This is a genomic window from Methanosarcina sp., assembly GCF_028693135.1.
Classification (GTDB): Archaea; Halobacteriota; Methanosarcinia; order Methanosarcinales; family Methanosarcinaceae; genus Methanosarcina.
In genome coordinates this window covers 1-45,330 of the sequence record NZ_JAQUVZ010000028.1, presented here as the reverse complement: position 1 = coordinate 45,330, position 45,330 = coordinate 1, and the positions used below count along the sequence as shown (strand labels likewise).

The 45,330-nt window shown below is 43.6% G+C and carries 36 protein-coding genes and 1 pseudogene; 16 read left to right on the top strand and 21 right to left on the bottom strand.

Features of this window, described 5'->3' with window-relative positions; all coding sequences use genetic code 11:
* The first annotated feature begins 405 nt into the window (after positions 1 to 405).
* A complete protein-coding gene (locus tag PHF18_RS12230) occupies positions 406 to 1,440 on the top strand; it encodes a calcium/sodium antiporter (protein WP_300103240.1) in 1,035 nt (344 codons plus the stop codon).
* A 21-nt stretch (positions 1,441 to 1,461) separates the two neighbouring features.
* Here the strand turns inward: PHF18_RS12230 and PHF18_RS12225 are convergent, their stop codons facing one another.
* From PHF18_RS12225 to PHF18_RS12215, 3 genes are all read right to left on the bottom strand, one after another.
* On the bottom strand, positions 1,462 to 1,719 hold the full coding sequence (locus tag PHF18_RS12225; protein WP_300103238.1) for a hypothetical protein: 258 nt from the start codon (positions 1,717 to 1,719) through the stop codon (positions 1,462 to 1,464).
* Positions 1,720 to 1,943: 224 nt separating this feature from the next.
* Positions 1,944 to 2,681, bottom strand: coding sequence for an alanyl-tRNA editing protein AlaXM (alaXM, locus tag PHF18_RS12220; RefSeq protein WP_300103236.1), 738 nt, complete (start codon positions 2,679 to 2,681; stop codon positions 1,944 to 1,946).
* Between the two features lie 676 nt (positions 2,682 to 3,357).
* Entirely contained in the window at positions 3,358 to 7,179 is a 3,822-nt protein-coding gene (locus PHF18_RS12215; RefSeq protein WP_300103234.1) for a PGF-pre-PGF domain-containing protein, read from the bottom strand.
* 344 nt (positions 7,180 to 7,523) lie between these two features.
* Here PHF18_RS12215 and PHF18_RS12210 point away from each other — a divergent pair, with 344 nt between their 5' ends.
* From PHF18_RS12210 to PHF18_RS12195, 4 genes are all read left to right on the top strand, one after another.
* Positions 7,524 to 7,733: a hypothetical protein gene (locus tag PHF18_RS12210; protein ID WP_300103232.1), complete on the top strand. Its 210-nt coding sequence runs from the start codon at positions 7,524 to 7,526 to the stop codon at positions 7,731 to 7,733.
* 829 nt (positions 7,734 to 8,562) lie between these two features.
* The gene (locus tag PHF18_RS12205; RefSeq protein WP_300103230.1) at positions 8,563 to 8,871 is read left to right on the top strand and encodes a nucleotidyltransferase family protein; all 309 of its coding nucleotides are present in this window, start codon (positions 8,563 to 8,565) and stop codon (positions 8,869 to 8,871) included.
* Positions 8,868 to 9,230 (top strand): DUF86 domain-containing protein, encoded by a 363-nt coding sequence (locus PHF18_RS12200; RefSeq protein WP_300103228.1) that lies wholly within the window; start codon positions 8,868 to 8,870, stop codon positions 9,228 to 9,230. The genes PHF18_RS12205 and PHF18_RS12200 overlap by 4 nt, the downstream gene beginning before the upstream one ends.
* Before the next feature lie 378 nt (positions 9,231 to 9,608).
* A complete protein-coding gene (locus PHF18_RS12195; protein WP_300103226.1) occupies positions 9,609 to 9,884 on the top strand; it encodes a hypothetical protein in 276 nt (91 codons plus the stop codon).
* A gap of 644 nt (positions 9,885 to 10,528) precedes the next feature.
* Here PHF18_RS12195 and PHF18_RS12190 read toward each other — a convergent pair.
* Positions 10,529 to 11,806 carry a cell surface protein gene (locus PHF18_RS12190; RefSeq protein ID WP_300103224.1) on the bottom strand — a complete coding sequence of 426 codons (1,278 nt, stop codon included), beginning with the start codon at positions 11,804 to 11,806 and terminating at the stop codon, positions 10,529 to 10,531.
* A gap of 450 nt (positions 11,807 to 12,256) precedes the next feature.
* Here PHF18_RS12190 and PHF18_RS12185 point away from each other — a divergent pair, with 450 nt between their 5' ends.
* On the top strand, positions 12,257 to 13,126 hold the full coding sequence (locus PHF18_RS12185) for a mechanosensitive ion channel family protein (RefSeq protein WP_300103222.1): 870 nt from the start codon (positions 12,257 to 12,259) through the stop codon (positions 13,124 to 13,126).
* 203 nt (positions 13,127 to 13,329) lie between these two features.
* Here the strand turns inward: PHF18_RS12185 and PHF18_RS12180 are convergent, their stop codons facing one another.
* Entirely contained in the window at positions 13,330 to 13,692 is a 363-nt protein-coding gene (locus PHF18_RS12180) for an Mth938-like domain-containing protein (RefSeq protein WP_300103220.1), read from the bottom strand.
* A gap of 223 nt (positions 13,693 to 13,915) precedes the next feature.
* Between PHF18_RS12180 and PHF18_RS12175 the strand changes: the two genes are divergently transcribed.
* On the top strand, positions 13,916 to 14,623 hold the full coding sequence (locus PHF18_RS12175; RefSeq protein WP_300103218.1) for an AIM24 family protein: 708 nt from the start codon (positions 13,916 to 13,918) through the stop codon (positions 14,621 to 14,623).
* Positions 14,624 to 14,716: 93 nt separating this feature from the next.
* Here PHF18_RS12175 and PHF18_RS12170 read toward each other — a convergent pair whose 3' ends face one another.
* The 3 genes from PHF18_RS12170 to PHF18_RS12160 all read right to left on the bottom strand — a co-directional run bounded on the left by PHF18_RS12170 (position 14,717) and on the right by PHF18_RS12160 (position 18,629).
* Positions 14,717 to 15,529, bottom strand: coding sequence for a DUF166 domain-containing protein (locus PHF18_RS12170; protein ID WP_300103216.1), 813 nt, complete (start codon positions 15,527 to 15,529; stop codon positions 14,717 to 14,719).
* 1,208 nt (positions 15,530 to 16,737) lie between these two features.
* Complete coding sequence (locus PHF18_RS12165) at positions 16,738 to 17,124, bottom strand: 4Fe-4S binding protein (protein WP_300103214.1); 387 nt, start codon at positions 17,122 to 17,124, stop codon at positions 16,738 to 16,740.
* Positions 17,125 to 17,126: 2 nt separating this feature from the next.
* On the bottom strand, positions 17,127 to 18,629 hold the full coding sequence (locus PHF18_RS12160; protein WP_300103212.1) for an L-aspartate semialdehyde sulfurtransferase: 1,503 nt from the start codon (positions 18,627 to 18,629) through the stop codon (positions 17,127 to 17,129).
* A 340-nt stretch (positions 18,630 to 18,969) separates the two neighbouring features.
* Here PHF18_RS12160 and PHF18_RS12155 point away from each other — a divergent pair, with 340 nt between their 5' ends.
* A complete protein-coding gene (locus PHF18_RS12155) occupies positions 18,970 to 19,425 on the top strand; it encodes an FAD synthase (protein ID WP_300103210.1) in 456 nt (151 codons plus the stop codon).
* A gap of 75 nt (positions 19,426 to 19,500) precedes the next feature.
* Here PHF18_RS12155 and PHF18_RS12150 read toward each other — a convergent pair whose 3' ends face one another.
* The 6 genes from PHF18_RS12150 to PHF18_RS12125 form a co-directional block, all read right to left on the bottom strand.
* On the bottom strand, positions 19,501 to 20,643 hold the full coding sequence (locus PHF18_RS12150) for a pyridoxal phosphate-dependent aminotransferase (RefSeq protein ID WP_300103208.1): 1,143 nt from the start codon (positions 20,641 to 20,643) through the stop codon (positions 19,501 to 19,503).
* A 55-nt stretch (positions 20,644 to 20,698) separates the two neighbouring features.
* Entirely contained in the window at positions 20,699 to 21,103 is a 405-nt protein-coding gene (ribH, locus tag PHF18_RS12145; protein ID WP_011032198.1) for a 6,7-dimethyl-8-ribityllumazine synthase, read from the bottom strand.
* Positions 21,104 to 21,143: 40 nt separating this feature from the next.
* On the bottom strand, positions 21,144 to 21,608 hold the full coding sequence (gene ribC, locus PHF18_RS12140; protein WP_300103191.1) for a riboflavin synthase: 465 nt from the start codon (positions 21,606 to 21,608) through the stop codon (positions 21,144 to 21,146).
* Positions 21,609 to 21,697: 89 nt separating this feature from the next.
* Positions 21,698 to 22,849: an alanine--glyoxylate aminotransferase family protein gene (locus PHF18_RS12135; RefSeq protein ID WP_300103189.1), complete on the bottom strand. Its 1,152-nt coding sequence runs from the start codon at positions 22,847 to 22,849 to the stop codon at positions 21,698 to 21,700.
* 336 nt (positions 22,850 to 23,185) lie between these two features.
* Entirely contained in the window at positions 23,186 to 23,749 is a 564-nt protein-coding gene (locus PHF18_RS12130) for a CBS domain-containing protein (protein ID WP_300103187.1), read from the bottom strand.
* 471 nt (positions 23,750 to 24,220) lie between these two features.
* Positions 24,221 to 25,240: a hypothetical protein gene (locus PHF18_RS12125; RefSeq protein ID WP_300103185.1), complete on the bottom strand. Its 1,020-nt coding sequence runs from the start codon at positions 25,238 to 25,240 to the stop codon at positions 24,221 to 24,223.
* A gap of 81 nt (positions 25,241 to 25,321) precedes the next feature.
* On the opposite strand from PHF18_RS12125, the gene PHF18_RS12120 reads away from it, so the two are divergent.
* Positions 25,322 to 25,831: a hypothetical protein gene (locus PHF18_RS12120; protein ID WP_300103183.1), complete on the top strand. Its 510-nt coding sequence runs from the start codon at positions 25,322 to 25,324 to the stop codon at positions 25,829 to 25,831.
* A 225-nt stretch (positions 25,832 to 26,056) separates the two neighbouring features.
* Here the strand turns inward: PHF18_RS12120 and PHF18_RS12115 are convergent, their stop codons facing one another.
* From PHF18_RS12115 to PHF18_RS12105, 3 genes are all read right to left on the bottom strand, one after another.
* Entirely contained in the window at positions 26,057 to 28,624 is a 2,568-nt protein-coding gene (locus PHF18_RS12115; protein WP_300103181.1) for a COR domain-containing protein, read from the bottom strand.
* Between the two features lie 266 nt (positions 28,625 to 28,890).
* Positions 28,891 to 29,565 carry a molybdenum cofactor guanylyltransferase gene (locus PHF18_RS12110; protein WP_300103179.1) on the bottom strand — a complete coding sequence of 225 codons (675 nt, stop codon included), beginning with the start codon at positions 29,563 to 29,565 and terminating at the stop codon, positions 28,891 to 28,893.
* Positions 29,566 to 29,658: 93 nt separating this feature from the next.
* Positions 29,659 to 30,495 carry a molybdopterin synthase gene (locus PHF18_RS12105; RefSeq protein ID WP_300103178.1) on the bottom strand — a complete coding sequence of 279 codons (837 nt, stop codon included), beginning with the start codon at positions 30,493 to 30,495 and terminating at the stop codon, positions 29,659 to 29,661.
* A gap of 382 nt (positions 30,496 to 30,877) precedes the next feature.
* Between PHF18_RS12105 and radC the strand changes: the two genes are divergently transcribed.
* The 5 genes and pseudogenes from radC (at position 30,878) to PHF18_RS12080 (ending at position 35,083) form a co-directional block, all read left to right on the top strand.
* A complete protein-coding gene (gene radC, locus PHF18_RS12100; protein WP_300103176.1) occupies positions 30,878 to 31,567 on the top strand; it encodes a DNA repair protein RadC in 690 nt (229 codons plus the stop codon).
* A gap of 24 nt (positions 31,568 to 31,591) precedes the next feature.
* A pseudogene (locus PHF18_RS12095) lies at positions 31,592 to 31,804 on the top strand (flavodoxin family protein); the annotation flags it as partial.
* A 54-nt stretch (positions 31,805 to 31,858) separates the two neighbouring features.
* Positions 31,859 to 31,987, top strand: coding sequence for a hypothetical protein (locus PHF18_RS12090; RefSeq protein WP_300103174.1), 129 nt, complete (start codon positions 31,859 to 31,861; stop codon positions 31,985 to 31,987).
* Between the two features lie 263 nt (positions 31,988 to 32,250).
* Positions 32,251 to 33,186, top strand: a complete 936-nt coding sequence (mmp11, locus tag PHF18_RS12085; RefSeq protein WP_300103242.1) for a methanogenesis marker protein 11 — start codon at positions 32,251 to 32,253, stop codon at positions 33,184 to 33,186.
* A gap of 160 nt (positions 33,187 to 33,346) precedes the next feature.
* Positions 33,347 to 35,083 (top strand): indolepyruvate ferredoxin oxidoreductase subunit alpha, encoded by a 1,737-nt coding sequence (locus tag PHF18_RS12080; RefSeq protein ID WP_300103172.1) that lies wholly within the window; start codon positions 33,347 to 33,349, stop codon positions 35,081 to 35,083.
* Positions 35,084 to 35,102: 19 nt separating this feature from the next.
* Here PHF18_RS12080 and PHF18_RS12075 read toward each other — a convergent pair whose 3' ends face one another.
* Both PHF18_RS12075 and PHF18_RS12070 read right to left on the bottom strand, forming a co-directional pair.
* Positions 35,103 to 35,384, bottom strand: a complete 282-nt coding sequence (locus tag PHF18_RS12075; protein ID WP_300103170.1) for a hypothetical protein — start codon at positions 35,382 to 35,384, stop codon at positions 35,103 to 35,105.
* Between the two features lie 148 nt (positions 35,385 to 35,532).
* Positions 35,533 to 41,883, bottom strand: a complete 6,351-nt coding sequence (locus PHF18_RS12070; protein WP_300103168.1) for a NosD domain-containing protein — start codon at positions 41,881 to 41,883, stop codon at positions 35,533 to 35,535.
* Between the two features lie 312 nt (positions 41,884 to 42,195).
* Between PHF18_RS12070 and PHF18_RS12065 the strand changes: the two genes are divergently transcribed.
* Both PHF18_RS12065 and PHF18_RS12060 read left to right on the top strand, forming a co-directional pair.
* A complete protein-coding gene (locus PHF18_RS12065) occupies positions 42,196 to 42,777 on the top strand; it encodes a cysteine hydrolase family protein (RefSeq protein ID WP_300103166.1) in 582 nt (193 codons plus the stop codon).
* Positions 42,755 to 42,895 carry a hypothetical protein gene (locus PHF18_RS12060; protein ID WP_300103164.1) on the top strand — a complete coding sequence of 47 codons (141 nt, stop codon included), beginning with the start codon at positions 42,755 to 42,757 and terminating at the stop codon, positions 42,893 to 42,895. Before PHF18_RS12065 ends, PHF18_RS12060 begins: the two co-directional genes overlap by 23 nt.
* Before the next feature lie 214 nt (positions 42,896 to 43,109).
* Here PHF18_RS12060 and PHF18_RS12055 read toward each other — a convergent pair whose 3' ends face one another.
* Together PHF18_RS12055 and PHF18_RS12050 are read right to left on the bottom strand one after the other, a co-directional pair.
* Positions 43,110 to 44,036 (bottom strand): mechanosensitive ion channel family protein, encoded by a 927-nt coding sequence (locus PHF18_RS12055; RefSeq protein WP_300103162.1) that lies wholly within the window; start codon positions 44,034 to 44,036, stop codon positions 43,110 to 43,112.
* Positions 44,024 to 44,767 (bottom strand): DUF432 domain-containing protein, encoded by a 744-nt coding sequence (locus PHF18_RS12050; RefSeq protein WP_300103160.1) that lies wholly within the window; start codon positions 44,765 to 44,767, stop codon positions 44,024 to 44,026. Before PHF18_RS12050 ends, PHF18_RS12055 begins: the two co-directional genes overlap by 13 nt.
* Positions 44,768 to 45,330: the final 563 nt, after the last annotated feature.

Genomic DNA, 45,330 nt, shown 5'->3' with positions numbered 1-45,330 from the left:
ATTTAAAATTTTATACAGATTTCGATGTTAGTTATGAATTTTCATTTTTTCAAATTAGATTGTATCTCAGAAAGGCGTTTCTTGTAACTTTGCACTGTATTAGTTATAGAAATCTGTCAAAGTTAGGTTATATTAGCCCGTTTTGCTTAATTATTTACCCGTGGATTCTGATTATTCACACTGGCTTCCTGTGGTTTGCTGCCTTGCAGTACCGACACTCCTTCCCAGCCCCTCTCGGACCTGTGCTCTATCTGTGTGTAATCTTTTTGTGTACTTTCGAAAGCCTGCCCGAATAACTGCCTCTTAATATCCCTTTTTAACTGAAAGCTTTTAATAAAAGTTATTCAGATTACAGCTTGAACCGATAATGATCAAACCGAAGAAAAACAACTTTGATGTGATTTTATGATCACAATGAATTTTCTCATTCTTTTACTTGGCCTGGTCTTTCTGGTCAAGGGTTCGGATTACTTCGTAAAGGCAGCCTCAACGATTGCAAAAAAGCTTGGCGTTTCGGAATTTGTTATAGGGCTGACCCTTGTTGCAGTAGGTACATCAATCCCGGAACTTGCGTCTTCTATAGTAGCTTCTATCCAGCAGGCAAGTGGGATAGTAATAGGAAACATTGTAGGCTCAAACATTGTCAACATAGGCCTGATTGTCGGAGTTGCTGCATTTCTTTCCCCTATGAAAACCGAAGTTGAGATGCTCAAAAGAGACGGCTATATCATGCTCTTTGCAGCAGTACTCTTCTTTGTTTTTGCGCTCAACGGGGAACTGTCAATGATTGAGTCAGGTATCTTTATACTGCTGTATATCGCTTATGTCTTTTTCCTGTTTGAGGAAGCAGAAAAATATGAAGGAAAACTCCATTTCAAGGAGTTCATCACATATTTTTTCAAATTCAAGTACATAAACAGTGCAGTGCAAAAGATTAACGGAAACCGTAACAGAAAATCAGGCTCAGGAAATGAAAATGGCCGGCTGGAGGGAGGCTTTGGAAAAGATATCCTTACCCTCGTGTTAAGCTGTGCAGCAATTGTAATAGGGGCAAAGTATTTTGTGGACGAGTCAATCTTCTTTGCAGAACTCTTTGGGGTTCCGGACACCATTATAGGCACGACTCTGGTCGCTGTAGGGACTTCCCTCCCGGAACTTGTGGTAACTGTTTCTGCAGCAAGGAAGGGTTACGGAAGCATAGCCCTTGGCAATATAATAGGCTCAAACATCACAAACATATTTATGATCCTCGGGCTTTCCGGGCTTCTGTACCCCATAGCCGTTGCAGAAATAAGCCTCTTCTTTACGACCCCTGTTATGATAATCATAAGCCTGATCCTTCTTGTCTTCATCAGCACAGGCTGGGAAATCAAAAAATGGGAAGGAATAGCGTTGATGGCATTTTATGCAGCTTTCCTTGCAGTTTTATTCTATATATGAGTTTTTTACGGTTTGGAGCCTTCAAAAAAGGCTCGAAAAACTCTCTTTTACTTCCGCAGAACTATATGCCCTTCCGTGAGCAATATAAATCTTCCCGGGTGCATTATCAATCAGTTTTTTGATGCTCCGTAGGGCCTCTTCGGGGTCATCTGCCCAGAAAGGAAGGGACGGTTTTTCGGAGGGGATGGAAGGAAAGATCAGGATAGTCCCTTCGTCTCTGATAATGAATGCAGAAGTCATTTTCAGATGTACAGGCGTTATGTCCACAGAAGGACTCATTCAAACCTCTCTCCGAAATTCCTTATAAAGATTCATTCAAAAGAAAAAACCCTGATAAAGATTGAACCTCGTAGTAGATGAAGAACCTCGTAATAGATGGAACTTCATCTCTTATTGTTTTTAGGTTTCGGACCATACTTCAGGAAAGTGAAACCTGATTTACCGGAAATGCGAAAAGAAAAAAAGAAGAGTTTTAAGCTTAAGCTGCAGGAATAGCTTTGAGTTCAGTCCAGAAGAGTAAAATACATTCTCCTGTTGCTTTTTCCTTTGTTCTGAAGCTTCTCGATCTTTATCCCCTTTATCTCTCCTGTGTTTTTCAGGTGCGACCCCCCGCAGGCTTCGATTGTTATGCCTTCGATCTCTACCAGGCGGACTTCTTTGATCTCTTCGGAGAAACCTTTGGCAAGGGTGGTAAGCCTTGAGAGTTTTTCTTCGGCTTCTTCGCGGCTGACCAGATAGAAATTGACTGGATGGTTCTGGGCGATCACTTCGTTGGCAATTTTTTCGTATTCTGCGAATTTGTCCCGGTCGAAGGCTTCGAGGCTGAAGTCCACCCGGCTCTGGTCAAGCCCAAGCTGGTTTCCGGTGATCTGGGCTCCGGCTTCTTTTTCGATCACGTTTGCGATCACGTGGGTTGCCGTATGCATGCGCATGTGCCTGTAGCGTCGGTCCCAGTCAATGACCCCTTTTACTCTGTCTCCGGCTTTCAGGCCTGAAGCTGCATTTTCTCCTGCCGGAGTTATTTCATGGCTTATGTCTCCATTGAACTTGCCAACATAGACAACCTCAAACTCAGCCCCATCTCTGTCGCGAATAAGCTTTCCGGTATCATTGGGTTGTCCTCCGCTTTCGGGGTAGAAAGCTGTGCGGTCAAGGACAACATATTTATCATCCGTCACTTTTTCAACGGTTGCTTCAAATTCTCTCAGGTAACAGTCAAGGAAGTAAAGCGTTTCTGTCATTGGTAATCCTCTTTTCTCAAAAATATATTATCAGGTAAATTGATATTCCTTTAAAAGAGTTTCCAAATCTTGCGTTAAAGGAATCTCTTAATTCATCGGTTAATGTCTCTCCAACCTGAGAAATATTTTCTTTGACCCCATGAACCTTATTTATGAGCCTTATTTAAATACACACAAAATATAAGCGCCTCCGCCAGCTTGTCTGGCGGCTCTGTAAAAAAAGAAAGAAAAATTGAGACGGAAGAAGAAAATTGAGACTAAAGAAGAAAACTGAGACTAAAGAAGAAAATGCTGAGACTAAAGAAGTGTTTTTCGGAGAGTTTTAATTCTATTCGCATCCTGACAGAGAATTTAGATTTTTGACTTTGTAGGTTTACTTTTTCAATTCTTAGTTTTGTTTTTTCAATTTTTTGAGGCGGCCGCTCTCCTGCGTCGAGCGTGACAAGAAAGGTTCTGTATAGTGAATATGGTTCTTCGGGTCAAAGAAATCGTAATTTAGTTCGCTTAACCTTGTGAAGCTCACCACTATACCTTCTAAATTGGTCCTCTTGAGCGTAGCGAAAAGGACAGCGAACTGCAGAGCCGCAACTCTGCCGTGACAAGAAAGGTTCTGTATAGTGAATATGGTTCTTCGGGTCAAAGGAATCGTAATTTAACCCGCTTTTCTATCTGCACTTCACTTCTTTTTAATCCACAGTGCGCCTGCGAGCAAAAGGATGATACATATCACAAAACCTGGGGCTGGTATATTCCTGTTTCCTTCGCTGCCTTCTTCAGTGGAGTTGTCTGTGTTTTCACGTGTGACCCAGAGTTCCGGAGCTCCGTCCGGGCCTATTTCAGGCGAGTTGTTCTGCACGGCTGTATGAGATGGAAACTGTAAAGACTCATTCTGCTTCTGGCCAGCAACTGCAAAAGCTGCAAAACCCGGAGTTTCGGATTCAAAATAGAAGAATGCCTCATCTTCTCCGGTAATCCCGGAAGAAAGTTTTGCCCAGTTGGAAGTAGAGTACCTGTAAAGAGAAATTGAAGCCGGATCAATTCCATTTTCGGAGAGCCAGTCTTTTTCTACCCTGAAACTGACTTTTGGGTTCTCAATAATTTCCGGGGAGGCAAAACCACTGTTGCCAGCCCAGATATTGAAGTGTCTGTAAACTTCGCCTTCCGGCAGGCCCGAAACCAGAACCGACTGATTTTTTAGCATCTCCACGGTGACTGTAACTTTTCCGGCGCTTTTCCTGGCATCAAATTCCACGGCTGTTACGGGGGTTGCGTTTCTGGCAAAATCAAACCGGATATGGCTTCCACTGGTGACGAAATTCTGCGCCAGTTCCTTACTTTCTACATTACGTGCGGGCTCAGGAGAGCCACCTGCACCACCTCCTCCACTTCCTCCAGATCCGGAACTCTTTCCACTTCCCTCATCTCCTGAACTCATTCCACTTCCCTCATCTCCTGAACTCATTCCACTTCCCCCGTCTCCTGAACTCATTCCACTTCCCCAATCTCCTGAACTCATTCCACTTCCCCCATCTCCTGAACTACTGCTCCTGATTGCATTATTTTCATTCGTTTCCTCAGACGTTTCAGTCTCTTCTTCTACAGGAGAGGGGGTCAGGTTCCAGCTGTGCTGCAGGGTTGAAGAGCCATTTACCGCAATAACTGTCAGGTTGTATTCAGCCGGGAGAGGGGTAGAAGTGTTGTTCTTTGTAATGCTGCCTGTAAGTTCACCAGTATTGATTAAAAGGACCGCAGAAGAAGCAGATTCGTTTGCCTGCAGCAGGACTCCGTTTAGCAACCAGCTGAAAGTGCAGTATCTTGTAGACCGAATCCCGAATTCCAGGGTATCCCCGTTAATTGAGACTGTATCCTGGGCAGGAACTGTACTCCCTACCTCAAAACCTCTGGAGTAGGCTGCAAATCTGGCAATAAGGGGTGAGGGGTCACTGCCATAGGGGGTGTCCCCTATCCCGCTGCCGTCTGCATCCTGGCCTCCATAATCGGAGTAAAAGTTTCCAAATCGGCTCTCGTAAACCCCACCATTATACAGATAGCGTATCTCTGAAGCCGTGTTCCAGGTGTTTGAGAGCCCTGCTTCTCCTGAAGAAGCTTCATTGATATTGATACTGTTGTCAAATTCGTTTTCAAGGATCGCGTTCAGGAAAGAGTTTGTTAATCTGAGCCCTTCCGCGTTGTTTGAGATGTTGTTTCCTGTAAGGGTGTTGTTAAAGGAATCTTCCAGCAGGACTCCCGGACTGCAGCCTGATATCTTATTGTTCATAAGTGTGCAGACGGCTGCACTTTCGAGATATATGCCAGCTCCTCCAGCTCCTCCAGCTCCTCCAGCTCCTCCAGCTCCTCCAACCCCGCCTGTTTCCCCAGAGCCGCTTATCCCAAATCCGCTTATCTTTGCAGAATTTGCAGTCACATGAAAGGCAGGCTTATCTGTGTATTCAGCTTCGAGAACAGTATCATCAGGCTTTCCGGAAGCAGAACTTATATTAAGAGCCCAGGGTATACCCACATTTTCCCTGTACGTTCCCGGATACACAAGAATGGAATCACCAGGCCTGCTGCTGTTTACAGCATCCGAAATTGAGGAAAAATTTCCACTTCCGTCTGTTTTCACAGTATAAGTAGAGGGGTCGGCTGCTGCCTGTTCATACATCCTGAGGGCATCTACAAGCCCGTATCCGAAAACAGTATCATATCCTGGCTCCCCGAGGTCTGTTGACGAGGTGTAAAGCAGCCGTTTTATATCCATAGCTGATTTTTCAGGAGAAGCACTCCAGACCAGCCCTGCAATGGCTGCAACATGAGGAGAAGAGGCGCTTGTACCGTAAAACCGCTTAGAGATCCCACCTGCACCTGTGATACTTACACCGTCAATTCCTGAGATATCTGTTTTAGGGCGAATCTCCGGAGAGGGATAGTAGAGAGTAACCGGACCAGCGGAAGAGAAAGACTCTATATAATGATCTCCTGATTTTCCGGTCCCTACTGCCCCTACAGTTATTACTTCAGGCAGTGCCGGGTGCCCGAAAATCGAGTCTCTGGAAACGAGGTTTACATCTCTGAGTGTTGCCCCGGTCCAGCAGTAAATGTAGAGTTCGAGTTCTCTGGCTTCCCCGGAAGTTTTTCGGACATCGATAGAAGCGTTAAGGGTGTTATTTCCACTATTGGTATACATTATATATTCGAGGGGGAGATTGTCTCCATCCTGATAAACTTCACTGGATGCGATGGTCTCTAAAGTATTCCTGTTTTTAAGGTAAAGGTCATAGTTATTTCCCGAATGTTCCCACATGTCGGCCCACTGGAGAACAACCCATACCTCTCCCGAGGGTGGGATCTCGAGCTGCAGGTTCTCTACGTCTCCCTTTCCGCTGCTGAAATCATGCCAGCTGCTTCCATTGTCATAGAAAGAACCCTGGTAATGGTGGTCCGCGTCATTACCTGCTGCGCTCACATAGAGAATGTCCTTGCTTTCTATTACTTCTTTTACATGGTCTGCCACTATCCCGTCTTCAAAGAAGGGTTCAGCAAGCCAGCCTACATCGTCACAGATTACAGTACACCCTGCGTTAACAAGGGCATCGACCGCCCCGTTGAATTCGAGCCTGTTGTTCCCGAATTCGTGGAAATATAGTTCTGCCCCGGGTGCGATATCATGGACGATTTCAAGCATATTCGTGCCTTCGTTTCCTCCTCTCTTATTGATCAGGACATGCACATCGGAAGGAAGATCACCCGTAGCCTGGATATCCTCAAGGTTGTCCACGCCATCAGAGATGATTCCGATTTTTATTCCGGTCCCATTTACCCCGTAAAGTTCCCTGAGGCGGGAAGAGTTAAGAATTGAGTCTCCTTCCGAAACCGTATTTCCCTGCCTGACAAAAGGAGGCAGAACAGTTTGAATGTTCCTTACCTCGGGAAGAGAAGCCACCGTCTCAAGGGATTCAAGCGAAACCCACGCTACTGCAACATGATTTTCTTCATCCCTGTCCCCAACCTCGCAATACCCGTCAAGTATACTGCTATTTGCAAAAGGCTCCAGGTAAACGTACACATAGACTTTTTCATCCGGATAAGAAGAAGAAGATTCGCTGGCATTTTCCCCTGAACCTGCAGTATTCTCCGGGTTTTCTCCTGAAAGAACCGCTCTTATCAAAACAGGATCTTCCTGACTCAACTGTCCCAGCTTAACCATACGAGCTCGCAGAGTTTCAGGCGACTCTTCTCCTGACAGATAACGCTCATCACTCAACTTCAGCAGGTCGCTTGAGAGCTTCTTCTGTGCAGGGCTTAAAGTCTCTCCAGAATAAACAGCCTGCTGTCCCTCATCTGTGGGAATGCTGCTGTTTTCACTAATGTTTTCAGCCGGGATGAATTCAACTGCAGAAGCCATCTTCAAGTCTGAAAAGCAGGAACTTATAGTCCCTGACAGAAAAACCGAGACCAGAAAGACACTAACAAACAAACGCAACAATACTTTGCTCATAATAACCAGCGCATCAATTTCTTAAATCCCGAAAATCTCCCAATAGGTGCACAAAAAACACAGGAAACAGAGAACTCTCTGAAAAAACTCTCGGCCCCCACGAAATTTAGTTCCCAAATTAAAATTAATGAGCTGATAAGTTATAAATTCATAAGATTAACTGATTTGGCGATGACTCATAATTTCATTTTTATATTTCGGCAGCGGCCCCTTCTAACAAACCCTTCACAACCGTTTCCATAAGTTTCTCGCAATTTCCCCGCGCCTTTCTAAGTTTTGATTAGAGTTTTCAGGACCGCTATTTAAAAGTAATTAATAGTAACTTATGAATTCTTATAATTCTAATGGTTAAAAAGAACATTATGAGTGAAGCTACCACAATTCCAGTTACAAAAGACGTAAGAGACAGATTGAAACAGTATGGTTTGAAAGGGGAAACTTACAACGACATCCTCAAACGCCTTATGAATGAAGTTGATTACGAGACATTCATGGAGCACCAGTATAAAAAACTTGAAGAAAAAGAGAAATTTGTAAGACTGGATGAAGTCTGATGAGTTTCGAAATAAAGCTGCATCCTGATGCAGGAAATGTTGCCTGGGATTTTTAAAGTTTTGATTTTCAGGGCATCGATGGTATTATTCCAGAAGCCATGTTATTATCGGCTTTATGTGTATTATCCTGCCTTTCAGATTTAATTTAGGTACTCTGCACTTATGTATTTTACTATAATATAATTTATTGGAAAATTGTATTTTAATAAGATATACTATTGATAAAAAGTATATTTTAGTAAAATATATAAATCTCACTTATTTTGACAAATTTTGGTTATGAGATAGGAGCCAGAGCAACGTCATTAGCGTCTTTAACGGAGCTTGTCACGCACGAAGTGCGGCCTTCCCGTAATATAAGAAAAGAAAAAAAAGGATTTTTAAAGTGCTATCATGACAGTTTTATGAGATCGAAAACTCACTGAATTCTGTGTGTGAAAAATCTTTCTTTTTGCTTTTGTTTTTGTGCTTTTTCGGACCGGTCCGAGCGTTCGCTCGGTGATAAGACAGGTTCGAGACAGTGAATATGGTTTTTCGGGAAAGAGTTTCATAACTCTATTTTTATATTATGACGGCGGCCCCTTTTAACAAACTCCTGACAACCGTTTCCATAAGTTTCTCGCTATCTTCCCGCGCCTTTCTAAGTTTTTCTTAGTCAACCACACAAACCCATGAACTGATTTACTGTTCAACGGTGTCTTTCTGTAGATTCATTTGTTAAAAAGGCAAATGGAGAAAGGGACAAATAGATACTACGCATATTCCCTTTAGCGATAAATTCACTATTTAAACCACATTATGCGGAAATTCATGGAGGACTCCAGAAACAATGCCTTCTCAAGAGCTAAAAGATGCAGAATATTTTATTAAAATATTAAGGCAACATCTACCAGAGTTAAGAGAAAAATATAGTGTAAGCTATCTTGGGATTTTTGGGTCTTATATTCGCGGGGAGCAGACCAAAGATAGTGACCTGGATGTTCTGGTACAATTTAATAAGAAGCCTGGGCTTCTGAAATACATTGAACTGGAAAACTATCTAAGCGACCTTTTAGAAGTAAAGGTTGACCTGGTAATGAAGAGTGCGCTTAAACCCAATATAGGAAAGAGAATTCTGAATGAGGTAGAAGCTCTATGAGAGTCGAGGAAAGGAATTCTGTAGACTATTTAATGGACATACTCGACTCGATTGAAAAAATAGAAGATTTTATTGAAGGGTTTAATTTTGAAGAGTTTTCCAAGGACACAAAAACAATATATGCTGTAGTACGTGCTCTCGAGATCATAGGAGAAGCAACGAAAAATTTACCCGATTCTTTGAGGTCAACTCACCCTGATGTCCCCTGGAAAGATATGGCTGGATTCCGGGATAAAGTAGTGCATGGATATTTTGGTGTTGATCTTGAGGTTGTCTGGGATACGGTAGTAGAAGATGCTCCTTTTTTGAAGTCTCTGATTATTAAAATTCTGAATGAAAAGGAAAAAGAATCCTGTTAATCTCTCAGAAAGCCAGAGTACATCATTGGATTATTTAACGGAGCTTGCCACGCACGCAGTGCGACTTTCTCATAATATAAGAAAAGAAAAAAATGAGTCTTAATGCACATTTCGAACCCCTGCCAATATGGGCAAATAATGCTCGATTTCAGGTCTTTTTATTGACTCCATGCCAGATAAATAACCTTTTTGTGCAGTACATTGGTACCTGAGTGTTAGGGTTCGAAATGTGGGTATTAATATAATATTAATAAATATTAAATTTGCATCCAAAAAATAGTTATATTCAAAACATACTATTAACTGTTGCAGTTTTTGTCTTTTGAATAAATTCACTTTTTTCAAGCTTGAGCTGCAGTCAGAAGGAGGAGACATCTTATGGAAACTTTTAAGGGATTTGTTTACGTAAAACAGGGAAGGGTCGGAAGCAAAAGTGAAGGTCCTGATTATTATCTTCAGACGTTGAATAAGGAATTTCTACTGAAGTATGCTGACCGGAATCTTTGGGAACCGGATTACTATCTTGAATTTTTCTGCCGTAAATTTGTTGAGGTTAATGGGAAAATTCTTCAAGAAATGAGCGAAGACAGGGATATATCAATGATAATAGTTGCAAGTATACAAGAAATACCTGGTCCTTATATCACCCGATGAGATGTAATACAGACGAACACGAAAATAGAATGAGCTGTAGATATAGTCAACTCAACAATTAATTGAACTTTTAGAGTGTTATTTACGGTTATTGCTCTTGTTCATATGTGCAAATATTTTCTTTGTTGACTATAAGTTTGCTAATTATTTTTCATTTTTACTTTTTTTAAATTAAACCAAAAAGGCCTGTGGAAACGAAGAAGTGAGATTTACTAAACCGGAGCAACATCATTAGCGTCTTTAACGGAGCTTGTCACGCACGAAGTGCGGCTTTCCCGTAATATAAGAACAGAAAAAAAGGAGCTTCTGAACCCGATTTCAAAAAAGGGAAAAATTACTGAATTCTGTATCTAAAAAGCCTTTTATTTTGTTTTTGTGCTTTTTCGGACTGGCCCGAGCTTCGCTCGGTGAAAAGACAGGTTCAAGATAGTGAATATGGTTTTTCGGGAAAGAGTTTCATAACTTTATTTTTATATTTCGGCGGCGGCCCTTTCTAACAAACTCCTGACAACCGTTTCCATAAGTTTCCCGATATTTCCCCGAAACTTCCTTTGTTTAAATTCGAGTTCATCACACAAACCCATGAGCTGTTAGAGAGGATTTTATTCCCCTCTCTTCCAATAATATTATATAAACTCTCAAGTTCAGGACAGGAATTGGACTTTTACGCTGCTGTCAATTACGCTTACACTGGACTGAAGCTTTTCTTCTTTAGTTTTAAGTTCTTCCCTTAAAACAACCAATTTCTTTTCAGAACTTTCAATTTCTTCTTCAAGCAGGCGGGCTCTTGCCATCAGTTTTGCCTCCTGAGTTTCAAGTCCGGCAAGTTTTCCATTATCTAAGCCTGCAAGTTCGACTTTTTTTGCTTGAAACACCTTTTGAGCTGCAACATACTCTTTTTTCTTATCTTCAAAGCCCGAAAATGCAGACCTGACCTGGGCCAGGGTTTTCTCTTTTTTCTGGGTTTGTATATCAAGGGAAGGGTCTTCAAAAATCTTTTGAAGCTCCGGGAAAAAAGAAGTATCAAGGTTTACAGGGGCTTCAAGGCAGATGTCAAGCTGCTGCTTTACCTCTGGCTTTAAGGTATACCTGCTGCTTTCATGGAGTTTCTTTATCTTTGAGAGGTTGCCTGAAAAAGGAAGAAAAAGGGAATTCAGGCCTGTTTCGGCTTTTTTGAGCCTGTCTCTGGCCAGATCTAATTCTCCCTGAAGGCTCTGTATATTTTGCCAGGCTTCTCCCTGTTTGAACTCTTCAAGAGCCTGGACGGTGCTGGCAATTTCATCTCTTAAAGCCTGAGTTTTCCGTTTTTTAGATTCGAGTTCCCGGTTTTCAGCCTCTATTGAGGCAGATAAGTCCTGAATTTTTTTCATACCTGTAGAAGCTGCTTCAATAGCTTCCATTTCCTGTTTATGCCCCCGAATCGTCCCCCTGAGCTCATTAAGGACCTCACCCAACCTGCCAAGGCTTTCAGTAACATCTTTTGACTCCTGAGGAAAGACAGCCCTGGTGTATCGGAAACTCTGGTTCATATGTTCAAGGCAGGTGTCCAGGTTCTGCACAGCTGCTTCATGAAACCCTTTAAGAGTCCTGAAATCCGTATTCTCCAGGACTCCTAATCTGTCTATGAATACTCCGACCTGTTTTGTTACATTTTCCCGGTTGCTCTTCGCTCTTTTTACAGCCCTTATGTCAAAATCTCCCTCGACTTTTGCTTCCAGAAGCCTGGCATTGCTTTCTTTAAGCTCAGAACTCGCAACTTCAAGCTTTCTGAAAAGGTCTGAAACGTCCTTTTCTATTTCTGAAGATATTTTTTGAGAACTCTTATCCAGCAATGCGGGCAGTTCATCAAAACTGACTTCACTGGAAATAGTTTTTTCTTGAGAGCTTTCTTGTTTTCCGAAGAGCTTTTTGATCCATTTCAATTTAGGCCTTCCTTAATTTGATGAATTTAATAAATAAATGGAGCCAATAAATCTATAAATTAATAATTTTATAAATTGATAATTATATAATGTTAATAACTCTTTTGGGTTTAATACGTAAAATACTTAGTAATTTAATAAGATAAATAATTTGGTAAAGTTAATTATTTGATGCGTTTATTTGAAGTGTATTTCTTTAGTCCCTGTAGATGTTAAAGTTTGTTCTACGTAATCCTGTTCCTGAGGAAAAAAGCAGGAGAAAAAAGTTATCTTCGATAGGATACTTATAAAATCAATTAAACATATTTTATGCTGAGGACAAATCTAACTGATATGGGCCCGGACTAACATCAAAAAATAAACAAGACGTAGGCCTAAAAAAACCATTTTGATCTAAAAAATCATTTTGATCTTTTCTGCACCGGAAGATAAAAACGAAGGAGATAAAAAATGGGCGATGGAATAAGCAGTGGAGTAATAGAACAAAGCAATGGAATAATAAAACAGGTTATCCCGTATACTGATATAACAGTATCCAGGCTGATTTTTGCAATAATAGTGCTGATTGCAGGGTTTATTTCAGTTAAATTTCTTGTTTATATTTTCAGGAAAGGAATACAGAAAACAAAACTACCTGACCTTACAACTCAGTTTCTGGCACATTTTCTGAGCATCCTCCTGTATGTGATAGTTATCCTGGCCTTTTTGAAGAGCCTTAGTTTTGATGTGGATAGTTTTGTAGTAGGACTTTCTGCGGTAATAGGCCTGGTTCTGGGCCTGGGGATGCAGGATACCCTTACGAACATAACAGCTGGAGTGTGGGTTGCGGCAATCAGACCTATTGACATGGGAGAGATAGTAATCATAAACGGACAGACGGGAAAAGTGAGATCAGTGGGGATTATGTCAACAGAACTCCTGACCCCTGACAACCAGCTTATAACAATCCCGAATAAGCTTGTATGGGGAAGTTCCATTGTCAATATGACACGCATGCCTACAAGAAGGGCTTCCGTGGATGTGGGCATAAGCTATTCTTCAGATATTGAAAAAGCTATCAAGATAGCCATTGAACTTATGAAAGGGCATCCTCTTGTCCTCCCGGAACCCGAACCTGCAGTAGTCACTACCGAGCTTGCCAATTCGTCCGTAAATTTGCAGCTCAGGGCCTGGACAAAAACCGGGGATCTTTGGGCTGTAAAGAATGATCTGACTGCAGAGGTCTTTGAGGTTTACAGAAGAGAAGGAATCGAAATTCCCTTCCCGCAGATGGACATACATGTAAAGGATATAAAGGAAACAAAGATAAAGGAAATGTAAGCAAAAGAATTGGAATAAAAAAATTTGAGTAAATATAATTGGATAAAATGCAGAAAAAAATCAGATAATTGAATAAAAAACAGAAAAAATGCAGTTATACAAGTTAACCGAAAGGCAGGGCTGATACAGCAAAAACCTGGACAGCTCTGCCCTATTTCTAATAATTATCTGTCAATCGTCTATCAATCGTTTGTCTTTGCTTCTTAGCAGGTTATATGGAACATTGCAGAAACTCTGCCTTCAATTTCATTCCAGCGTTCAACTGCCCAGGGAGTCGGGAAAAGCTCGATCCCGCATTTCTTTCCCGTGAAAAAGTCTTCCGCTTCCTCAGAAAGTTGCACAAAACCGGTCTGTCCGGTACCGATGATGATTTTTTCAGTCCCTTCCTCGTAGATTTGCTCTGCTTCTTCAAGAGAGATTTTATGAGAAGTCCCGTATTTTTCTTTTGAAAGCATTTTTTCCCGATTTTCTACCCTGCCGTCGAGGCGGATGAGAATATCGTAATCAAAAGTCTCTCCTTCTACAGTTATAGAACCAAAACTTGTGGAATCAATCTTTGGTTTCATGGTCTACCTCCTGAAATTAAAACTGAAACAGATAACTGAAGATATCTCATATTCTTTAATTGTGACGCATACTTCATATAAGTAACAGAAAATTCCCGAAAATGCATAACTTCACACAATTATGGGGCAACAGGGGATATATGAGTATTAATTTATATTCCAGTGAAAACAATTAAACTTTGAAACAGATTAACTACAAAAAAATAACCGGAGATGGGACACAATGGAAAACGAAACAACTGGCCGTTATTCGATAGAAGACTTCATCAAAAACACAGGAGAAAAAGACCTTGGACAGGGGGGTTTTGAACTTGAACGCGACCGCTTGCTTGAGGTAAATCTCAACGGAATGGTCTGGACAAAAAGGGGCTCAATGGTCGCATACACCGGAGACATAAAGTTTATCCGGGAAGGAATCCTGGAACACGGACTTGGAAAGCTCGTGAAAAAATCCCTTACAGGAGAAGGAGTGATCCTGACAAAAGCCGAAGGCCAGGGAAAACTGTACCTTGCAGATGAAGGCAAGAAGGTCTCGGTCCTGAAACTTGAAAACGAATCCATCTTCGTAAACGGCAACGACCTCCTTGCATTCGAAGACTCAATCAGCTGGGATATCAGGATGATGAAAAAAGTTGCAGGCATGATGGCAGGAGGGCTTTTTAACGTAAAACTGGAAGGGACAGGGATGATTGCAATCACCACCCACTACGACCCTCTGACTCTGCGGGTAACCGCAGAACATCCGGTCTTCACCGACCCCAACGCCACTGTTGCCTGGTCAGGAGACCTGGAACCGGAGATTAAAACCGATGTTTCCCTCAAAACCTTCGTAGGAAGAAGCAGCGGGGAATCCGTCCAGATGGCTTTTAAGGGAAAGGGGTTTGTGGTAATTCAGCCCTATGAAGAGGTTTATTTCCAGGCCCAGACCTGAAAATGAGCCCTTTTTTAAGCCCTTTTTTGGAAGATTTTCCTTCCTTTTTTGGAAGATTTTCCTCCATTTTTTGGAAGTTATTCTTTCAGGAACTCAATTATCAGAAGTTATTGCCTGGCCTTCATCCCCGGAGGCTGCCGAAAGTCGGGCCTTTTCCTTTTTAGAACATTCCATTGCGTCTTCCACAGCCTCCCTGATGATATATCCGGCTTTGTGCAGGATGGTATCCCCGATCTGGGGGTCTTTGTCCATGCTTCCGGTACAGGGGTAGGAGTGGTGGGCTCCTGAAATGGTTTCTTTGTATTCCGAAAGATCTGTCCATCCGAGTTTTTTTGCGACAAACCAGGTTGAGCCGCATGGAGCATCCCGGATTACGCCTGCCCCTATGAACATCTTTCCGTCAGGGCTCATCTCGACTCTGAGCACCGGCCTTCCGAAGCCAAGGTCCACGAAAGCGTCTATGATTGGCTTTCCGGTCTTTTCGAGGGAACAGAAGGGTTTTGGAGCCTCGAATTCAACACCTGTGGCCTCGAGTTCTTTTCTGAGCTGCTCAAGGACCCCGGCGGGAGTCTTTTTATAGTCTTCAGCGGGTGCAATTACGGCTTTTGCCCCTGTGTTCTTCACGACTTCGGGAATGGCTGCAAGGAGATCAGGGTGGATCCCTATAGCAAGGATCAAATCACATTCTGGCAGCTTTGGAGGCAGGAACTGGGCGGGCTCTTCAATAAATGGAGGCAGGTCGTCCGGAAACTCATGGATTCCCACAATCAGGTTTGCATAAGATTTCCTTGCCTGGCGGCAGTGGTTGCAGAGCTCACCGCACGAAACGCAGAAATTTGACGAATTTATCAAATTCTGGATTACTTTTTTTCCGAGTTCACCTGTATAAAGTACGAGGATTCTCATATTTTTGCTCCTCCTTTTTCAAGGATTCCAAAGTCATTATGCAAATTCGCTATGCAAATTCGTTTTCTTTGTAAAGATTCCCCCGCCTGTTTTATTTCTCATAATGAAAAATACAGAGAAAAAGATCTGTTTTTGCGGGAGTTGCTGATATGTTTTTAAAATGCAGGTCTTACAGAAGTTACCTCAGACAGCATACATTTCTGACAGCATATGACTTTAACCTGTAATCATCTTACTATACATTATAATTATTTGTTTCAATCTATAAATAATGGGAGTTTCATAGTAGAAATCAGTATCCACACCTATACTCTCTTATGAACGCTCTACAGCCCGAATTACGATTCGGGAGCCCGCGGTCCTTTTCGCTGCCCGAATTGCGCCTCGGGAGTACGCGGTCCTTTTCGCTGCGCTCAAGAGGACTACTTGATGGATTGTAGCAGTGAACTTTGCTCAGGGGACTAAATTATGAATGTTAATACTGAACTGTGATCAAGAGGACGAAATTAGATTGTTCTGACCCGTGCAACCTTATTCGCTGTACCGTGCGTTTTTGTCACGCTCGACGCAGGAGAGCGGCTTTCAGATAAAAAAAGAAGAGAAAATCAGAGCCTGAAAGTGAAAACTACTGAGACCACTGTAAAAAACTAACCGATAGAAATGACCGGGGAGCCCAATAAAAGATCAACAAAAAAATCAACAAAACTAGCACAGGAAAGCAACAAAAAACCTGTAAGTATACCAAACGGAGCAGAATTAAGTTCTATCTGAAAAAGACTCTTTTATATGTCGTTTTTTAATCTTTTTTTCTTCTGTTTTCGGTCTTTTTTTCCAGGGCCGCCAGACCGGCTGGTGGAGGCGCTTATATTTACCTGTGAATTAAATACCGGTTTTCGATGTTAAGGATAAATTCTCTCAGCCCTGGAATATTTCTCCAATGTATTGTTTCTCTTAATTGCGGTGTCGTTTTGTCGGGCGCTTTTTATCTTGCTGGTGTGCGGGTTCAGACCCGGTGTGGTGCAGGGAGATAGAACTGAAAGCTTCCAGATACAGGTGCCGAAATAGATCAAATAATTGATCAGTAACCACCGAAGTACCGGGAAAGGGAGAAATGTAAGGTAAAAAAAGGAAAAGATAGGAAAAGAAGAGAAAAGAAGAGAAGAGAAGAGAAGGGAAAAAAGAAGAAAAATCCGCGATTCGGTTTTCCTTCATTCTCCAAGTTTTAAAGCCCCGTGCGGGCACATCTTGATACACATGCCGCACTGGATGCACTTCTTTTCGTCCACGCAGAGGCTCCAGGTCTCATCAAAAGTGTAGACATTCATCGGGCAGACGGAGATACAGGCTCCGCAGTCAACACATTCTTCCTCGTCCCTGTGAATGGGCTGGTCCAGAATTGCAACTATTGCTCCTCTTGACTCAAGAGCTCTTTTAATTCTGTTGAACCTGGAATCTTTCACGTCTGCGATCAGTTCTCCGTAAGTCGAGTCGATATTAGCGACCATGATATTGAGCCGGATTCCTGTTTCGATAATGGACTCGGAGATAATGGGATCATGGATCCTTTCCGTAGGGATGCTGATCTTTATCTTCATGCTCAGTACCTCCTTGCGAGAAGTTTGCTTATGTTGTCACTGGTGATTATTCCGAGGACTCGTCTCTGTGCATCGATTACAGGCATTGCAGAAACACCGTAGCGGTCCAGCCTGCGAGCTGCAAGATCCACAGGTTCGTTCGGAGCACAGGTAAGGACTTTTTTCGTCATGACGCTTTCTACGGAATCAAATATGTTTTCGGCGACGGCTTTTGAGATATCCCAGGCAGTCAGGATTCCTAACAGTTCACCTGTATCAGAAATCACAGCAAGGTGGTTGAAGGAGTTCTCCCATATCTTCTTTGCAGCGTCCTGAACCGTCTGGTCCTTTTTGATTGTTACAATAAAATCGGACATGACGTCTTTTACAAGAGGTACTGCCTGAGTCTGTTTCATGGATTTTGCTGAGCCTTCACAGCAAAGCTTTTCCACAGGCATGCTGACAAAGAATTTCCCGTGCTTTACCCATTCCTTAAGTTCATTTGCAATCTTTCTTGCGTTCTTGAAGCTTGAGAGGGAGGAGGTCGGAACATCCTTTCCTTCAATCTGCACCGAGCCTGACTTGAGCTCGGCATAGTTTACCTGCCTTATCACAGGCTTATCCCTGCTGCCCACAGCATAGTCGAGGATATCGGTCATAATGTCCTCATCACGCACTGCAGTTGCAGCTGCGAGTTTTTCATTAAGAATAGGGATCGGAATTCCAATTCCCATGTAAAGGGTTGTTCCGTAGCCCGTAAAAGAAGCAGCCCTTAAGTAATCAGGGTTCATCTCTTTCAGGTTCCCTTTAAGCATGAGGGTCCCAAACCCGCTGGAGGGAGAGTGCTGGGTCCCGTTTCCGATAACATAGCCCTGGGCTCCACCCATAAAAATCCTTGTGCCTGTCCCTATAGTCTCATAGCTGGGATCATTTGAGAGAGGAGACAACACTCCAGCTCCGGAATAGGTTACGTTCCCGAAGTTGGGTAAAAGCTCTCCCATATAAGTATTCAGAATCCTTTTTGAACTGTTTGTTGCAGCCGCATATTTCTGGTAGGCGTTTCTGGGGTTGAGGAGGACAGCTTCGTTTAAGTCTTCAAGGGTAATTGCCGTATCAAGCACTTTCCTGGGGTAGCAGTCTGTCCCATAGGAGGTTGCATGCACATTGATTTCTTTTCCTCTCAGCAGGTCTTCAATAACATGTGCTCCACCATACTGCATTCCTCTTGTGTCCGATGTCTGGGCAGCTCCAAGGTAAGCGTCAACAGCAGCAAGCCCGCTGTATGCCTCAACATTATTGAACCAGACTTTCTGAATCTTAATTGGAGGTTCCGAATGACCTAGATTAAGCATCAAACCTGAAGAGCACATGGCTCCGAAAGTGCCTGTAGTGACCACATCCACTTCTCTTGCAGCACCTTCCACGCCAAGGTTTTCAACAATCCCGACCATTTCCTCGGCTGTGACTACATTGACGCTTCCATCTTCAATTTTTTTATTTATCTCATGAATCGATTTTTTAACCATGCGGGTTTCCTCTTAGTATAAATTTATCTAGATGGTAATTTTTGCCCGAATTATATATTACTTGTGATAATCCCGAGGGTAACAGCCACTTCCGGAAGAGGGGAAAATTTCTGGCTTTGCATAATTTATTTTAAGACTTCCGCTGTCAGAGCTTCATATCAATGACCTATAGTCATATTTATGAACCGTATATATTACTTGCGATAATTTAGAGCATGTTTCCACAAAGGTTATGTCTTAAGTTGGCAATAATCGTTAACAGAATACACAGGTTGAATACTGTCCTGCCACATGGAATTTTGAGAAGTCAGGGAGTGGGGTTCTTTTCAGTAAGTTTCTTATGCTTGCAGGATATTACCCGAGATCAGGTGATTTATTGACGCGTGTACTTGCTACCGGAACTTTTGATATTTTGCATCCGGGACATGTTTATTTCCTGGCCCAGGCACGAGCTCTTGGAGATGAGCTTTTTGTCATTATTGCCAGGGATTCCAATGTGACTCATAAACCAAAACCAATAGTTCCCGAGGAGCAGCGGCTTGAAATGGTAAATGCACTTGGAACGGTAGACACAGCCCTTCTTGGCAGTGAAACAGACATGTTCGAACCCCTTAAAGTAATAAAACCGGACATCATTGCCCTGGGTTACGATCAGTATTTTGAAATTGAGACTCTGGAAAAAGAACTTACTAAAAGAGGGCTCCCTGCAAAAGTAGTTAGGGTTCCATTTTCAAAGGAGTGCCCCCTCTGCAGTACCGGCGCAATCATAAAAGAGGTCATTAAACGGTATGGGTAAATTACCTCTACCGTATTTATATTAAGAAAATACTTTTTTGACCTCTTTTTAATAAGATCGCTTCGGAATAGTGTTTTATGCAAATACCTTTTCAAGCCTATCAAGAGCTTCCCGGATTCTATCAATGGATGTTGCATAGGAAATCCTGATAAAGTCCTCTCCGGAAGACCCGAAAGCGACTCCCGGGGTAACTGCCACGTGAGCTTCCTTCAGGAGCCTTTCAGCAACCCTGGTCCCGTTTCCATACTCGCTCACATTGGCAAAGGCATAGAAGGCCCCGTCTGGCTTCTTGCACTCAAGCCCTATTTTATTCAGCCCGTCGATGAGGATATCCCTGCGCATCTTAAAGCGGTCAACCATTGCCTTGACTCCGTCCTGAGGCCCCTGAAGAGCTTCAAGCCCACCGTACTGAACAAATGTAGTGGCGCTGCTTACAGAGTGGGACTGGATCTTCTGTAGAAGCTTAAAGATATCAGGGGGAGCGGTAAGGTATCCGAGCCTCCAGCCAGTCATTGCATATGCCTTGGAAAAACCATTTACAGTGATGGTTCTCTCCTGCATTCCGTCAAAGCTGCCAATACTAATATGTTCCCGGTCGTAGATGATTTTCTCATAGATCTCATCTGAAACTACCAGAAGGTCGTGGTCAATTGCAATATCAGCAATGCACTTCAGGGTCTTTTTCCCGAATACTCCGCCTGTCGGATTGCCAGGGCTGTTTACAACAATGAGCTTTGTTTTGTCGTTTATGTAATCGGCGAAATTGTCCGGCAGGAAACCTTTTTCAGGGACTGTAGGTACCCAGACCGTATCTGCCCCTGCAAAACGAATGCAGGCGTCATAAGTTACCCAGGCCGGGTCAAAGAGGAGGGCCTGATCTCCGTCGTCAAGGGCCCCCATCATTATTTCGAAAATTCCCTGCTTTGCACCCGGGGTAACCAGCACATCTTTTTCGGTTACCTCCAGATGATTTTCAGTCCTCAGTTTCTCGGCAATGGCTGCTCTTAGCTCTGGAACGCCTCCAGAAGGGGCGTAGTGGGTTTTTCCCCCGTACATCGCCTTTGATGCAGCATCGCAGATGTTTTTAGGGGTATCGAAATCAGGTTCGCCAAGGCTAAAATTGATAACGTCTGTACCCTCTTTAATCATTCTGGTTGCAATGTTGGAGATCCGGATCGTTGCGGATTCTTCTACACGCTTGAGCCTTGCGGATGTCATAGGAATGTCCTGCTTTGTTACATTTTTCTATAGCTTATTGAAGCATCACAGAACTTCACAGCCGTCTCACCAGTTTTACTGCAGCTTCTACTGCCCTTTTAGCATAGTCGACACGTTCATGAGCAGCCATCCTGGTCATACCCGGACCCGGGATTCCGAGAGTTACTGGCTTGTTGAACTCAAGGGAAAGATCCATGATCTTCCTTGCAGCATGCTGCATAACCACCTGATCGTGGTCAGTCTCACCTTCGATTACTGACCCAATGGTTACCACTGCGTCAATGTCCTCCCTCTGGCAGAGCTTCTTGATTGCAAGAGGCATGTCAAAGACTCCGGGCACGAGAATGGTCTCTTTAACTGTTGCCCCCAGGAATTCCGCATGCTCTCTTCCAAGCAGCTCCATCTGGTAGGTCAGATCCCTGTTAAATTCAGCTACAACAAATCCTAGGCTGATAGTCATCTATTAAGGTCTCCAGTCTTGTTTTTAACTTAAAATCACTTTACATTCTCAAAGGACCTGCGTCCTCAAAACCCTGCCTCTGACCGGTACCGGCTTCCTTGACCAGTTTTTCCGGCTTGAAGAGCAGTTTTATCACGTTTAAAGCGTGTTCTCGGGTCCGCTTGTTCATGAGAAAAGCAAGTTCTTTCTCATCTTTTCCTTCATCCTCATGGACAAAGACCTCGATTATATGTGTATTGGTCATGAGCTGAGCTGTGATAAGGCCCTGAGAAGCTTCATGAGCGCACATTTTATCTTTTTGCTGAGCACCAGGCATTCCAAGGGCCATTACGATATCGCAGCCTTCTTCTTCGATAAGCTTTTTGGCTGCTACCGGAAGGTCCTTTATCCCGGGCACGGTTACCCTTTTAATCTGCACGGATACGTTTTTTTGTATCTCGTCGATTGCTGCACGCCCCATATTATAGCGCGCAAACGTGGTATCTGCAATTCCTATTGTGGGCATGTGAATCCGATCGAAATTTAATGGTTAATGTTCTTCTTGTTTTCCTGAAACGTTTATAAACTTGGTTATGAAGGATTTTTTAAATCCTCTCATGCCCTGTCAAGAACGCGTGTTGCGGCTTCCGTGCCTGCTCCCACGCTGTCAATATAACCCCGCTTCTTCAGCACGATTTCCAGCTGCTGGATAGTGGAGAGAACATCCCTTGCAGTTACATTTCCCATGCTACCAATCCTGAAAATCTTGTTCTTCAGGTGTTCCTGTCCGCCAGCTATAATTACGCCTCTTTTCTTCATGTCGTTTTTAATGTCTTCCCCTTCAATCCCTGCAGGAGATTTCATTGCAGTGACGGTGTTGGAGTACTGGCTGTACTCGTTAAGCTGAGGGAACATCTCTATGTTCATTGCGCCAGCTGCTGCCCTTACTGCTTCGGATAGAGCCCTGTGCCTTATGATCCTTGCCTCCATGCCCTCCTCCTTTACGATGTGAAGGGCCTCCTGCATGGCATAGAACAGAGGAATAGCCGGAGTGTAGGGTGTTTCCGGTTTGGGTTTATCCCCGCTCTTTTTATATGCCTTAAGGTCATTATAGTATGGTCTCTTCTTCATGCCGTTTATAGCCTCAAAGGCTTTTTCACTTACGGAAACAGCTGCCATTCCCGGTGGAGCTGCAAGGCATTTCTGTGAACCCACGATTGCAATGTCAACGCCCCATTCATCGACTTTGACTACATCTCCTCCAAGAGAGGTTACGCCATCCATAATAAAAAGAACATCGTGTTTTTTTGCAAGTTTGCCGATTTCTGCAGCAGGATTCATGATACCCGCAGAGGTCTCGTTGTGGACAAGGGTGATGGCTTTTGCTCCTTCCTCGAGCTTTTCCTTAACCTGTTCAAGGTCAACAGGAAGCCCCCATTCAAACTCCAGGGGCACCACTTCAGCATAGATAGCTGCAAGGTCTTTGAAACGCTGTCCAAACTTTCCGTTTTCTATAGCGATAACTTTATCCCCGCTTCCAGCCACAGATCCGACTGCGGCTTCCATTCCCGCAGTCCCGGAGCCGCTGAGCAAAAAGATGTCATTTTTTGTCTGGAAAACGTCAGCAAGAATTCCCCTGCAATCGGTATAAATTCCGGCAAATTCAGCACTCCGGTGGTTGATCATCGGTTTTGACATTGCTCTGAGGACTCTGGGTGCGACAGGTACGGGACCAGGCATCATGAGAAGGGTATCTTCCAGATCCATGTATATTATACTCCACAATTTTTCAAAAATTTAATCGGTTTTTGTTTTTGATTTATTAAGGGAATTTATGTAAACTCTATAATTTTCAATTATGTAGCCCTGAAATAACCCAGAGTTATATATTTATGATACAGTGTGCCAGGAAGGCTCCGCAGTATCTCATGCCCTGATACATTTTCGACCGCATTTGCCATGTTTATTCGGTCATTTCAGACAGGTTGAGCCCGGAATTAAATTAAGGATTCAGGTTTAATTGAATCCTAGTATATAATTCATGTGCTTTCCACGTTTGGTCTCAGATTTCGGTGCTCAAGGAAAAAGGAAAACGGATTCCGGTTATTGGTCCTGAAGGAGCTTCATAACATCATGTTTTGTTACAACGCCTACGACGGTTCCTTTTTCTACCACAAGTACGGCAGGATTTCCTTCAAGTATATGCGAAACTACTGAGATCGATATTCCAGGAGATACTGTCGGGAACGCCTCCCCCATTATTCCTGAAATTTTCAACTGAGAGATGGATCTTTTCTTGCTTTCACCCATCAGTTTTACGATCATATCTTCAGAAATACTTCCAACAGGAACGCCTCTCTCAAGCACAGGAACCTGTGAAAAACCATGAATGTGCATAAGATTTACCACTTCTTCTACCGAGTCTTCAGGAGAAACGTGAATTGCAGGAGAATGCATCAGGTCCCTTATGATGATCTGCTGCTCCTTTTCAGCTCCCTCAAAAGCATTAAGGATTTTCCTGACTGTTGAAAGTCTGGGGTCTACATCTCCCGATTCGATACGGGCTATAAGAGGCTGGCTTACACCGGCCCTTTTAGCCAGGTCGCTCTGGGTAAGCCCGAGTTCATTTCTTCTTTTTTTAAGATCTTCGGGTGTTGGAAGCTGCATATATATTACCGATAGTAATTATGGTATTTAACGTCATTGGTTAACATAATTAAAAGAGTTTATATATAAATGACTTTCGAGAACACGAAATACTGATCAGAAAAAAACCCTGTAAAAGAGTTTCTCAAAAAAGAACAAAATCTATAATGGTCAATTTTAAGCATTTATCAATGCGAAATCAGTATTAAAAATTGAAGATAGCTGAATGAGACGAGAGAACTATTATAAAAACAATAATAAAAACAATAATAAAAACAATAATAAAGATAAAAAATAAAAAAGCAAAACAAAATAAAAGTTGCGCTGGCGCACCCCGCAGCAAGCTAGTGGGGTATTCGACTGATAATAAAAAGAAGAAAAGAAAAATAGAAAAATGGAAAGAAGAAAAGAAAAATAGAAAGAAGAAAAGAAAAATAGAAAAATGGAAAGAAAAAAAGAAAAATAGAAAATGGTGTGGATTTCAGGAGCCTTTTAGAACCCATCCGGAACAGAGAGCAGGTCATAATGGTTGTCGAGCTCCCTTCCTTCCCCGGCCAGGTAGAGGCGTGTCCACAGGATAGTAGTAAGCGGCTGCAGTACGAGAACTGGAACAATATATGTGATGCCTGAGATCAGAGTGTTTTGTGAACCAAGATACTCCCCGACAAGACCATTGATGAAAGCCAGCCCTATTGCAATTACCCAGATTAAGAAAACATCGAGTTTATTCTTTTTGAAAAAACTGTAACCTTTTTTTAGAGCGTCAAGAGGATCAAGCTCATCGATTACGAGGGCGTAAGGGGTAAGGGAAAGCACGATGTTTATAGCCAGGCTATAGATTCCCCAGACAAAGATTCCTATTGCGAGCGTGCCCATGCCTCCAACAGCTGCTTCCGGATTCTCGACCAGATCACTCAGACCGCTCAGGTCCCCAATTTTAAGGGCTCCAGGCACTATGAATACAATGCCCGCAAGAAACATCAAGGTGATCAGCAGGCTTGTGAGGAACAGCCTGAAAGCGTTTTTCGAACCGGACCAGACCATATCGGAGAGTATGGTATCCCCGGTCTCAGAAGCTTTTTTTGCCATCCCGATTGCCCCTGCTGTGAAAAATGCCTGTAAGAACATGCCAAGAAGGGAAAAAACGATAATTGCCAGCCCCGAGACTACCATATTGTCCCTGATTCCTTCCCAGAGCATGTTATAAAGTTCTGCGGGAGGGAGAGTAGAAGGGTCAGCTATGCTTCCTGTGTTTGAGCCTAAGAGCAGGAAACCCATTAAACCAAAGAAAAAGGCATAAAGAATTAAACTAACAAAAAAATTAAGAATAAATGGAATACAAATGTTTAAATTCCTGGTCCAGGTCTTGAAGCCTCTGTTAAGTGTTGTTCCAAAATCTTCATACATATGAAATGACCTTCCGCTTATAAAGCAGTGATCCTGCCTGCCTCCCGAAATCCCGCCTTTACTTATTGTAAAAATCGGGCTGGTATGAAGGCTCACAGATACCATTTTCGGATACATATGCAGAAGATAAATATATAATCTCTTATTCAGGTAAAAACTAAATAAACAAACGCAGTAAATGATTCTATGAAAAAACTGGAATATTATGAGATCTCTCCGGTCCCCAAAGAATCCGAAACAAGCGACACCATGGATGAAGTTGTTGTCGTTGGCCACTGCCTGCTTAACCCCCTTGCAAGAATCAAAGGCGTAAAGCCGGCTACCCCTGTTGACGCAAGAGGAATGAACGTGATCCAGCTCCCCTGCCCCGAAGCCATGTACTTCGGAATGAGGCGCCGGGAAATCACGAAAGACCAGCTCGAACACCCTTCCTACAGGCGCTTCTGCCGGAAAATCTTCACCCCCCTTGCAGACCTCCTCGAAGACCTCGCAACAAACGGCACAAACATCAGGATAATCGGCATCCCGAAAAGCCCCTCCTGCGCCGTGGAAATCACAAGCGTCGGCGGCGAGCCCGGGAAAGTAAAAGAATTCCACCACAGCCACGTCCCGGGGCCGGGTGTGTTTATGGAAGAGATTATAAAAGAGCTTGAAAGGCGCGGGGTTAAGTTTGAGATAGAGGACGCCAGCACGTAAAGAAATTAAGTAAAAATTTCCGTAGGAAAAGTAAGATTCAGTTTTAATTCAGTAAGCCAGAATCACCGGAGTGAATCGAAGTCTTATACCCCGGGCTCCCACCGGTCGTCGGAGGCGACCGGCTTTCTCATAAAATTACATAGACAAAAAAGTAAAAACCTGAACATTTCAGCTTTGCGATTGATCTGACTTTTTTATGTGACAGCCGCCCGAATTGCCACTTGGTTAGGAACGCCGCTTTTTCCGTTCCAGATATAAATTGATCATTTCGTTAATGTTCGGTCCTACACCAAAAACGTTAGGATTTAACGTGATAATCCGATTGATTTTTTCCAGAAGAGAATCTTCAACTTCAGATTCAGATTCAATTTTTTGTATATTTTGAAGTATCTTCAAGATTTCTCTTTCATTCATTTCTGTTTTTTGCAGGATCTCCTTCAGGATTTCCATTAAACCATTTCCATTGATAACCGTTCCCAGCAACTCACTTACCTTATATTCATTATCAGAGCCATCGGGCATGTAGGTATCAATTCCCCTCAACTCCAGCTTGATTAAATGTTCATAACCAACAGTTACTTCAGGTTCATCAGGCAGTGGGATTTTTTCTATAGCTTTTAACTTTTCAAAATTATTGTTTATTTCACGGAACCTTTGGAGGATAACAGAAAAATAATCTCTTCTTTGTCTTCCGTTTACGTAAATGCTTATTCTCTTTGCTTCATTGTCTGATTTGATCACAGCAGTAGATTTGAAGCCTTTGTCTTCCAGAACAACGCCTGTACGCCAGCGCAGATCGTCTTTTATGTCCCTGTTCATCTTCACGATAAAACGCGGCATCACCGAAGGTGGAAGGAAATCATAATCAATTATAAACCTCAAAGTTCCTTCGTAATCAAACTCGAAATCTGGTTCCTGAATTTCCAGCAAACCGGGGAGCAGCACGGTGCTGTCATCAAGGTCATAGGAGAGTTCAAATTTCTTCATCAAACTGATAAAAAAACCATACTGATCGGGAGGATAAGAAAAATCTCTTTCAGTTCTTTGCTTTAAAATCTCAGCGAACATATCAAGTTTCAGAACTCCTTTTGATTCGGCAATCTCCTTTGAGTTAACCAGCTTATACACCGCATTAGTCACCCATTCGGGTTCAAGGACATGCGTATTCAGAAGAGGTATATCTTTAAAATGGAGTACAACACCTAAGTCATGAAGGAAATCAACAAGAGTATTCTGTTCGGATTCGCTTTTTATTCCTTCTTCATCACATGTCTGTTTATATTCTTTATACTCTATAAAATTAAAGTACTCACAAGCGTCTTCGCCCTTAATATTTGAAGAACAATTTGGACATATTTTTTCAAGCCTGCTCTTTACATTAAACCAGCTTTTAGGCCATTTGATTTCAAGGTGCTTTACCTTTGTCAGTTCCTCTTGCAAAGCTTTAGAGAACTCTTCAACTCCTTCATTTGACTTGCAGGACAAACGGTAAAAACCTTTGTCTCCGATGGAAGGATACTTTTCCTGAAGAAACTTCCTGTTCAGTTCAAATGCAGGGTTTTCATCTATCTTATTAATCACAACTAAAACCGGAGAATTTCCGCCGAAATTTTCAATGAGCTTGAGCCAGTACTCAGGCTTTTCGTCTTTCCTTCCGTCCAGCACCAGAATATAGAAACTTCTTTTGGACAAAAAGAACTGATGTGTGGCATGCATTATCTCCTGTCCGCCAAAGTCCCAGAAATTAGCTTTTATTTCCCGTTCCCCGTTTTCCACTACCCACATCCTGATATTGATACCCTGCGTCTGAGGCTCATTTCCATCAACTTCTTCCCCGAAAATCCTCTTCACCAGTGAAGTTTTACCTGCTCCCCCGTCTCCTACCAGCAAAACTTTAACTTCGTTTAGGGGTCTTTTTTCACCTTCTAACGACTTGAAATAGTTGACAATTGCCTCCCTTCCTTGCCTCACAATCTCTACTGGAGGATTTTCAAAGGGATTTTCCTTTACAAAAATTATATTAGACTTCCAACTACCTTCCCATTCAATCTCCAGACCCAGTTCCAAAATTTCTGGTGGTAGAGAAGTCAATTGATTAGCAGAGATGTCAAGTTCAGTAAGATTTTTCAACTCAGAGATTTCAGGCGGAAGCGAAGTCAATTGATTACCAAATATGTCAAGTTTAGTAAGATTTTTCAACTTAGAAATCTCAGAAGGCAAAGAAGTCAATTGATTATCAAATATGTAAAGTTTAGTAAGATTTTTCAATTCGGAGATTTCAGGGGGCAGTGATCTAAGGTGATTTTTAGACATATCGAGTTGAGTTAGATTCTTCAACTCGAAGATTTCAGGAGGCAGCGATCTAAGGTGATTTTTAGATATGTTGAGTTGAGTTAGATTCTTCAATTTGGATATTTCAGGTGGCAAAGAAGTCAATTGGTTACCAGATATGTCGAGTTGAATTAGATTCTTCAATTCGGATATTTCAGGTGGTAAAGAAGTCAATTGATTACCAGATATGTAAAGTTCAGTAAGATTTTTTAACTCAGAAATTTCAGGTGGCAGGGAGGTCAATTGATTATTATGTATGTAAAGTTCAGTGAGGTTTTTCAACTCGAAGATTTCAGGTGGTAGCGAAGTCAATTGGCTATTATCCATGAAAAGTAGAGTGAGATTTTTCAACTCGGAGACTTCAGGCGGCAGAGAGGTAAGATTTATGGACGAAAGATCCAATACTGTTGCTTTACTTCTTTGAACTTCTCTAATCAGATCCTTAATCTTGTTTGATTCCATCTATAACCCTGCCTCACTGTGAATGAGTTTTCCGGATAACAATAAAAAATTCAATATAGTATTTGAGCTGTTATCCAGAGACAATCTCTGCATAAAAAAATAATTGAAACTGAAAAGTAGAGAGGGTTGTCAGCTAAATAATTTTCTATTTTGTAACATAAATTACGGAAAAGCCGCGCAAAGCGCGGGAAATGAACGGTTTGAGATGCGAATCAGGCTATTTCGGTAATTAGAAAACAGATCAACAACGTTTTACCGGAATTTTATTACAATTTCACTTTTTCCACCGCAGATCCGATCATACTCTTAAGATCTTCAACCGTGTTAATATTAACAAAAGTCCTCAATTCAGGATCAAGTTCCCGAATTTCCGCTACCTCAACAAAAACAACATCAGGCATCTCGAAAACCGGTGTAAGTACGGAATGTTTGCCTCTCTCAAAGGCTTTTTCGATTTCAGGGATCAGTTTCCTGGAATAAACTGCGTGTAGAGGCTCAAACATTCTCTCCTCCCACCTCGGGAGAGCAACGTCGTGCCCCTCTGCTTTTTCAAACAGCAGGTCTACAACCCTGATGTTTACAAAAGGCATATCCCCGGCGCAGACAAAAGAGTATTCTGATCTGGATTCAAGCAGCCCAGCCCGGATGCCTTCAAGGGGGCCGGCATCCTCTATGGAATCAAAACAGAAACGGATTTCACGAGCAGGGAATTTTTCGAGCACCGGGAGGAGTTTTTCTTTCTGGTGGATGTCACGGATCGAGAGTATTACCTCATCCACGACCCGGAAGAGGTTTTCAAGCAGGCGTTCAAGGATGGTTTTTCCTTCAAATTCGAGGAGGGCTTTTTCGACTATACCCATCCGGCGGCCCCGGCCTCCTGCCAGAACGATTGCGCTTCTGGCTTTTGTTCTCCCCGGTTTAAGTTCTGTTTTTCCGCTCATTTAATTTCCGTCCCGGTTTTTGCTGCTCTTAGCTTCTCGTTTTTAATCGGCTCTTCTTTTTCTTTTCTTCTCTTCCTGTTACATTTTTTGTATTCAGGTGTGTTCCCTGTCGTGGACCCAGAACTCTTCTTTTTCCGTAAACTCCTTTTTCCAGATAGGAGCTTCGGCTTTTACTCGCTCGATGGCTTCGCTGAGGGCCGGGAAAAGTTCGGTCCTGTGGGCAGATGCGATGACAATGTAGACGATGTCTTCTCCGGCTTCGATTACACCGGTTTTGTGGTGGATCAGGACTTCGAGGATGCCTTCTTTTTGCTTGATTTCGTCCCGGATTTTGTCCAGGGCCTTTGAGGCTTCAGGTTCGTATTTCTCAAACTCGAGCCTGGCTGTCTTCTCCTCTCCTGCAAGCTCACGGACAATACCGGTAAATGTGCCGATTGCTCCTGCTTTCCTTATAGCCGAGTTTTTCCGGATTTTCTTTATAAGCGCGTCCAGGGTGTAGTGGTCAGGCTGGGCAAGGGCCATTCCGACCAGGGAGGCTGTCAGTTCCTCGTGTATATCGGAGTTTTCCGGAAGCTTCATGATGACGTTAGAAACGTCTTCAAGGTTGCCCAGAGCGATTTTTGGGAGCTTGCTGTCCTTAAACCCTTCCACAACTGCAAAATCAAGCCCGCGGTCGCAGAGCATATCAAGGGCATCTTCAAGGTCGGAGTCTCTGGAAAAACTGACAAGTTCAGAGCCCGTGATTCCTATTACCATGTCTGCCCCTGAGTCAAAGTGCCTACCTGTATCTGTTTCCTCTGAGTTGAGGCGCTGTTCCCCCATGTGCTTTACAGTACCTACTGCCCCAAACCCGGAAAGTTCCCGGACCAGGGCTGAAACAAGGGATGTTTTGCCCGATTTCTTATACCCTACAACAGAAATGACCTTCATCAAAGAGCCTTATGAACTTCCCGGTATAAGTAAGGGTCGGCGCCTTTTCCCCGGCTCGGTTTAAATACAACTCTGTGCATGTCGGGATACTATCCATTTTGTTCCATATAATAGAAATGCCGGATCATTTTAATGCAAATTGGGCTTTGTTTGAAAAGCTTCAAATATTAACACTGTCAATAATAACTGTTCATAATATAACTTACTGTCAGCCCGAACAGTTACTGTTAATAAGGGCACAGATTAGTGCTCTGCAAAGATTAGCGCTCTGCACAGATTACGCTCTGTATACAGCAGGTGTGCCAGCAATGAGTACCTGTTCGGTCAGGACGAAATATGGGAATATGGGAATATGGGAATATGGGAGTATGGGGGATAGAAAGTGGAAGTAACCAAAATAAGGATTCAGGATATTCCTGAAGAAGAGCGCCCCAGGGAGCGGCTAATTAAAAACGGGCCGGAGTCCCTTTCAAACGCCGAACTGCTGGGGATAGTCCTGAGGACAGGGTCAAGGGAAGAGAATGTGGTCAGCCTGTGCAACCGGATATTAGCAGAATACAGCATCAAGCAGCTCAGCCTTGCAAATGTTTCAAGGCTTACGCAGGTCCATGGGGTTGGAAAAGCAAAGGCTACCCAGATAGCTGCAGTTTTCGAACTTGCAAGGCGGCTTGAGACTTTTGTGGAAGAACCGAAACGGAAAATCTGTTCTCCAAAAGATGTCTATACCCTGATGTATCCTAAAATGCGCGAACAAAAAAAAGAAAAATTTATAACACTTTATCTTGATACAAAAAACCAGATCCTGAAAGAAGAAGTAGTATCAGTCGGAAGCCTGAACGCAAGCATTGTACATCCGCGTGAGGTTTTTAAATTGGCTCTTCTTGAATCTTCAGCATCGGTGATCATGGTTCACAACCACCCTTCAGGAGATCCGAGCCCGAGCAGGGAGGACATAATGGTTACGGAAAAGCTGGTTGAAGGAGGAAAGCTCCTCGGGATCGATATTCTTGACCATATAATCATAGGAGACGGCAGGTACGTGAGCCTCAAAGATGAGGGCTTTGTAAGGTAAAAACGAAAAAAACAATGTGTCAATACAGATGATTTTTTTAATGAGTACCTGGCAAAAATGGCGGCTTCGGATGGAATTTTTATTTGTTCTCCCGTCTATTTTGCTGGGGTAACTTCCCAGATGAAAGCCTTAATTGACAGGACCAGCATGGTGCTGGCAGGAAATAAAGGGCTTTTAAACATAAGTCGGAGCATCAGTTGTAGCTGCCAGCCGTGGAGGAGCTATCAGCGCATTTGATACCCTGAACAACTTATATTTGACACCCTGAACAACTTCTTATACAGTAAAGAAATGTTCCTTGCAGGCTCAAGCTACTGGAACATGGTTTACGGAAATGCCAAAGGAGAAGTTGAACAGGATCAGGAAGGCATCGAGAATATGAGGAATATCGGGCAAAATATGGTATGGCTCTTGAAATAAATTCATTGTAATTGAGATAAAACAGTTAGATACTTGTATTGTAAGATGCTTATACTCGAGCCCGGTTTACCCGGAAAAACTCTACCTTATTCAAGGCAAACATTTACCTTATTCAACTTGCCAAACCTACGATACCTATATATATTTATAGGAAATGGGCTTTTCGACCAAACAAATTTATCCTCCCACTTTCTATCCCCCATAAAAAGGAGGTCTTCGGCATTACAAAACATATAAACGCCTGTGCACTGGATAACAGACAGATTGAGGAGATTACTCTGGACGACCCCTATACAGTACCTTACCGGGGCATTTATGCGGTATGTGACGCGAAAAACGAGTACGCGGAGATTATGGAACACTCCAACTGCTACAGCGGAGCAGCCTGGTCCCTTTACCATTACGCAAAAGCTCCTCTTATCCTGAAAGCCCGTTCAACGGGAAATATGATCCGCTATTTAATGAAAACCGGAACCTCAAAACTCGAACTCAAACCCTCGGTTGCAGCCGCAGGCATAGAATCCGTGATCGTGCAGGGGGACGAAGTGGAGATCACCTATGCAGGGCTGGGAGGCGGAGGCGTTGGTGCAACCCGCTGCAGAGCACTTGCAGACGGAGTTCTGCGCTACAGTATTTCCGAATCCGGAGGAGAACGCTGTGCTAGAGGGACGGTTGTGGTTCCCCGCAGGGACCGCGTCCTTATAGGCATAGATGACACCGATTCAAAGGATATAGGAGCCACCTGGACCCTGACCCATAACATCGCAAAGGAACTGGACTGCCAGGAAGCCGTTTACCTCTCCCACGCCCTTGTCCAGCTCTTCCCTGTCCCGGAAAAGACTCAGAACTGCATGTCAACGGTCCTGGAATTCGGCTGTGTGGACGAAAAAGCGAAGTCAAGGCTCGTAGACTCTTTAAAAAAAGCCCTTGAAAAATACAGCGCATCCAGAGAAACAGGGCTTGTAGTACTATCTGATTTTTATGCAAAAGGACTTTACTCATACAGCAACCGCTGCCGGACCGAAAGGGTCTCGAAGGCAGACACCCTGCGCTGCGCCGAAGAAAACAATGTGGAAGTTCTGCTTGAAGGCAACGGGGTAATAGGTGCTCTTGCCGCCCTGCCCTGGTTCGCAAGACCCGAAGAATCCATTATTCCCGGAACAGAAATAAAGCCGATGAACATGGAAAAATCTGTTTAAAAACTGTTCAAAAACTGTTTAAAAACTGTTTAAAAACTGTTTAAAACATGTTTAAAACTGTTTAAAACTGTTTAAAACCTGTTCAAAAACTGTTTAAAAAATATTTAAACGGTGCCGGAATCTATCGAAAATCCTATAATTCCCGGAAGGGGGGTTCAACTTGAACGAAGAAGCAGCGCTATATAACGGGTTTGAAGCCCTTTATTTTGCAGCCATTGACAGTGATGTCACACTTATAGCAGGAGTCCCCGGATATCCTGTTACCTCCCTGATGGAACTTTTTTTGAAAACAGATAATTCCTCAACTTCATCAATTAAAACAGATAACTCATCAACTACCACACGCAGTTCAACTTATAGAGCCAGATGGCTTACAAACGAGAAAGTTGCGCTGGAAATAGCACTCGGAGCGTCGGTTTCAGGCAAAAGGGCTCTTGTGCTTGTAAAACACGTTGGGATGAATCTGCTTTCCGACCCCCTTATAACCTCGGTTACGCACACTATAGGCGCGGGTCTGGTAATCATTGCAGGGGACGACCCCGGAGTAAAAGGCTCTCAGAATGAGCAGGACTCCCGCTGGTATGGCAGGATCGCTGAAGTTGCAGTGTTTGACCCGGTCGATCCCGATGCAGCGTACAAAACCCTCCGGCGGGCTTACGAACTTTCGGAAGAAACCCATGTCCCGGTCATTATAAGGGTAACCGCAGGCCTGGAGAAAAGTAAAGGAAAAGTCCGGCGCCTTCCCGCATCTTCAGCTGTTCACCCCGGGTTTGACCGTTCGATCTGGGGCCTCCGGATGGTGGAAAAACACCAGCATTTTCATTCTCAAGTTTACCCGGTGCTTGAAGCAGAAGCCGAAAATACTAACCTGAACGAAATTAAAGGTGGAACAGAAGAGATCGAAGCAGACGCACAGACTTCTGAGCAGAAAGGAGTCGAAAGGAGTAAAGGAGTTAACGAAGTTGAACGGATTGGAATTATCTCCTCAGGTTTTGCGGCTTCAATTGTGGAAGATACACTGAAAAAATCAGGCTGCTATTCCGGAGTTTCTCATCTTGTACTAAACCTTGTAAACCCCCTTCCTCTGCAGAAAATCGGGAATTTCCTTAAAAATAACCGAAGGGTATTGGTAGCTGAAGAATCAGAGCCTTTCATAGAAGAGCAGATCCGGATTTCAGGCAACGTCTACGGCAAAAAGACGGGGCACCTCCCATACGGGCAAATAATGCCTGAAGATCTCGAGTTTGCCCTTGAGCACATCGAAGAAGAAACAGTCTCAGTCCCCGTAGATACTGTTCGTACCGAATCAGGGAAAAAAGGTAGAGCTGCCATCTGCGAGGACTGTCCCTATCTCCCCCTTTACCATTTTCTCCGCGTACCTGACGTTCAGGTTGCCGGAGACATGGGATGTTCTGTCCGGAGTGCCCCTGAACCCCTTGCTGCAGTTGATGTCAGCTTTGCCCTGGGCTCGGCAATCTCGGTTGCCTGCGGCTTTGAGAAAAAAGGCATAGCCGTAATCGGAGACTTTGCCCTTGCACATTCCGGCATCCTCGGGCTCTTAACTGCTGCAAGCGAAGGTTATGAAGTGCTCGTACTCGTGCTCCAGAACGAAGTTGCAGCCATGACAGGAGGCCAGAACGTCCCTGACCTGCGAAAAGTGGTAGAAGCGATAGTGCCTGATGTGTCTTTTTTTGATTTAGATGGAGAAGAAAGAAAAGAAGACTCATACAGGGAAAAAGAAAGCAAAAGTAATACACAGCAGGAGACAGGAAAGGAAGTAGGAAAGGAAAGAAAAAAACCGGTCCCTATTTCAGAACTTTCGGACCTTATCACAGAAAAACTCGCCCTTCCGGGAATTTCAGTTATTTTTATAAAAGGCCAGTGCAGAAAATACTGAGAAATTGGGCTCTCTTATTTTAACTTGCTTTAATTTTTGAGGTGCCTGAATCGGTTATATATTCAGACACAGATTTTTCTACCGGTTTTACTTTGTAGCTTTTCTCTTCTCCTTTCGTATATTCTTCTTTCTTTGTAAGACCACGCTCCTGCGTCGAGCGTGACAAAAACGATACGATAAGGCGAATGACGTTGTACGGGTCATAAACATTTTTAATTCTGTCCTCTTGAATGAAGCTAATTGCCATAACCCATCGCTTAGTCCTCTTGAGCGCAGCGAAAAGGACCGCGTACTGTTGCACTTGCAGTGCAACTCCCAGAAAATCTTCGATTTCCTGAGATCCCGATGCGCAATTCGGGCAGCAAAAAAGAAAGTGAAAGGAAAAATAATTTCCCCTCACTGAATCAACGGTTCAGGTTTTTGTCCTCTTTTGTCTTCCTTTATCCTCCTTACTTCTTTTTCAACAGGAACAGTACGGATAAAATTCCCGCAACTGTAAAGACAATCCCAAAACCCGGACTTTTCTTTTCTTTTTCTGAGGTTGTATCCGGAACGTTGTCCCCCATCATTTGTTGTGCATCTGCTTCAGAGCCGGAAGTTTCTGCCGGCTTTATCGTAATGGCACCTTTCTTTTCCCCTGTAATTGAATAATAGGAAAAGCCCGGAGTTTCAGCCCTGAAGTAGAGGAATTCGTCGTCTTCCCCGATTTTTTCAGTCGTAAGCGGGGTCCAGGCATTTTCATGGAAACGGTTCAAAACGATGCTTGCTTCATCGATCCTATTTTCGTCCATCCAGTTATGAGGGACCTTAAAGTTGATCACGGCATTTTCAAAAGAACCGGATTCCCCAAAGAACTGGCTTCCGATCACGATGTTCATGTACTGGTAGACCACGCCTTCCGGATTTTCCAGAACCGTTTTTGGCAGGCCGCTCAGAACCTCCACTTTCCCATTCACTGTCCCGACACTGGTCCCTGAAACAAAGCTGATGCCCGTAACACTGCATCCGGATTCACTGAAGGTAAACTCTGCCTGCTGACCTGCGAGAACCTGCTGCCTGGAAACACTCGCTACCAGGACGTTGACAGAAGGAACTCCTGAAACACCTCCAAAAATGGCTGACCGGCTCCCACTGCTCCCACTTTGTTCTTCTTCTACTTCTTCATCTACTTCTTCATCTACTTCATTTTCGTCGTTTACTCCTTCTCCGCCGTTGGTATCTTCAGAAGGGTTGTAGAGAGGGAGACTATCCAACTGATTTTCAGATCCCGGAATCTCGTAAGGAACATCACAGAAACCGTCTCCATCAGCATCCGGAGTGGTTTCGGAAAAACCTGTCCCCTCCGGGTTTGCCCAGCAGTTGCCTCCGATATACGGGTCCCCGAGGATATTTGTCCCTTCGGTTCTGCTGGCATTCCAGGTGTTTCCGGCACATTTTCCCGAGAGGATAATATTATCCGAGTTCCGGAAAAGATTGTTGTAGATGCTATTGTTCCCGGAAGTGTAGAGTCTCAGCCCATCCGAATTTTCTGACAGGTTGTTGTTCCGCAGGATATTGATTTCTGAACTATATAGGTAAATGCCCATACCATTTCGGTCTACAGTGTTTTCCAGAAGGGCATTGTTGTCGGAATGGGAGAGGGAAATACCCTGGTCATTGAGGCTAATGATATTGTTCTCAAAGCTCGAGTTTGTCGTGTTGTAGAGGAAAAGGCCGTACATATTGTGCTCAAGCACCTGGTCCCTGACTGTTATGTTATCGCAGTCAACAAGATACACGACCCCTGCATTGGAAGAAGCATCGAGCACCCTGTCGGATTCCCCTACAAGGTAGTAAATGGGCTTTCCGTTCACAAGATTGCTGGTATCGATATCGATCCCATCGCTTCCTGAGATAGCTTCTGCCCCGAAGTTGTATTCGTTGCCTGAAAGAAGGTTGTTTTTCAGGGTACCGGAATCCGCGAGCAGCATGAGCCCAACCTTGTTTTCCGAGATTCTGTTGTTATTCAGGTCGTTATTTTCCCCTAAAACAAAATAGATTCCATAACTATTATTCTCAACAGTGTTATTTGAACAGTTGTTACTGTCGTCGGCCAAGCCCAGAATCCCATACCTGTTGTCGGATACTGTGAGGTTGTACAGGGTGGAATTAGAAGATCCGAAGGACAAAAACCCGAATCCGTTCTTTTCGAGCACCAGATCCTTTACTGTAACGTTTTCACAGGCTATCAGGCAGACAGTGCCGGCATTTGAGGTGGAATCTAGAACAAGGTCAGACTCTTCCACGAGATAATATATCGGTTTGCCGTCCACAAGGTTGCTGGTATCGATATCGTTTGGAAGGGTTAATCCCAACCCGATATATTCGTCCATGAAGTTGAAAGTGTTGACCTGCATTGAATTGTTTCTCAGGACATTTGCCCCTGAACCCGAGAGCCAGAACCCCAATTCGGCACTTCCGCTGATGATGTTGTTGTGCAGATCGTTTTCATTACTCCTGTCCAGAACCGCAATCCCGTATCCATTGTCCTGCAGCTCGTTTCCGAAGAATTCATTTCCTGAGGCTTCATCGAGCCAGAGCCCACAGGTAGAGACAGAACTAATGCTGTTATTGCCTGCTGAGTTGTTATCGGAACCCTTAAAGTAGATTCCAAACCTTCCTCCAGTCACGTTATTTCCTGAAAGGGTACAGTTTTCGGACTCGCTTAACCAGATCCCAAAATAACTGTCAGAAAGGACATTCCCGCTTAAAGTACAGCCGGATACCCCTTCCAGGTAGACCCCAGCAGCTTCCTCTTCAGAAGCCCCGGAAACAGTAAACCCACTGATGTTTACAAAATCCGCAGTCACGTTGAAGACATGTTCTTCGGGATCATCAGCACGGACAATTGTGCCTTCAGGGTTCCCTGAGGAAGAAATAATGCTGACCGATTTATTCACCTTCACGTTTTCCGTATAAGTGCCCGGGCTTACAAGAAGCGTGTCCCCTTCCCATGCAGCATCTATAGCTGCCTGGATCGAGGAAAAAGCCCCGGCTCCGGGACCCACAGTGAGGGTAAGCGGGACATCCGGTTCCCTGCAAATAGGCAGGTAATCCTTACTTCCTGTCAGGGAGTTGATAACGTAGGGAGTATCTCCAATCCCATTTCCGTCAGCATCAGAGCCCGTATAATCGCTCCAGTAGTTTCCTGAAGTGGTATTCCAGGTATTGTGGCCCGTGTCCTTAACGTTCTTTATGTTGTCGAACGAATTTCCGTAGAGAGTGTTATTTGTAGCTACGGTAAGCCAGATCCCGAGTTCCGAGTTATTTGAAACGATGTTGGAATAAAGGACATTATCCGAAGTCAAAGCTTCTCCTGTCCAGCCCTGAAGAGTAATGCCGCGAGCGTTTTCCGAAGCGGTGTTCCCTGAAAGGGTATTGTGCTGGCTGATGGTCAGGTCAAACCCACTTTCACTGTTCGAATTTGCAGTGTTTGATGTCAGGGTGTTGTAGTTCGAATCAAGCAGACAGAGCCCTAAAGTATTGTTAGAAGCAATGTTTTCCAGGAAAGTGTTGCCATTGGAGTAGGCTGCATAAATTCCGGCATAACTCCCTGAGGCATTGTTTCTGCGTATAATGTTATTCTGGGACTCCGAAAGATATATACCGTAATTTGAATTTTCGGACAGGGTGTTGTTTTTCAGGGCATTTCCTGAAGAGGCAGTCAGGTAAATTCCCAGGGTATTATCCGAAAGTTCGTTGCCCTCTACCGTATTGTTCCCGGAATCCTCAAGGTAGACCCCGCACAGGTTGCCGGAGAACGTATTGTTTACGATTGCTGCCTTTTCCGTCCCGTAAAGGTAGACTCCATACATGCCGTCCCGGAATTCCAGGTCCCGGACTGTTACGTTCAGGCAATTAAGCAAATAAACAGAACTAGCATCAAATCCCGCATCCAGAACATAATCGGAGACTCCGGAAAGGATATAGAAGGGATTTCCATTCCACAGGTTGCTTGACTCTATATCAGGTACGTTTTGCGAAGAACAGTCTCCTTCAATTTCAAAGTTGTAATAGTTCCCGTCCATTCTATTGCCGGAGAGAGATTCCCATTTGGAATCTGCAATGTAAAACCCGTAGTAGTAGTTTGAACTTGCGGAGTTGTCCGTGAAATTTAAACCGGGGGAATTTTTGATGTAGAACCCGTATTCATTTTCTGATGAGCTAATGTTCTCAAAGTGAGAATCCACAGTATTGTAAAGATAAAGCCCGTAGTAGTTTCCTGTGAGGTTCAGGTCCCGGACTGTTACGTTCTGGCAATCAATACAATAAACTGTCCCTGCATTCGAACCTGAATCCAGGACAAAGTCGCTTTCGTTTACAAGATAATAGATAGGTTTTCCGTCAACTGTGTTGCTATCGTCAATGTCCTGTTCTGTTGAAGCAGATTTAATTGCAAAATTATAAGAGTTGTCCTCCATCCGGTTGTTTCTCAGGCTGTTCCCTTTCGACCAGGACAGATAGATTCCAAACTTATTGGATTCGGCCCTGTTTCCGTTCAGGGTACCGTTTTCTGAACCAAGTGCGCAAATCCCGCAATAATTGTCCGAAAGCACGTTTCCGCTTATGTTGCAGTCCTTTACCTCATAGAGAGAGATTCCGGCGGTGTAGTAGGAATAAGAAGAAAAAGGTTCAGACCCTCCACTTACGGTAAAACCTGAAATGTTAACTGCATCTGCCGTTACGTAGAACACGGAATCTTTCGGGTTTGCAGCCTTTACTTCCGTGTACTCAGGCCCAAACTCGGAAATGATTGTAACAGCTCTGTCAACATCCACGTTTTCCATGTACGTGCCGTTTCTGACAATGATTGTGGCATAGGGGGAAGCAGCGTTAACCGCAGCCTGGATGGAACTGAAGTCAGCAGGCCCGTCATCGTCCACATAGAGTAGAGAAGAGTCAGTTACGCGGATCCATTCCGTTTTTTCAATAGTGTTATTGCCATATTCATTTTCCACGCGGAGTGTTACATTATATTTTCCGGCTTCCGCATAGCTGTGGACCGGGAAACGATCGGTGGAAGTGTTTCCGTCCCCGAAGTCCCAGTACCAGGCCGTGGGGGAAAAGGTACTTGCATCAATAAACTCGACCGTAAGGGGAACCGGGCCCGATGTCACATCAGCCGTGAAGGCAGCTTCCGCTGCATCGCTCCGGTTTGTGAAGGCTTTGATACAGACATTCATGTTTTCCACAGCAAGGGAGGTATCCACCCATCTCCCCCCGTCCGGGCTGAAGAAACTCTCTCCGGGATTTGCCCTGGCTTTACTGCTGTACCCTTCCAGCGGGAATTCAACTGCCACAGGGAAAGAATACCCGGGGGTAGTAAATTTTACAACTACTGAAAAGTCCTGCCCTAGCTCAAGCGGGACTCCGAAGTCCAGGGAAACTGTATGGTAGCCTGCAAAGGCAATTGTCCCGTTAGCAGAACTTTCTGCTCCTTCAGGATTTATGGGCCCGGAAATCGGATCTGTGTAGATATAGATTTCGTACCCTGTGCCGGTGGTAGGGGTATAGAAACTCACAGCTTCAAGGGTCTCGGCTTCTTCGGCTGTGAAAACGTTGGCTGCCCAGGCTGTGCTGCTTCCCGATGACCCGATACTTTCAACCCAGCCCAGTGGATCGTACTGGTACACATAGGAATAGGAACTGAGATCTTCGGTTATATGGATGGTACTGCCACTTCCTATGACGGTATCGTAATACGAAACATAGAAGAAACCATCCTTTCCCCAGCCGGTACCCCAGGAATTTTTGACAATGAATGCCCCGTCTCCAGGAGCTGCAGGAGTGAATTTGTTTCGGTCAAAAGAATCGTCCCAGCCCACAATGCCTATGATATGGTCTGCAGAATTCGAGCCTCCATAATAATAACTGCAGTTGACAGCGTCATAACCACCGGAAGATATGCAAATCTGAGAGTCAACTGCCCCGTAATTCATGAGGGCCCATTTAATCGGGTCGTTATCTTCGGGTCCGCTTCTCACCGGGAGGTAGAGTACTTCCGGGATACGTTTTAAGGAAGGAAGGTCTGTTGAGGAAACCCCGGAGTGAGGATCGTAGGGATCATCGGTTTCACTTATCGGACCGCTCCAGCGGGCAAAGTAAGCCGTAGTCATAAAAGCGTTTCCGCCTTCGTCGTAGTCAAAACCTTCGGGTTCGGTATTGGAAAGCAGGTTTTTTATGTTGTTCTCGGAAAAGTCCATGTTTTTTCCTTCTGATCCGAGAATGTAAGATTCAAGGGATGCATAAGCCCCAAATGCCCAGCAACTTCCTGCGTCTTTCTGGTCCCGGACAGGGCTCACACGCCCGAGGGTTCGGAGGTCGTAAGAAGCAGGAAAATTACTCAAACTTTCCAGATTTTCAACAGTTTTCAGGTGTGAGAGATCTACGGGGGCGGGAGTAAAGCCCGTTACCAAATCATCGGTCTCCTCGTCAGAAGACTCACTTGAGGTAAGGAGTATTCGGTCCTCACTTAGTTCTTCATTTTCCAGATACTCTTCAAATTCGGGATTCAAAGGAGCAAGTGAAAAAAATCCTGAAGAATCAGTTCCAGATGGAATAGCTTCATTAGTTTCAACTGTAAGGAATTCATTATTTTCAAGTGCAATTGGTGCATTATTTTCAAATGTTATAAGTCGATTACTTTCATATGTTGTACATCCATTTTCTATAAAAGTCAGGTTTTCTGAAATTGCTGACGCTTGCCCTATCATGAGGCATATTGCAGCAAGTAAAAAGAATATAAGGAGTTTTTTTAGCATTTTATCCCTTTATATTATTTATTTTGTTTTGTAATAATAGTAAACTTAGAACACACATTAAGCTTCATAATCGGCTTAAACGCAAAATAATCCGTACATTTAACAAAATAACATTAAAAAGATATGATGTAATTAATGCGCACACTATTGAATATTTTATATATTTTATAGGTATTAAGTGTTTTTATATTTTCATGCTGGTCTGAGAAAAGTTGCTTCAAAAAAAGGCTCCATGGGTAAACTTATCGCAAATAAAGCAAATAAAAGATAAAATACGAGATGGATTAAAGGATACAGGATAAGGGTGAAAGTTTGAAAGCACTGGTTATCATAGACATGACAAACGATTTCGTGTTTGAGAAATACGAATATGAAAGTAGGGAATACGAAGGCAGCCTCGTGGCTCCCCTGGGCAAGACAATCGTCGATCCTATAGTGAAACTTGTGAAAAAGGCCCTCAGCGGGGGAAATACTGCTGTACTCAGGCTTCCGAAAGATCACTACAACGCTTTTACAAACCCGAGACTCGAACTGGAACTTGCAGAGCTGGGCATTGACGAGGTATTCATAACAGGCCTGGTTGATGAGGTCTGCATCTACCACAACGCTCTCGGCTTTCTAGAGAGGGGCTTTCGGGCAAACGTCGTAAAGGGCTGCACGATCCCCTTTGAAGAGGAAAAAGGGAAAAAAGCCCTGGGAGAACTCAAAGCCTGTGGAGCAAAGCTGGTAGACGCTGTCCCTGGGGACATAGGGGTTATCCTGCTCCTTGAAGACGAACACGACGAAAACTCGGAAGAAATAAGATCCGGCAGCTGGCCTCCCCATAACATGAAAGGGACACCTGGAGCCCTTACAGTTAAACCTATCAGGGATGCACTTAAGGACAGAAAATAAAAACAACACTAACAACACTAACAACACTAAAAACACTAACAACACTAACAACACTAACAACACTAACAACACTAAAAACACTAAAAACAACACTAAAAACAACACGAAATTCTTCTAATTACAGGTACAAAAAAATGAAAGTACTTTTCAACTCACAGTACTTTCATGTAAGGGAAAGGATGTGCAGGGAAATAAGGATAATCCGAAAGGATTAATCCGAAAATCTGTACCTTAAAAGGCCTGCTTTTCTTATCCTTTAGCTATTCCGCTTAATCAACAGTTCAGCCTTGTTCAGCTTTAGCCATTCAGCTTAATCAACGATTCATCCGGGTTCAGCTTAATACTCTTTCTTCAAAATTCAATATACATTCTTTTTCTTCAAACTGTTTTTCTTTCAGATTTTCAAGTTCTTGAGGCTTGTTTTCCGAATCAGTCTTGATATGAAGCACCCGCTGCGGGAAAGGAATTTCTATGCCATTCTCTTCAAGGGTTTTCTTAATATTCCACAGAAGCCTTGTTTTCATCCCGAACCATTCATTCACAGGAGCCCAGATCCTGATAACTAGTTTTACAGAACTATCCCCCAGGTCGTTTACGAAAACGGAAGGAGGGGGGGACAGGAGGGCAAAAGGCTCCTTATCTATAAGATCCTTAATGAGCCAGATTGCGGCATTGGCATCGTCACTATAGCGGATCCCAATTGTGTATTCAAACCTTCTTACCGGGTGTCCTACAATGTTTGTGATGTTTGTTGTAAACACCTGCTGATTTGGCAGGCGGACAAGAAGCCCATCGTAGGTACGGATAAGGGTCGATATTATACGGATATCGGTTACATAGCCAGCAGTCCCATTGATTTCCACCTGGTCCCCTATTTTTATGGGTCTCTCAAACATAAGGAAACACCCTGCAACCAGATTTCCAACAATATTCTGGCTCGCAAAACCGATGACGATACCTGCGACTCCTCCTGCAAGCAGGATCCCTGATGGGTCAAATCCTATCAGGGGAAGTATAGCAATGAAAACGACAATAAGAGAGCCATAATAAAGGAGTTTGAGGATTGGTTCACCCACATCCTTACTGACCCGGTCTTTGAGAGATCTGCGCAGGTAAAGTGTGAGAACTCTGGAAAGGAGGACTGAAAAAGAAAGAATGAGAACAAACTTTATCAGATCCTCCGGGGTAACTATGCCTTTAGAGGTTTCATACAGCTCAAAATCAAAAAAATTAATATTCGGGAAGATCAAAAGCCCCACCCCATATAAAATTTAAGAGGCACAAAGCCAAGCTTCCGGAGGCCGTAGACGCCAAAAGCCTCTTTCCGGATTTTTTGGTCTTTCACAAGATAACCTTTCATCTCTCCGTTAATAGGCTGCATTTCGAAACCTGTTTCAGCCGTATTTCTGTTGAGGATATCCATACGGGCTTTCATGAAGACGTCCCCGTCATAGTACAGTTTCATCCCGTATGCACTGAAAACAGCTTTTGAGATTGAAGCCCAATCAGAGGAGATATTTCTGAGAGTAAGCTCCATAACTCCTTCCTGCAGGGGGTTAAGGGAAGGAAAACTTGAGTATAAGCTGCTTTTCCAGTGCTTGCAGACAACTCCATTCGAAACCTCTCCGTAAAGGGTAAATTTCTGCCTCGCCAGGCTGAGCACGTCCAGGAGCTGTGGACTCTTATTTTTAGATTCCGAGATAAAAACGCCTATTTCAATCGGAAAAGTCAAAAAAATCCGTTTTTTATCCCCGCCTGCAAGGAGCAGTGTTTTCTCAAACTCTATCAGCAGATTTGGAGTAATTTCTTTCGGAGTATTCAGGGGTTCAACCGGATTTATGATAATGCGTTTTCTATCTCCAAGGATGAGTTTTTCCACTTCATCATTTCCAAAAGTCCTCTTGTATGTCCATCCTTCTCCTGTTTTTTCTACGGATATCGAAATTCCTTCCTGTTCAACTGAAAATGGGGGATCGTAGTAACCGTACATGGTATTCCAGCAATTAACATATTTTAGTCAATTTCTAAATTAATTAATATTACATTCAAACTATTATAAAAAAATTACTTAGAATAAATTTATAGGATTATATAGAGAAAGATGGTCCCCGATTAATTGCCCGAGCAATTCCGGAACCGGGGAGGGAATCTTTCAGCTCACTCTCCCTACGCCGCAAGGACCTGGGCCGACCTGCCAACCAGATAAAAAATGACTCAAAAGCCGGCACCGTAATTAAGAGAAACAAATACTGAAGGAATAGCCCCAGAACCGAGGGAATATTTTCCTTTACCCCATACCGTTTTTTAATTCAGGTAAATATAAGCACCTCCGCCAGCTTGTCTGGAGGCCCTGCAAAAAAAAGCAGAAAAAAGAAGCCCGAATGAAAAAGAGACTCGAAAAAATATTATTCAGGTAGAATTTGATTGGCAGTGTTGCGAATTTGCTGTAGTGCGACAAGAAGCTGTTTCATGAATTGCCTATGTGCTACTCTTTCCATTTGGAGTAATCCTATCAGGATGTGCTTTTACAGTAATGTTTAGGTGCAAAGCTCC

Coding starts and splice junctions, on each gene's coding strand:
- PHF18_RS12230 (WP_300103240.1), top strand. CDS start 406: ATGATCACAATGAATTTTCTCATTCTTTTACTTGGCCTGGTCTTTCTG.
- PHF18_RS12225 (WP_300103238.1), bottom strand. CDS start 1,719: ATGAGTCCTTCTGTGGACATAACGCCTGTACATCTGAAAATGACTTCT.
- alaXM (WP_300103236.1), bottom strand. CDS start 2,681: ATGACAGAAACGCTTTACTTCCTTGACTGTTACCTGAGAGAATTTGAA.
- PHF18_RS12215 (WP_300103234.1), bottom strand. CDS start 7,179: ATGAGCAAAGTATTGTTGCGTTTGTTTGTTAGTGTCTTTCTGGTCTCG.
- PHF18_RS12210 (WP_300103232.1), top strand. CDS start 7,524: ATGGTTAAAAAGAACATTATGAGTGAAGCTACCACAATTCCAGTTACA.
- PHF18_RS12205 (WP_300103230.1), top strand. CDS start 8,563: ATGCCTTCTCAAGAGCTAAAAGATGCAGAATATTTTATTAAAATATTA.
- PHF18_RS12200 (WP_300103228.1), top strand. CDS start 8,868: ATGAGAGTCGAGGAAAGGAATTCTGTAGACTATTTAATGGACATACTC.
- PHF18_RS12195 (WP_300103226.1), top strand. CDS start 9,609: ATGGAAACTTTTAAGGGATTTGTTTACGTAAAACAGGGAAGGGTCGGA.
- PHF18_RS12185 (WP_300103222.1), top strand. CDS start 12,257: ATGGGCGATGGAATAAGCAGTGGAGTAATAGAACAAAGCAATGGAATA.
- PHF18_RS12180 (WP_300103220.1), bottom strand. CDS start 13,692: ATGAAACCAAAGATTGATTCCACAAGTTTTGGTTCTATAACTGTAGAA.
- PHF18_RS12175 (WP_300103218.1), top strand. CDS start 13,916: ATGGAAAACGAAACAACTGGCCGTTATTCGATAGAAGACTTCATCAAA.
- PHF18_RS12170 (WP_300103216.1), bottom strand. CDS start 15,529: ATGAGAATCCTCGTACTTTATACAGGTGAACTCGGAAAAAAAGTAATC.
- PHF18_RS12165 (WP_300103214.1), bottom strand. CDS start 17,124: ATGAAGATAAAGATCAGCATCCCTACGGAAAGGATCCATGATCCCATT.
- PHF18_RS12160 (WP_300103212.1), bottom strand. CDS start 18,629: ATGGTTAAAAAATCGATTCATGAGATAAATAAAAAAATTGAAGATGGA.
- PHF18_RS12155 (WP_300103210.1), top strand. CDS start 18,970: ATGCTTGCAGGATATTACCCGAGATCAGGTGATTTATTGACGCGTGTA.
- PHF18_RS12150 (WP_300103208.1), bottom strand. CDS start 20,643: ATGACATCCGCAAGGCTCAAGCGTGTAGAAGAATCCGCAACGATCCGG.
- ribH (WP_011032198.1), bottom strand. CDS start 21,103: ATGACTATCAGCCTAGGATTTGTTGTAGCTGAATTTAACAGGGATCTG.
- ribC (WP_300103191.1), bottom strand. CDS start 21,608: ATGCCCACAATAGGAATTGCAGATACCACGTTTGCGCGCTATAATATG.
- PHF18_RS12135 (WP_300103189.1), bottom strand. CDS start 22,849: ATGGATCTGGAAGATACCCTTCTCATGATGCCTGGTCCCGTACCTGTC.
- PHF18_RS12130 (WP_300103187.1), bottom strand. CDS start 23,749: ATGCAGCTTCCAACACCCGAAGATCTTAAAAAAAGAAGAAATGAACTC.
- PHF18_RS12125 (WP_300103185.1), bottom strand. CDS start 25,240: ATGGTATCTGTGAGCCTTCATACCAGCCCGATTTTTACAATAAGTAAA.
- PHF18_RS12120 (WP_300103183.1), top strand. CDS start 25,322: ATGAAAAAACTGGAATATTATGAGATCTCTCCGGTCCCCAAAGAATCC.
- PHF18_RS12115 (WP_300103181.1), bottom strand. CDS start 28,624: ATGGAATCAAACAAGATTAAGGATCTGATTAGAGAAGTTCAAAGAAGT.
- PHF18_RS12110 (WP_300103179.1), bottom strand. CDS start 29,565: ATGAGCGGAAAAACAGAACTTAAACCGGGGAGAACAAAAGCCAGAAGC.
- PHF18_RS12105 (WP_300103178.1), bottom strand. CDS start 30,495: ATGAAGGTCATTTCTGTTGTAGGGTATAAGAAATCGGGCAAAACATCC.
- PHF18_RS12090 (WP_300103174.1), top strand. CDS start 31,859: ATGTTCCTTGCAGGCTCAAGCTACTGGAACATGGTTTACGGAAATGCC.
- PHF18_RS12070 (WP_300103168.1), bottom strand. CDS start 41,883: ATGCTAAAAAAACTCCTTATATTCTTTTTACTTGCTGCAATATGCCTC.
- PHF18_RS12060 (WP_300103164.1), top strand. CDS start 42,755: ATGCACTTAAGGACAGAAAATAAAAACAACACTAACAACACTAACAAC.
- PHF18_RS12050 (WP_300103160.1), bottom strand. CDS start 44,767: ATGTACGGTTACTACGATCCCCCATTTTCAGTTGAACAGGAAGGAATT.